This is a genomic window from Alloalcanivorax xenomutans (genome assembly GCF_900217905.1).
GTDB classification, from domain to species: domain Bacteria; phylum Pseudomonadota; class Gammaproteobacteria; order Pseudomonadales; family Alcanivoracaceae; genus Alloalcanivorax; species Alloalcanivorax xenomutans.
Window position 1 is genome coordinate 56865 of sequence record NZ_OBMO01000010.1, and the last position, 55559, is coordinate 112423.

The following is a 55559-nucleotide window of genomic DNA, read 5'->3' on the forward strand; positions in this document are numbered from 1 at the left end:
CGTAGTAGTCCGGCGATGCCGACGCCTGAACCACCTCGCCACCGGCGAACGTCCATTCATGATCACGAGGAAAGGTTTCGTACTGGAAATCCGCACCCGGCGGCAAATGCCAGGCAACGCTGGCGGTGTACTCGGTCATGGTCACTCCTCCCTTTGGCCCTCTGAACAAGCTCCAGTTTAACCATGCCCCCGGTCGAGGTTCCTGGCAAGTGATCAAGATCAATGCCGGCCGCGAAAACGTTACCCCAGGCTCTCATCCTGTAGCCCTTCGGCCACCGCCCGTGCCACCCGGCGGCTGTAGAGCAGGGCGCAATGGCCGAGGTAGGGCACATGCACGGAGCGTTCAGCTCCGTCCAGCAAGGCACTTGAGGCCGGCAGGATAAAGTTGTCCATGGTGGAGTAAATCACCTGGTAGCGGGCCCCGCCGGGGCAAGCTCCGCCTTCTTCCAGCTCCTTGATGAAAGGACTGTCATAACGCATCTGAGCAGCAGCGCCACGGGGTGCGAACAGTGCCGAGATACGCGATCCGCGATGGGGACTGCCCAAGGTGATGACCCGATCCACCTTACCGGCCAACCCCAGATTTTTGAGCGCATAGCGGGCCAGGGGGCCGCCCATGGAATGGCATACCAGATCGGCTTTCTCCGCCCCGGTCAGGGCCAGGATGCGGTTTACATGATCCGCCACTTGTTGGGCCAGTTTGCGCGCGTTGATGTGGGGTGGGGTATAACTCACCGAATACACATTGGCCCAGCCGCGACGGCGCAACCACCATTGCAGCCAGAGAAAATTGGTGCTGTTGCCACCGTACCCATGGACCAGAATGATCGGTTTTTGCCCTTGCTGACGGGAGCGCTGCGGCGACGCGTCCTGGACCAGCCGCAATGGATAGCTGAGCACCAGCACCGTCAGACTGATGGCCTCCCGCGCCACCGCCAGTAAAGCGGGCAGGGGGCGCAATGCTGTTTCCCGATCCGCTGGCGTGGGGGAGGGGAAAGCACGCCGGTCATAGTACCAAAGCAGATAGAACACCAGGGTCAGAGCGCCGGGGATAAGCATCAACACCAGCAACAAGCAGAAAATCCAGGACATACGGGCCTCTCCTTTCGTTCCCGGCACCCCCGGTACCGGATCCATTCCGGCAAACTACGCGCCCCCGGCGCCCGGCTCAACGCGATACTGGCACCGGCGTACCGCCGGCGGTCATTGACATGACCGCGGCGGGGATGTCATGGCAAACTGGCTGACCTTTTCGGGAAGAGCACGAACGAGAACAATATGAGCGACACCGTCATAGTCAACGAAGTGGGCCTGCGTGATGGCCTGCAAAATCAGCCCGTCACCGTGGACACCGACACCAAGGCGCGCCTGGCCCGCCTGCTGGTGGACGCCGGTGTCCGCTATCTTGAGCCGGTCAGCTTCGTCAGCCCGAAAGCGATCCCGCAGATGGCCGACGCCGCCGCGCTGACGCCCCGGTTACCGGCCGACGAAGGGCTGCACTACACCGCTCTGGTGCCCAATCTGAAGGGTTATCAGCTGGCCCGGGATGCCGGTTACCGCACCGTGGCACTGGTCCTGTCCACCACCGACACCTTCAACCAGCGCAACCTGAACATGAGCCTGGAGCAGGCCGCCGCCAGTTGCGAGAGCATCATCGCCGCCGCCCGTGAAGACGGCGTGGCCACCCGGACCTACATTTCCGGCGCTTTCGCTTGCCCTTACGACGGTCCGGTGCCGGTCAGCCTGCCGCAACAGCTGACCGGGCGCATGTTCGCCGCCGGCAGTGATGAGGTCGCCATCGCCGACACCATCGGCGCCGGCAACCCGAAACAGATGAAGGACATCATGACGCCGCTGATCCGTGAATACGGAGCCGACAAGTTCTTTGTCCATCTGCATGACACCCGCGGGCTGGCCGCGGCCATGGCCTGGGAGGCAGCGGACCTGGGCGTGCGCCGCTTCGACGCCTCCGTGGGCGGTCTCGGCGGCTGTCCGTTCGCGCCCGGCGCCACCGGCAACATGGCCACCGAGGATCTGGTCTATCTGCTGGAAAGCTGCGGCCTGAAAACCGGTATCGATATCCAGGGTCTGCGTGAAGTGGTGACACTGGCGGCGGAAGCGACCCAGCGGCCGCTGGGCGGACGGATTCTGGAATGGATGGCGTCCCAGGAGAAGCGCGGCAAAACCCCCTGCCTTTGGTAAAATTCCTGGAAAATGAGGCCAATATCCGCAAATTTCATTAAAAATGCGGGCATTGGCCTCAAAAAGGAACGATCCCGCTAATGCAGCTGAAACAGAATCTTCAGCAACTGCACCCCAAGCAACACGATCAGCGGACTTAAATCCAGGCCTCCCATATCCGGCAGCAAGCGACGGGCCGGCGCCATGATCGGCTCGGTGATCTGTACGATCACCCGTACCATCGGGTTATACGGATCCGGGGCGATCCAGCTCAGGATCACCCGGATCAGCACCATCCAGAATACGTAGTTGAGGATCAGCGACGCCAGCTCACGCAAGGTGTAGATCAATAACTGGGGCCCCAGACCGGAAGGCAGGGAGCCGTAATGGATGGCGCTAAGCACCAACACCTTGGCGATGATCAGAATCACCACCAACACCAGCGAGGCAATGTCCAGACCGCGCCAACCCGGGATGATCCGACGCAACGGCGCCAGCAGGGGGTTGGTGGCGCGCAGTACGAACTGGGAAATCGGGTTGTAGAAGTCGGCCCGGGCCAGCTGCAGTACAAAGCGGGTCAGAACGATGAAAATATAAATGCTGAACGCCACATTGATCAGGAAGATCGCGGCACCCTGGGGGTTCATAGGCTCTCCGGCGGTGTCATTTGGCGAAAGAGTATTGGGGCAAATCGGCGTGAATTCAAACCGGATCGATGGGGGAGGTGATTGGAAGGAGCCGGCACCCTGGGATCGGGGGTGCCTCATCGTTGCAGGAAATTTCCACGGAGGAATCTACACAAGGCCGTGCCCGCCATCCATGGCGTGGCGCCGTGCCGGTCGGAAAGCCCGGCCTGGCCATCCATGGCCAGTCGTAAATCACGCTGCGAAGCATGCTTCGGCGGAGGAGCCTACACAGGCCGTGCCCGCCATCCATGGCGTGGCGCCGTGCTGGTCGGAAAGCCCGGCCTGGCCATCCATGGCCAGTCGTAAATCACGCTGCGAAGCATGCTTCGGTCGTGATTTACCCAGCCAGTTCTTCGGAGCGTTCGCGGGCGGCGGCGACGGCGGCCTGGACGTGTTCGCGGAAGCCGGCTTCCTCGAAGACTTCCAGGGCGGCGGCGGTGGTGCCGCCGGGGCTGGTGACACGCTGGCGCAGCACATCCGGGCCCGCCTCGCTGGTGATCGCCAGTTGCGAGGCACCCCAGGCGGTCTGCAGCACCAACTGACGGGCGGTGGCGGCGTCCAGGCCCTGGGCCTTGGCGGCGTCGATCAGCGCTTCCATGAGCAGGAAGAAATAGGCCGGACCAGAGCCGGAAACGGCGGTCACCGCATCCAGCGACTGCTCATTATCGAACCAGAACGTCAGACCCACCGCCCCCAATACCTGGGCGGCCAGGGCTTTCTGGCTGTCATCCACGCCCTCGGCGGCGTACAGGCCGGTGGCGCCGGCCTGCACCAGCGCCGGTGTATTCGGCATGCAGCGCACGATGGGCACGTCCTCGCCGAGCCAGGCACGCAGGTTGGCCACGGTGACACCCGCGGCGATGGAAATCACCAATGGCCGCCGCTCCGCCACCACGGAACGCAAATCAGCGCATACCGACGCCATCATCTGCGGCTTCACCGACAGCACCAGGGCATCCACCCGCTGGGCCACTTCCAGGTTATCCGTGGCCACGTGGACGCGATGTTGCTGGGACACTTCGTCGAGGCGATCCCGGGAGGGGTCGCTCATCCAAATACGGGCGGGGCGAATGCCCTTGGCGATCATGCCTCCGGCCAGGCTGGTGGCCATGTTGCCGGCGCCGATGAATCCGATTAGCTGTTGTGCCATGCGTTCCTTCCCATGTTCAGTTCCCGCCGTGGTCATACCGCGGGGTTACTCGCCTTGGGCGGGCGCGGACCGAACAGGGCGGTGCCCAGGCGCACGATGGTGGCGCCTTCATCGATCGCCACCAGATAGTCCGCGCTCATGCCCATGGAAAGCGTATCAAGGGCCGGCATTGTATTGCGCAATTGTGACAGTGTCATGGCGAGTCGACGAAAGGCTTCCCGGCCGCCATCGGCGGCGTCCGCCCGGGGAATCGCCATCAGACCGCGCAAACGCAAGCGCGGCCATTGCTGGAAGCGGGCGGCGAGGGCAGGGACGTCCGCCAGCGCCACACCGCTTTTGCTGTCTTCCGCATCCACGTTCACTTGAATGCAAACATTCAATGGTGCCAGCCCTTCGGGACGCTGGGCATTCAGACGCTCGGCGATCCTGGCCCGGTCCACGGAGTGCACCCAGTGGAAATGGGCGGCGATGTCCCGGGTCTTGTTGGACTGGATCGGGCCGATGAAATGCCAGGTCAGGTCCCGATCCGCCAGCGCCCGGATCTTGTCCAGCGCTTCCTGTAGATAGTTCTCGCCAAAGTCGCACTGGCCCTGATCCGCCAGCGCGGCCACCTCCCCGGCCGATCGCGTCTTGCTGACCGCCAGCAGAGTCACCTGCGCGGGCTCCCTGCCGGATCGGCGACAAGCGTCGTCAATTCGTGCGCGAATCGAGGTATATGGTGTTTCACTGTGCTTCATGATTGAACGGTGGGCATCCAGGGGTTAGTTTATGACTGATACTTTTTACTGAGTGTTCCGGTCATCGGGTTTTCGGGGGTCGACCGGAACGAATCACACAACACTATATAAGCAACCCATGGATATCACCGAATTGCTCGCCTTCAGCGCCAAGAACGGCGCTTCGGATTTGCACCTGTCCGCCGGTCTGCCGCCGATGATTCGCGTGGACGGCGACGTGCGCCGCATCAATCTGCCGCCCATGGAGCACAAGGAAGTGCACTCGCTGATCTACGAGATCATGAACGACAAGCAGCGCAAGGACTACGAGGAGTTCCTGGAAACCGACTTCTCCTTCGATGTGCCCAGCGTGGCGCGTTTCCGGGTCAACGCCTTCAATCAGAACCGGGGCGCCGGCGCCGTCTTCCGGACCATTCCCTCCAAGGTGCTGAGCATGGAGGAACTGGGCATGGGCAAGGTATTCCAGAACATCGCCTCGTTGCCACGGGGCATCGTGTTGGTCACCGGCCCCACCGGCTCCGGTAAGTCCACCACCCTGGCGGCGATGATGGACTACATCAATAACACCCGCTACGAACACATCCTCACCATCGAGGACCCGATTGAATTCGTCCATGAATCAAAGAAATGTCTGGTCAACCAGCGGGAAGTGCATCGGGATACCCACGGCTTCGCCGAAGCCCTGCGCTCGGCACTGCGGGAGGACCCGGACATCATCCTGGTGGGGGAGATGCGGGATCTGGAGACCATCCGGCTGGCACTGACCGCCGCCGAAACCGGTCACCTGGTGTTCGGCACCCTGCACACCACCAGCGCCGCCAAGACCATCGACCGGGTGGTGGACGTGTTCCCCGCCGAGGAGAAGGCCATGGTCCGCTCCATGCTTTCCGAATCCCTGCAAGCGGTGGTGTCGCAAACGCTGATGAAGAAAAACGGCGGCGGCCGGGTGGCGGCCCACGAGATCATGATCGGCACCCCGGCGATTCGAAACCTGATTCGCGAGGACAAGGTGGCGCAGATGTATTCGGCGATCCAGACCGGCGCCTCGGTGGGCATGCAGACTCTGGATCAATGCCTGCAAGGGCTGGTGCAGCGCGGACTGGTATCCCGCGAAGTGGCCCGGGAAAAAGCCAAGAACCCGGACTCAATCTGAACGCAGCGGTGAGCGCCCATGGAATTCGAAGATCTGCTCAAACTGATGGTGCAAAAAGGCGGCTCGGACTTGTTCATCACCGCCGGTGTTCCACCAAGTATGAAAGTCCACGGCAAGGTGGTGCCGGTTACCCGTAACGCCCTGACCCCGGACATGACCCGGGATCTGGTGTTCGGTGTGATGTCGGAAAAGCAGCGCAAGGAGTTCGTCGACCAGCACGAATGCAATTTCGCGCTATCCTCGCGGGGCATTGGCCGCTTCCGTGTGTCCGCTTTTTACCAGCGCAATCTGGTGGGCATGGTGTTGCGGCGCATCGAGACCAAGATACCCGACGCCGACGAACTGCGGCTGCCGCCGATCATCAAGGACCTGGCGATGACCAAGCGCGGCCTGGTGATCTTCGTCGGCGCCACCGGCACCGGGAAATCCACCTCCCTGGCGTCAATGATCGGCCACCGTAATCGCAACTCCAAAGGCCATATCATCTCCATTGAGGATCCGATCGAATTCATCCACCAGCATCAGGGCTGCATTGTCACGCAACGGGAAGTAGGCCTGGATACGGACAGTTTCGAGATCGCCCTCAAGAACACGCTGCGACAGGCACCGGATGTGATTCTGATCGGTGAGATCCGCAGCCGCGAAGTGATGGATTACGCCATTGCCTTCGCCGAAACCGGCCATCTGTGTCTGGCCACCCTGCATGCCAACAACGCCAACCAGGCGCTGGACCGGATCATTCACTTTTTCCCCGCCGACCGTCACCGGCAGTTATGGATGGACCTCTCCCTGAACCTGCGCGGCATTGTCGCCCAGCAACTGATCCCGACGCCGGACGGCAAGGGCCGCCGCGCCGCCATCGAAGTGCTGCTGAACACGCCACTGGTGGCGGACCATATCCGTAAAGGCGAAGTGCATTTGCTCAAGGCGCTGATGGGCAAATCCCGGGAGCAGGGCATGCAGACTTTCGATCAGGCCCTCTATGATCTTTATGATGCCGGCGAAATCACTTACGAGGACGCGATTGCCCACGCCGACTCCCCCAACGATCTGCGCCTGATGATCAAGCTCGCCAACGAAACCGACGCCTCCAGCCTGGACCACGCCACCCGTGGCCTGAGCATCGAGGACTCGGACTGATTTTTCCTGCCTCGGCGGTCTCGAAGACCGCCTTTTTTTATGGCCGCCGTCCATGGCGGCCACCCTGCGGGCCGTCACTGAAGCGACGTTAAAAATCGTTCCCGACGATTTTTTATGGCCGCCGTCCATGGCGGTCACCCTGCGGGCCGTCACTGAAGCGACGTTAAAAATCGTTCCCGACGATTTTTTATGGCCGCCATCCATGGCGGCCTATCGCCGAAGCGGGGCTTGGAGCATTGGCCTCAGGCCGGTTCAGTGAGGGTCCCGTTGCGATAATCCTGCAGGGCCTGCTCCAGCTCCTCCTGCGTGTTCATCACAAAGGGGCCGTACTGGGCCACCGGCTCACCCAGCGGGCGGCCCGCCAACAGCAGCAACCGGGCACCGTCCCGTCCGGCGGCCAGGGTGACCCGGTCACCGTCAGTGAGTACCGCCACATGGTCCACCGCCACCGTCTCTTCCGCCACCGTCACCGCGCCTTCGAACAGATACAGGAAAGCGTTGTAACCCGGCGTCAGCGGTACCGTGACGCTCTCGCCGGGACGCAAGATCACATCCAGGTAAAGCGGGTCGGTACTGCCACCGTGCACCGGCGCGGTGAGAGACTCACCGGCAAGGTCCACTTTCCCGGCAATCGCCTTGATCTGTCCGCCAGTCGGCAGGTCCAGCCGCGGTATTTCGCGATCCTGGATATCGCGGTAGCCGGCGGGTTTCATTTTTTCCGCCGCCGGCAGGTTGATCCACAGCTGGAACCCGCGCAGCAAACCGTCTTCCTGCTGGGGCATTTCCTCGTGGATGATGCCTCGGCCGGCGGTCATCCACTGCACACCGCCCTGTTGCAGATCACCCTCGTTACCCAGGTGATCGCGGTGGCGCATGTGACCTTCCACCAGGTAGGTGACGGTCTCGAATCCCCGATGAGGGTGGGGCGGAAAACCGGCAATGTAGTCGTCCGGGTTATCAGAGGAGAACGCATCCAGCATCAGGAACGGATCCAGACGCACCGCCGGGTTTTGACCCAGGGCGCGCTTGAGCCGCACGCCGGCGCCGTCGGAGGTTTCCATAGCCCGGATGGTATGCAGCACTTGTCTGTCTTTCATGTTTCCTCCTCGCCCCTCGGGGCTGTAGAGCCTGTTCATGATCTTTACGCCGCCGCGCCGGAGTTCCCTTCTCACCTGGTAGAAAGTGTCATCAGGTCGTGATTCCGATTGTGCGGTGTAGTCAATCTACATAAACAAGCGTAATTGCGGCCTGATGGCACTCTCCACCTAAAGAAAGTGGACCCGGCCCTTCGGGTTGCGCTGAAATAGCCGCCAGAGGACGCTGCGGCCTTTAACTTTGGACCCACCAGAGCCTGCAGTCCGCAACGCCCTCTGGCGGCTTTTCCAGCGGCAACGCGGCGGTGTAAAGATCATGAACAGGCTCTCATGGTGCCCAGGATCAGGCGCCACGTACTTCCCGCTCGCCCAGCCGTTCACGCTGATGCGGCGCGGTAAAATCCAGTTCCGGCCCGATCGGGATGATCCCATGGGGGTTCACCGTCGGGTGACTGCGGAAATAATGGTGACGGATGTGATCCATATACACGGTCTCCGCCACACCGGGTAGCTGATACAGTTCACGCAGCAGACCGTTGAGGTTCGGGTAGTCACTGATGCGGCGCCGGTCGCATTTGAAATGGGTAACGTAAACCGCATCGAAACGCACCAGCGTGGTCCACAGCCGCAAATCCGCTTCGGTGAGTGTGTTGCCCACCAGATACCGTTGCCGGCTCAACCGTTGCTCCAGCTCATCCAGGGTGTCGAACAGTGACACCACCGCCTCGTCATAGGCCGCCTGACTGGTGGCGAAACCGGCTTTGTAGACGCCGTTATTAACGCGGTTATAGACGGTGTCGTTGATGGCATCGATCTCCGCGCGCAACGCCTCCGGGTAATAGTCACCGGCCCGCGCGCCCAGACCGTCAAAGGCCTGGTTGAGCATGCGGATGATTTCCGCCGACTCATTGCTGACGATGGTTTCTCGCTGTTTGTCCCACAGCACCGGCACCGTCACCCGGCCGGTGTAGTGCGGATCGGCCTTCAAATACAGCTCGTACAGCTTGCTCAGACCGTACAGCGGGTCGCCCGTGGCGCCGTCGAAATCCGTACCCAGCTCCCAGCCATTTTCCAACATCAACGGGTGCACCACGGAAACACCGATGTGTTCTTCCAGCCCTTTCCAGGCCCGCATTACCAAGGCGCGGTGGGCCCAGGGGCAGGCATAGGAAACGTACAGATGGTAGCGCCCGCTTTCCGCCTTGAAGCCGCCCTCGCCACTGGGCCCGGCCTCGCCATCGGCGGTTACCCAGTTGCGGAATTGGCTTTCCGACCGCTTGAAGCGGCCGCCGGTACTGTCGGTGTCGTACCACTTATCCTGCCATTTGCCGTCCACCAATAATCCCATGGTGCTCTCCTTACTTTGCCGTTTGCCGCGTCAGCCGATCGCGGAAGTTACAGGGCCGCCAGCGCCGCTTCTGTTTCCACTCGCGCCTTTTCCAGGGCTTCCTCTTTCACATCCTCACTGATGTTCAAACCCTCGGCGTAAATGAAGCGCACATCCTCAATACCGATGAAACCGAAAATCGCTTTGATAAAGGTGGTGCTGGTTTCATGGGGCTGGCCCACATGGAAACCGCCGTGCGAGGCGAACACCCGCACCGGGCGGTCAGCCACCAGCCCTTCCGGACCGTCGGCGGTGTAGCGGAAGGTCACTCCGGCCCGGGCGATATGGTCGAACCAGGCCTTGAACTGGGTGGGCACGCCGAAGTTGTACATGGGCAGTCCGACCACCACCAAATCCGCCGCCCGCAACTCTTCCACCAAGGCATCGGACAGGGCCAGCACCGCTTTCTGCTCATCGTCCAGGCTGTCGGCAAAGCCGCGCAGCGCGCCGGCACGGGCCAGGTCCAGGTGAGGCACGCCGTCATTGACCAGATCGCGGACCACCACTTCGGTGCCGGGATGGCGGGCCTGATAAGCCTCGATGAAAGCCGTGGCCATCTGGCTGGACTGGCCCTGGTCACCAAAGATGCTGCTCTGCAGGTAAAGAATGCGGGTCATGGCTGCTGCTCCGTAATAATCGAATGACATCATTGTCTTTTCGTCTGATCCGATATAAAACAGCAACTATTCGAGCAATATCTTCGAAATATCTGATATGTCGACCAAAATTTCCCTGGACCAATGGCAAGCCCTGATCGCCGTGGTGGACGAAGGCGGGTACGCCGCCGCCGCCGAGGCGTTGGGCAAAAGCCAATCCGCGATCAGCTATGCCGTGCAGAAGATCGAAACCGAGCTGGGTATCCGCGCCTTCACTTTGGAGGGCCGCCGCGCCAAGCTGACGGAAACCGGCGATATGCTCTACCGGCAGGCCAAGCTGTTGCTGGAAGAAGCGGGCCGTATCGAAAACTCGGCAATCCAGTCCAGCCATGGCTGGGAACCTCTGGTGCGGCTCGCGGCGGACGCCTTGTTTCCCCGTCAGCAGGCGTTGTGCGCTCTGGTCACTCTGGCGGAGGAAAGCCCGCTGACCCGGGTGGAGTTCCAGGAAACCGTATTGTCGGGATCCGAGGAGGCGCTGCTCCGGCACGAAGCGGACGTGGTGGTTACCGGCCGGGTACCGCCCGGGTTCATGGGCGATCATCTGATGCGGGTGCGCTTCATTGCCGTGGCCGCTCCCGGCCACCCCTTGCATCAGAAGGGCGAACTGAGTCTGGAAGACTTGCGTGCGCACCGCCAGCTGGTGATCCGGGATTCCGGCAAGCGCCGCCTGGATTCCGGTTGGCTCGGCGCCGAACAACGCTGGACCTTCTCCTATGGCGGCAGCCGGCGGGAAGCGCTGCTGCGCGGGTTGGGGTTCGCCTGGGCGCCGGAAACCGAGGTGGACGGCGATCTCGAAGCGGGAACCCTGCAGCCCCTGCCACTCAAGGAAGGCGGCGAGCGCTACGGTGACCTGTACCTGGTCTACGCCGACGGCCAGTACGCCGGCCGTGCCGCGCGATTCCTGGGTGAAAGCCTGAAAGCCAGTTGCCGGAACCCGGACACTGATCATTAATCATACCCGGTCTATACTGAAGCTAGATTCGCTCTGGAGGCCTTCCCATGCGCAGTACCGTTGCTCTGATCCTTGCCCTCCTGCTAACGGGGTGTGTCGCGCCGGTGGTCATCGACCAGCGCGCGCAGACTGATTTCAGCCAATACCACAGTTATGCCTTCGATCCGCCGAAAGAAGATCAGGAAGCCCTGAGCCTGGACGGTCAGCGAGTGCAAAAAGCGGTGCGCGAGGCACTGGCCAACGGCCCGCTGCAACCCGCTGATGAGAGCAGCGCCGATCTGCTGGTGCGCTACCGCTTCGTTCCGGTGGACCGCTTCCAGGGCAGTTCGGTGCAGTTCGGCTTCGGTTTCTGGCGAGATCGCTACGGCCTGTCCACCACGACTCCGGTGGAAGGACAAACCAACCAGGAATACCGCCTGCAGATCGCCCTGGTGGACCGCGGCGACAAGCAGGTGGTCTGGCAGGGCACCAGCCGCGACACCCTCTATTTCGAGATGGCCACGGAACGACGGGCGGAGCGTATCGATACCATGGTTCGGGAAATGTTCAATCGTTATCCGCCGGTGGCCACCCCAGACTGACAAGCAGCCCGCCCGACGGACGGTTCTCCAGCCGCAACCGCCCCCCGGTGCGGGCCATGATACTGGCGACGATGGCCAGTCCCAGGCCATGGCCTCCGTCATGGCCGTGCCAGCCCCGATCCAGAACACGCCGTTGCCGCGCCTCGGGAATACCGGGCCCCTGGTCGGCAACCGTCAGCCAGCACAGCCCCTCCTTCTCTTCGAACCCGATGCCAATCACGCCCTGCCGGGGGCTGTGGCGCAACGCGTTATCCAGCACATTGCGCACGGCGATCCGAACCAGCCCTTCCGGTGCCAGCGGCACTAATTGACCACCCTGCGCCAGCTCCCATCGGAGACTCTGGCCAGGAAACTCCTCCAATACGCTGGCCGTCACTTCGGCCAGGGGCGGACAGGGCGGCGCTTCACCGGGGACGCGGTCCTCGCGCGCCAGCGCCAATAACTGCTCCAGGCTGCCTGCCAGCCTCACGCTGGCCTGCTCCGCCGCCGCCAGCGCCCGTTCCGCCTGTTCTCCGGAAGTGATCCGCGCCACCTGGAGCTGGGTGCGAATCGCCGCCAGCGGCGTGCGCAGCTCATGAGCCAGGTTATCGGTCAGTTCCCGCTCCCGGGTCAGCGCGCGGCCGCTTTGCGCCAACCAGTGATTCAATGACGCCACCATCGGCGCCAACTCACCGGCTCCCGGCGCCAGTGTCAACGGCCGGGTATCCTCCAGATCCCGCGCCGTTAACTGCTTGCGCAGCGAGGACACCGGTCTGAGCGCCCGTCCCACCGCCCACCAGACCAGCGCCAGACTGGCCAGCAGACCGGTCACCAGCGTCACCATCAGCATCACCGCCATACGATGGAGGAAGCGGGTCCGGCCACTGACGCGCTCGGCGGAAGCCACGCGCAAATCGCCCTCGGTAATGGTGTAGATGCGCCAGGCCTCACCATCCAACTGGCGCTCGCCGAAACCGTCCTCCGGCAGCACCAGCTCCCCCGGCGGCGCCCCGGCACTGCGCGCCAGAATCTCGCCGCGCAGTACACTGACTTCGCAGGCGATGCCCTGGAAAGGCATGTCATCCGGGTTGTCCACGGCCTGGTTCGGCGTGGCGCCACTGGCGGTGATCAGTGAAGCCACCATCCGCGCCGAGGCCGCCAGACGATGGTCGAGCATGTCCGACAGCCGGTCCCGGGTTTCACCATGCAGCCAGATCGCCAGCGGCAGCCATAACAACAACAGCCCCAGTCCCAAAGCCCAGAGCAGGCGCGCGCGCAGACTTTGTGCATGAATCACGGCGGGCTCCCCAGCCGGTAGCCTTCGCCACGCACCGTTTCAATCAGACTTTCCCCCAACTTGCGCCGCAGGTTGTGAATGTGCACGGCCAGAGCGTTGCTCTCCACGCCACCGGTCCAGCCGTACACACGGTCGGTGAGCTCGTCCACAGTCAGCAATCGCCCCCGACTTTGCAGCAGCGCCTGGAGCAGCGCCCGTTCCCGCCGGGCCAGTGAGACCGGCTGCTGATCCAGCCAAACCCGCTGCTGGCCCGGATCGAAACGCAGGCGGCCATATTCGATCCACGGCACGGCACGGCCTTGAGCACGACGCAGCAAGGCCCGCAAGCGCGCCACCAGCTCATTGAGATCGAAGGGTTTGACCAGGTAATCATCGGCGCCGGCGTCGAGGCCATCGACCCTGTGGGCCACCCGGTCCCGGGCGGTGAGCACCAGTACCGGCTCGTCCCGCTGACGGCGGCGCCAGCGCCGCAGCAGCACCAAACCGTCCTCGTCCGGCAGCCCCAGATCCAGCACCACCACATCGAAGTGGCCGTTGACCAGCGCCTGATCCGCTTCCGCCGCGCGGGTGACCCAGGCCACGGTGAAGCCGTGGGCCTCAAGACCGGCGTTTACGCCGTCGCCCAGCAGGGCGTCGTCTTCCACCAGTAGTACGTGCATTGTCTTCCAGGCTCCAACGAACGGATCACCGGGAGGTCCAGCCCCGGATGTTCCAGAATAGCACCGCCGTATTAGCCCGCCATTAACGAGAGGCGGGCCGCGACGGGCTAATGGTGTGTTAATCCACGCCCCGCACACTGAGCCGAGTTTTTTGGAGGAGCCGCGAATGACCACTTTCACGCTGGGCCCGCTGGCCCTGCCATGGATGGCGATGCCCTGGCTGGCTTTGTTGCTGAGCGCCTGGCTGACCACCGTGTGGCGGCGCCGGAGCGGCCGGGCGGACGCCGAGCCTTTGCTGTGGTGGCTGCTGACCGGCGCCCTGGTCGGTGCGCGCCTGGCCTTTGTTGGCCGCTATTGGGATCAATACGGCCTGAGCTGGGCGCTGATCGACATCCGTGACGGCGGCTGGTGGTGGCCGGGCGGGGTGGCCGGCGCGGTCGTTGGCGCCGCGCTGGGCTGGCCGCGTCATCGTCAGGCCGGCGGCGAACTGCTGCGGACGCTGGCGGTGGGCGCCGTGGTGGCCGTGCCAGTGCTGGCCACGGTAATGGCATTCAGCGGCGTGCGCCCCATGGCTCCCGATGTGGCCCTGCAGGACCTGCAAGGGCGCCCCGCGGGCCTGCTCGACGACGGCCCGTCGCCATTGACGGTGGTCAACCTGTGGGCCACCTGGTGCCCGCCATGCCGCCGGGAAATGCCGGTATTACAGCGGGGACAACAACACTACCCCGAGGTGGATTTCGTTTACGTGAACCAGGGCGAAAGCAGCGCCCGGATCCGCAGCTATCTCACCGACCAGTCATTGCGCCTGCAACGGGTCCTGGCCGATCCGCACAGTGATCTGCTGCGCGCCCTGGGCAGCAGCGCGCTGCCCACCACGGTGCTGATCGATGCCCGGGGCCGCCTGGTTGGCAGCCATGTGGGCCCGCTTTCCGACGCCAGCCTGCGCCATCTGCTGGCTCCGTACATCAAGGAGTAACGCCATGCTTCGTTCACTGTCCCTGCCATTGCTGTTGATGGCCGCCCTGTTCATCGTCCCGCTGGCACACGCCGACGATCAGGAGGATCAGGCCGCCGTGCAAAAAAGGGTCTTCGAGATGTTGGAACAAAGCCATTGGGTGGCGGAAGGCGCGGACGATCCGGAGCGGGTAGTGTACATGTTTACCGACATGGAGTGCCCGTATTGCGCCAGCCAGTGGCAAATGATGCGGCCATTTCTGCAGAACGCGGACAACGACGTCCAGGTGCGTCACATCATCGTCGCTCTGATCAAGCCCACCAGTCTGGGCAAGGGCGCGGCGGTGCTCGATGCCAATGATCCGCAAGCGGCTCTGGACAAAGCCCAGGGTGATTTCAACCAAGGTGGCATCGAGCCGTTGCGGGACATCCCCGCCGAGGTGGAAAACGCCCTCCAGGCCAATACCATCCTGATGATGCAGCTTGGCTTGCGCGGTACGCCGGCGACCCTGTTCCTGGATCCCAACGGCCGCTTGCAGGCGGCGCCGGGGCTGATGAACGAGGAGGTTCTGGCCTCGTACGTTTTCCAGACCCGGCCGGCGCCGAAGGCGCCGTGACCGGGATTCGCCGGGCTATTCGGCCAGCCAGCTCACCTCGCCATTACACAGGGTGCGGCGCACCGAGCCGGGCAACACGGCATCAAACCAGGGCGAGTTACGGCCGCGGGAAAGCCAGCGCTCATTCATGACACGCTGCTCATCCGGCGCCACCACCGCCAGATTGGCCATCCGCCCGGTTTCCAGCTGACCCGCGGGAATCCCCAGGCAACGGGCTGGCGCCGAGGTCACCGCGTCCAGTGCCCGGTGCAGCGGCAAGGCACCATCCTGAACCAGTTTCAGTACCAGCGGCAGCAGGGTGTCGAGCCCGGAGATACCCGGCCGGGTGGACGGGAACGGCGCGGCCTTGCTGAACGAGCCCAGTGGTTGATGTTTGGAACAAATGGCATCCAGCGTGCCGTCGGCCACCGCGTCCAGTAACGCCTGCCGGTCCTCCACCGTACGCAGCGGCGGCAGCACGTGGCAGCGGCTGTCGAAGCCCTCGAGGGCGGACTCGTCGAGAAGAAGATGGTGAATACTCACATCCGCTGTAACGGGCAGTCCACGGCGTTTTGCTTCCCGAATCAAGGCCAGAGAATGGCGGCTGGAAATCTGCTGGAAATGAGCCCGCACCCCGGTGGCCTCCACCAGCAACAGGTCCCGGGACAGGGCCACCGATTCCGCCACCGCGGGAATGCCAGGCAGGCCGAGACGGGCCGCCACGGCGCCGTCGTGGGCGCAGCCTCCGGCGGTCAGGGAAGCGTCCTCGGGCCGGAACAGCACCAGCAAATCAAAGGTCGCGGCGTATTCCAGACAGCGCTTGAGGGTGAGGGAACTTGCCACGGACGCGCCGGCCTGGCCCACCGCGATACAGCCGGCCTGGGCCAGGGTCTGCATTTCCGCCAGATGTTCACCCGCCAGCCCCTGAGTCAACGCCGCCACCGGCAGGGCCCGGGCAAAGTTGGCCTGCCCGGCCTGTTCCCGGATCAGGCGCACCACCGCGGTACTGTCCACCGGGCCGCAGTCCGGCTGCACCGCCATATGGGTGACCCCCCCGCCCGCGGCGGCGCGGCATTCCGAGGCCACGTCACCGGTCCAGGGGCCCTCACCGGGCAGCGACAGATGCACGCAACTGTCCACCAGGCCGGGAATCACCCACAGCCCTTCGGCTTCCATGATTTCCGCCCCCGGCGCGTCCAGGCTGGCGCCCACCCGCACCAGGCGGCCTTCCTCCACCAGCAGGTCGGCGACGTCGTCACGGCCGGAGGCCGGGTCGATCACCCGTCCCTTGCGGATCAGCAGGTTGGCTTTAGTGTCCATGGCCGCTCTCCTCCCGGGCTGCCTGAGCCGCATCCAGACTCTCCTGGCCGCTGATGGCCATGGACATCACCGCCATGCGCACGGCGATGCCGAAGGTAACCTGGTTGAGAATCACCGAGCGGGGTCCGTCGGCCACTTCCGAAGCGATTTCAACACCCCGGTTGATCGGCCCCGGATGCATGACGATGGCGTCCGGTTTGGCGTGACTGAGCTTCTCATTGGTCAGGCCGTAAAGGCGGAAGAACTCGCCTTCGCTGGGCAGCAGTGCGGAATCCATACGCTCTTTCTGCAAGCGCAGCATGATCACCACGTCCACATCCTCGATGCCCTGGACCATGTCGGTGAATACGGTGGCACCAAGCGCGTCGGCATCCGCCGGCAGCAGGGTGCGCGGCGCGATCACCCGCACTTCCTCGGCGCCCAGGATATTGAGCGCGTGGATCTGGGAGCGGGCCACCCGTGAATGCAGAATGTCCCCGACGATGGCCACCTTCAGGCCCTCGAAGCCGCCCTTGTAGTGGCGGATGGTGTACATATCCAGCATCGCTTGAGTGGGGTGCGCGTGACGCCCGTCACCGGCATTGATGACCGCCACTTTCGGCGTCACCTGCTCGGCGATGAAAAACGGCGCGCCGGAATCCTGATGGCGTACCACGAACATATCCGCCGCCATCGCCTCCAGATTGCGCAGGGTATCCAGCAGCGTCTCGCCCTTGCTGGTGGCGGACTTGGCGATATCCAGTGTGAGCACGTCCGCGCTCAAGCGCTTGGCGGCCAGTTCGAAAGTGCTGCGGGTCCGGGTGCTGGATTCAAAAAACAGATTGACCACGGTTTTGCCACGCAGCAGCGGCACTTTTTTGATCGCCCGTCCGCCGACGTCGACGAAACCGGCGGCGGTATCGAGGATGTCTTCCAAAAGCGGGCGGGAAAGGTGTTCCAAGGAGAGAAAATGGCGCAGCTTTCCATCATCGGTGAGCTGCACGCGGGAGGAGGGCGGCGCAAGCGTCATTCCTGAAACCTTATTTCCAGGGTCTGTGGGCACGGACAGAACCTATGGCATGCTCCGCGGCCGGGATGCGCGGATCCGCCACATTCTAACTATTGACCGGGGCAGAATGCTATGGAGCTGGGCATAATGCCAAAGTTTACGACATCAGTGTCCGTTCCGGACGGCCTGCACCGATGCTTCCAATTGATCCGGTCCGCTCAGTTCCACCCGTTGATCGGCGGGCAGGGACAACACCTCGCCGCAAATATCGGCGCGAATAGGTAACTCGCGCCGACCAATATCGAATAACACCATCAGCCGTATCGAGGCGGGACGGCCAAAATCAAACAACTCATTCATGGCGGCACGAATGGTGCGGCCGGTCATCAGCACATCGTCCACCAGGATCAGATGCGCCCCTTCCACGTCGAACGGCAATTTAGACGGTTTGATGCTTTTCTTCAGACCGCGCTTCTCGAAATCATCGCGGTAGAAATTGGCGTCCAGGAACCCCAACGGCAACGGTGTGCTCAGGCGCTCGTTCAAGGCTCGCGCCACCCAGGCACCACCGGACTCGATACCCACCAGGGCGGTGGTGCCGGCATCGTCCGCTCCGCCCATGCTTCCCATGCTCTCCAGCGAGGACGCCATGTCCCGCAGCAAGGAGTCAATCTGTTCCGGATTCCAATGCAAGGTCATCTCCTCGGCCTGTTGTGCTGGCCGTCACTTCGCAGCAGTCTAGCCGTTGCCGGCTGAATTGAAAAACAGGTTTACATCACGGGACCCACCATGGCTTTCGGAGTACACTGCGCAGCTTGTTTCATGTCACTTCGATTACTAAGGAACGGTTATGAACCAAATGATTCGGATTGCTGTGGGGGCGGTTCTGGCAGGAACCCTGGGCGCCAACGCTCACGCCTTTGACCTGAAAGGTATGGCCGACAAGGCCACCAAGGCCGTGGACGACGCCAACAAGGCGGTCAGCGAGCAAACCGACAAAGCCAATGGCGCCATCAATGCCGCCTCGGAGCAGGGCCAGGCCAACCTGGACCAGGTTACCGGCCAGTGGCAAGTGGCTGGTGACGCCAAGAACATGGTCGACACCCTGTCCAGCGACCTCGGCGTCAGCCAGGCCCAGGCCGCCGGCGGTTCCGCCGCGCTGCTCGCCCTGGCCCAGACCAAACTGGATGCCAGCCAGTTCAGCGGCGTTACCGACAAGGTATCCGGCCTGGATCAAATGCTCGGCAACAGCCAGGAAAGCAGCGGCCTGCTCGGTAGCGTGCTGGGCAACGTGAAAAGCCTGCAAGGCGTGCAAACCGCGTTCAGCGCCATGGGGCTGAGCCCGGACATGGTGAGCCAGTTCGCACCGACCATGCTTAAGTTCCTGGGCGGCCAGGGCGTGGCCGACGGCGTGCTTGGATCCCTGCAGCAACTGTGGACTCCGGCCGGCTAAACGCCGACAGCGTCACGGCCAGCCGGTCGTGACGCCGCCGAGCCGGGGCTCAAGGCGTCACTGGCTCGGCGCCATTCAGATACCCCTCCGCGATCACTACCGCGGCCATGGAATCCACCTTCGGATCCGGCCCTCTGGTGGCGGTGCGCTCCCGCGCTTCCCGGGTGGAAAGCCGTTCATCCACCATATACACCTTCAGTCCGAACCGCCCCTGGATGCGCCGGGCGAACTTGCGCGCGCGCTCGCTGGAATGGCTTTCACTGCCATCCATGTTCAAAGGCAGCCCCACCACCACCAGTTGCGGGCGCCACTCATCCAGCAACGCGGCCATCTGTTGCCAGTCGGGCTGTTCGTTCTTGCAGGACAGGGGCGGTAACGGCGAGGCGGTACCGATCAGGGCATTGCCGCTGGCGACACCGATTTTGCGGGTTCCGTAATCAAAGGCGAGCAGAATCAACCGTGTCCCACCTGAGTGGCGATCAGGCTCATATCCACGCCCATGCGGGCGGCCGCGGCATGCCAGCGCTGTTCAAACGGGATCTCGAACACCAGCTCCGGGGCGCTGGGGGTGCTCAGCCAGACATTATCCGCCAATTCCTGCTCCAGCTGGCCCTCGCTCCAACCGGCATACCCCAGGCACACCAGAGTGGATTCCGGCCCCTCACCCACGGCGATGGCCTCGAGAATGTCCCGTGAGGTGGTCATGCACAGCCCATCCGCCAACATCAGGGTGGACTGCCAGTGGCGCTCCACATCCCGGTGCAACACGAACCCGGCTTCCTGCTGGATCGGGCCGCCGGCCACCACCTGATGGCGGCTGGAAGGCGGCACCTCCACCTCGATCTCCATATCCGCCAGGATATCGTGCAGGCTCAAGCCGGCCGGACGGTTCAGGGTCAGCCCCATGGCCCCTTCCGGATTGTGCTCAACCACATAGGTCACGGTGCGGTCGAAGTTGGGATCGTCCAGTTGCGGCATGGCGATCAGGAACTGGTGTTTCAGGCTGTTGTGCGTCATGGGCCCAGTATCCGGGGAGCGCGGGACCAGGGCAAGAGTAGAGGGGTGCCGGATCAGCGTGAGGAGACCTGCCGGTTGGCATCGAACTGCCAGGTACGGATGATCTCCAGCACGTCCATATGTTCGCGCATCTCCGTGGAAAAGGGCTCAAACGGCGCCGACAGGCGCACACTCTGCACCGCCGCCTCATCCAGGAAGGCATGCCCGGAGGACTGCAACACCCGAATGTCGCGGATGTCACCGCTCTTGCCCAGCGCCACCATCAGCCGCACCCCGCCGAAGGTATTGCTGGTCAGCGCCCGGGCCGGGAAATGGCGGGTCCCGGTGACTTCGACTTTGCGGCGAAAGGCGTCGATATAAAGCGCTTCGTAATGAGCCTTGGTGGAAACCGAAGTGAGCCGGCGCACCCGTGGCCGTTTGGCATAGGCCTGCTTCTGTTGATCCAGGCGCGCCTGCAGGCTGGCGATCTCACGGCTGAGCTGATCCAGGCTGTCATCACGGCGTTGTGGTTCGCTGGGCTCCTGTTTCTGCTCTTGCCGAGGTGGTTCCGCGCGTGGCGAAAAGGAATGCGTCACGATCACTTTCTGGCGCGACACCGGACGGGGAGGCGGCGCACTGTCCGGCTCCAACTGCACCGGGCGCGGCCGGGCGTCGGTGAACGGCGCCTGCTCGGTGGTGGTCAGCTCCTGTTTTTCTTCTTCGTCGCCGGCCCCCTCCTGGTTGGCCTGGGCAATAAAGTCCGCCTCGTCCGGCGTCTGGTCGCTACTGTGAGTCGCCAGTGTCACATCCAGTGTCCGCGGCGCGGCGCGGGGCCGCTCTGGTGCGAAGCCGACACCGAACAGCACCAGGCCGTGCACGGCCAGCGCCATGAAGAGTGTGAAGCCGAGGCGATCGGCGGCGGTAACCTGAGCAGAGGCCATGAGTCGTGTCGTCAATAACCGGATGATGTCGGGCCGGTGGGCCGGCCCTGTTATAGGAGTCGTTATTGTCCGGCCCGTTTTGTTGTTTCGCTAGGACCGGTTGCGCATTTCCAGCAAAGCATCGAAAAGCTGCCCGGCGATATTGATGCCGTAAATGGCGTCCAGCTCCCGCGCACAGGTGGGGCTGGTGACGTTGATCTCGGTGAGATAGTCACCGATCACGTCCAGGCCGACGAAGTACAGCCCCCGCTCGCGCAGCACCGGCCCTACCTGTTCGCAAATCCAGCGATCACGGTCGCTCAGTTCCCGACCCTGGCCGGTGCCACCGGCCGCCAGGTTGCCGCGGAACTCACCTTCCTTGGGAATACGTGCCAGGGCGTAAGGCACCGGTTCCCCATTGATCATCAGGATGCGCTTGTCGCCGCTGGTGATCTCGGGAATGAATTGCTGCGCCATGATCGGCGTGCGCCCGTGATCGGTCAGCACCTCGATGATCACGCTGGTGTTGGGGCTGTCCTTGGATACCCGGAAGATATTGGCGCCGCCCATGGCATCCAGCGGCTTCATGACGATGTCATTGAACTCCGCTACAAAGGCCCGCAACTGATCGGCGCGGCCGGAAACCAGGGTCGGCACACAGCATTGCGGGAAATCGGTGGCGAACAGTTTTTCGTTGCTGTCACGGACACTGCCGGGACGATTCACCACCAGGGCACCCTCGCGCTCCGCTTTTTCAAGAATATAGGTGGCGTAAATGTACTCCGCGTTAAATGGCGGATCCTGGCGCATCAGGATCATGTCCAGATCCGGCAGCGAGGTCCGCGTGGCATCGCCGAGTTCGAACCAGTGATCATTGTTGTCTTCCACCCGCAGCGGCCGGGTGGTGGCCAGTGGCCGGCCATCACGGACGTACAGATCCCCCGGCTCCATGTAGTGCAGCCGCCAGCCGCGCCGCTGAGCTTCCAGGAGCAGGGATAAGGTGGTGTCTTTCCAGGGTTTTATGTGGGCGATGGGATCCATCACCACACCGATATCAAGGCTCATGGTGGCTCCAGGCAAGAGGACGACACCGCATGTTAGCAGTGCGCGGGAATGCTCGCTACGGGATGCTTTTCTCAAGTCCCACAGGGTCTTATAGATTGATTGTAGAAACTGTGTTAAAACCTCGGCGTGGGCTGAAAGACCCCGAAGCCCTGCCTATCGCGACACTATAAAAAGATTCCTCATTACAAGGTGTCGCGGCCTGTATTTGAATCACGGTGAAAGGCAGTTCTCAATGACTGACAATTTTCAAGACCTCAAGGTCATGGTGATCGACGATTCGAAAACCATTCGTCGTACCGCCGAGACCTTGTTGAAGAAAGCGGGTTGTGAGGTGATTACCGCCACCGACGGGTTCGATGCGCTTGCCAAGATTGCCGACAGCAAGCCGCGAATCATTTTCGTGGACATCATGATGCCCCGGCTGGATGGCTATCAGACGTGCGCCTTGATCAAGAACAACAGCGCGTTCAAGCAGACACCGGTGATCATGCTCTCTTCGAAGGACGGCTTGTTCGATAAGGCCAAGGGCCGCATCGTGGGATCCGATGAATACCTGACCAAGCCTTTTTCCAAGGACGAGCTACTGGGCGCCATCCGTCAGCATATCAGCGCCTGAAACGAGCGCCTGACCGGAGCCACCCAGCTCAACCATAGAGGAAAAGATGGCACGGATTCTTATTGTCGATGACTCTCCCACGGAGACGTACAAGCTGCGGGAGATTCTGGAGAAACACGGCCACCAGGTGCTGGAAGCCAGCAACGGGGCCGACGGTGTGGCGACTACCCGTTCCGAACAGCCGGACCTGGTATTGATGGACGTGGTGATGCCCGGCCTCAATGGTTTTCAAGCCACCCGGCAGTTAACCAAGGGCGCGGACACCCGACACATCCCGATTGTTATCGTCACCACCAAGGATCAGGAAACCGACCGGGTTTGGGGCAAACGCCAGGGCGCCCGGGATTATCTGACCAAGCCGGTGGATGAAGCGGTTTTATTGAAAACGGTCGAGCGTCAACTCACCGGAGCGTGACGAGGGGGTCGCCGATGAGCGCCGCGTCCACAGCCTATTTGAAACTGGCGGATTACTTCATCCGTTGCCGCGACAATGCCGCCAACCTGCCGGAGGAGCAGGAGGTCACGCCTTATTGGAGCGGCGTGGGGTTTTCCCTGAACGGCCACCGTCTGGTGGCGCCGTTGACGGAAGTGGCCGAGATTCTATCACCGCCGGCCTGTGCCCGGGTGCCCGGTGCTCAGGATTGGGTTCGCGGGGTGGCCAACGTTCGTGGGCGTTTGATGACCGTGACCGATTTGAACCGGTTCCTCGAACGCGCCTCGGAAGTGGCCGAAGGCCGGCGCCGGCTGCTGGTGCTGGACCGGGACGAACTCTACACCGGAGTGATGGTTGATGATGTTTTGGGGATGCAACATTTTCCGGTGGAAAACCGGGTGACGGCACCGCCGCGCCCGGAGGAAAGCCCAATGGCCGCTTATCTGGATGGGGGCTACCGTCGGGACGGGGAATACTGGTCCGTGTTCAGTCTTGCCCGGCTGGCACGGGATCCGCGCTTTATGCGCGCTGCCAGCGGGGAATGAGCAACCGAACGTAGCAGTGCAAAGCAGGCGGCGGGGGATGAACAACGGGGAATGAGCAATGGAGAGTGACCGCGGGGGGAGGGCGCCGTGCCGGGGGGAATATCGACACACGTCCATGGCAGCCATTGCGGTTCCAGAATCGCCGGGAACGGTTTTCGACGTCGAGCCAATGACTGCCCGGGGAGGGAACCGCCATGGACGGCGGTCACACAATAAGAGCAGAGTCAGGCCAGGAGCCAAGCTATGAAGTTCAAACCGGGGCTTGTGTTAAGCAAGATGCGGGGGGGAGCGGGTAACAATCCGCTGGGCGTTGCTCTGTATATCGGGTTGCTCGCCTGTATTGTTCTCGCCTTGATGAATTTCGTTATGTCCGCCATCGGCGCCAATCACGCCCGGGACAATATTACCCAGGCGTCGGACATGCGTGTGTATTCCCAGCAGCTGCCGAAAAACGCACTGGAGGCGGTGTCCGGTAATGCCGAGGCCTTCGCGCTGCTTGAGCAGGGCCGCCAGGGTTTTCTGCGCGCCTGGAATCAGGTCAAGGACGAACGGGTATCGGACCCGCGAGTGATGCAACGCCTGCAGAATTTGTGGGACGAGGCGCTACGACAGGTGAACACGGTCCTTCAGGGGCGCGCCACGGTGCTGGATCTGCACCAGGTGTCCGCCACCCTGGCACAGACTATTCCGGAACTTCAGAGCAAGTATGACGAGGTGGTGCGCATCCTGATCGCCAATGGCGCCTCCGCGGATCAGGTGGCACTGGCGCAACGCCAGTCATTGCTCACCGAACGTTTAATGCGATCCTTGTCGAAGATTCTGGAAGGCCGGGACAGCGCCGTGGCCGCCGCGGAAACGTTCGGCACCGACGCGGTACGATTCGGCAATGTCGTCAACGGCATGCTGCGCGGCAACAGCCGCCTCGGCATTCAGAGAGTCAGCGACCGCGATGCCCGTGCGCGGTTGACGGATATCGCCGATGTCTTTAATCAGTTCATCAACCCTTCCGTGGACAAGGTGCTGGAAACCGCGCCGGATCTGATACAGATCCGCGCCGCCGCCGACAGCCTGTTCCTGCGCTCCCAGGACCTGCTGCAGGAAGCCTCCAATCTGGACAGCCAGTTCGAGAACGCCAGCAGCGGTCTGTTCCCCTCCATATGGCTGGGCATCCTGTGCGCGGCGGCCTCGGTGTTACTGTTTTTCCTGATCATGCTGCAGGGCAATCGCAGCGCCAGCAAACAGCGTGGCGAGCTGGAAAGCGAGAATCAGCGTAACCAGGCGGCGATTCTGCGCCTGCTCGATGAACTGGGGGATCTGGCCGACGGCGACCTGACCGTGGAAGCAACGGTGACCGAGGATTTCACCGGCGCCATCGCCGATTCCATCAACTATTCCATCGACCAGTTGCGCAGCCTGGTACAAACCATCAACCAATCCGCCGTGCAGGTGGCCAGTGCCGCCCAGGAAACCCAGTCCACCGCCATGCATCTGGCGGAGGCTTCCGAACACCAGGCGCAGGAAATTGCCGGCGCCTCGGCGGCGGTGAACGAGATGGCGGTATCCATTGATCAGGTGTCCGCCAACGCCGCCGAGTCCGCGGCGGTGGCGGAACGGGCGGTGGCCATCGCCAACAAGGGCGCCGAGGTGGTACAGGCTACTATTCATGGCATGGACACCATCCGCGAGCAGATTCAGGAAACCTCCAAACGAATCAAGCGTCTGGGTGAGTCCTCCCAGGAAATTGGTGACATCGTTTCGCTGATCAACGACATCGCCGACCAGACCAACATTCTGGCCTTGAACGCCGCCATCCAGGCCTCCATGGCCGGGGAGGCCGGTCGCGGCTTCGCCGTGGTCGCCGACGAGGTGCAGCGCCTGGCGGAACGCTCCGCCGCCGCCACCAAGCAAATCGAAACCCTGGTGAAGACGATTCAGACCGACACCAACGAAGCGGTGATTTCCATGGAAGCCACCACCGCCGAAGTGGTGAAGGGCGCCCGTCTCGCCCAGGACGCCGGGGTGGCGCTGGAAGAGATCGAAACGGTATCCAAGAATCTGGCGGACCTGATCCAGAATATTTCCAACGCCGCCCGCCAGCAGGCCGCGTCCGCGGGGCATATTTCCAACACCATGAACGTGATCCAGGAAATCACCTCGCAGACCTCCGCCGGGACCACCGCCACCGCCCGTTCCATTGGCGATCTGGCGGAAATGGCGCAGGACATGCGTAACTCGGTGGCCGGCTTCAGATTGCCGGGCTGATGGACATTGCCGTGACGCCGCCCTGGGCTCTTCGCAACGCGCCAGCCATGGACGCGGAGCAATTCCAGCTCTGGCAGACCCTGCTGGAAGAGCGCACCGGCATGACCCTGCCGGCGGAGCGGAAATCCTTCCTGGAAACCAGCTTGAGCACACGCATGCGTGAACTGGGCCTGGAGGACTATCAAACCTATTACGCTCAGCTGGTCACCGGCGCCAGCGAATCCCGTGCCATGGAATGGTCGATTCTGGTGGATCGGCTCACGGTGCAGGAAACCGGTTTTTTTCGTCATCCGGGGTCCTTCGCGCTGATCAAAGCGTTCAGCCGTGACTTCGCCCGTCGGCATGCCGGCGGCGGCACCTTGAATGCCTGGAGCGTGGGGTGCTCCACCGGCGAGGAAGCCTATTCGCTGGCCATGGTCATCAATGAGTGTTTCGCCGGCGCCCGGGACAAATTGTTCTACGGCATTACTGGCACGGATATCAGCCTGCCCACTCTGGCCAGGGCGCGCCGTGGTGTGTTCCCCCTGCGCCGGGTGAACCGCGTGGCGCCGGCATTGCGCGAGCGATATTTTCAGCACTACGACGCTCAGCACCTTCAGGTCATCGCCACCTTGCGCGAGCGGGTGTGCTTCGCCCACCTGAACGTACTGGATCTGGATCAGGCACCGATGGAAAACCTGGATCTGATCTTCTGTCAGAACATGCTGATTTACTTTCGCCGTTGGCGAAAACGCCAGATCGTCAATCGCCTGGCCGCCCGCCTGGCGCCGGGGGGCGTCCTGGTCCTCGGGCCCGGCGAAATCACCGACTGGCAAAACGATAATCTGGAGCGGGAAGTCTATCCCGACACGTTGGCGTTCCGGCGCCGCGTTTGACGGCCAGGGGCTGGGGGCAGCCCCGGGGGGATCATCAAATGAGCGATCATCACGATTATCTGGCTCTCGACTGGGTACGCGGAGAAATCCAGGAAACACTGGATCAGGCCCGCGAAGCACTCGAAGCCTATGTGGAGAACCCGGGCGACTCGACACGCATGCGGTTCTGCCAGACCCACCTGCATCAGGTCCATGGCACCCTGCAAATGGTGGAGTTCTACGGCGCCGCGTTACTTGCCGAGGAAATGGAAAAACTGGCCCGGGCTCTGCTCGATCAGCGTATCGACCGGGAAGCGGAAGCCCAGGAATTGTTGATGCGGGCGATCCTGCAGCTGCCCCCTTATCTGGATCGCGTGGCCAGTAACCGTCGGGACTTGCCGGTGGTGCTGCTGCCATTGTTGAACGACTTGCGCGCCGCGCGCGGTGAACCGCTGCTGTCCGAAACCGCGTTGTTCAAACCCGATCTGCAGCATGCCCAGGGCGACGGCCGCATTGATGAGAGCATCCGCAATGACGCCCGCTTTCCGCAATTGATCCGCAAAATGCGGCAAACATTCCAGGTAGCGCTGTTGGGCATCATGCGCGGCGACCAGGTGAAACGTAATCTCGGATATCTGCGCCGGGTGCTGGAAAAGCTCCGGCAAATCAGCGGTGATGCCGCCCGGGCACCGTTGTGGCGGATCGCCGATGCCATGGTGGAAGGGCTGGAGGAAGAGGTTATTCCGCTGGGCTCCTCGGCCAAGCAGATGCTGGGCCAGCTGGATCGCACCTTGCGTGAACTGGCCGCCGACGGCGCCGACAGCCTGGAACGCCCGGCCCCCACGGAGTTGATCAAGAACCTGCTTTATTACGTGGCCCGGGCGGAGCGCGCGACACCGGCCATCGAGGCCATCCGGCGGCGCTTTCGTCTGCAGGACGCGCTACCTCCGGAGGCGCTGGTGAACGAGGAGCGGGCCCGGCTCAACGGCCCGGATGCCATGGCCATGCATTCGGTGGTGACCGCCTTGTCCGAGGAGATCACCAAGGTCAAGGATCGCCTGGAGCGGTTCGTTCACGACTCCCGGGCGGACCCCGCCGATCTGTCGCCGTTGGTCAGCACGCTGAAGCAGGTGTCCGACACCATCGCCATGCTCGGCCTGGGCCAGCCCCGGGTGCTGGTGGATGAACAACGGCAGGCCCTGGAGGACATCGCCGAACGCCGTCAGCCCCCACAACGGGAACGGCTGATGGATGTGGCCGGAGCCCTACTGTATGTGGAAGCGACGCTCGCCGGCTTTGGCGGCAACAACCAGCGCCGCTCCACCGGGAATACCATTGGCAATACTATTGAAGGCACCGGCACTTCGCCGCTGCCCAATCATCTCGGCCAGGCCATGGACGCGGCGCTGCGCGAATGCCGGGCGGGACTGGAGGAAGCCAAGGACGGGGTAGTGGAATTCATCGCCTCGCATTGGGATCGCGCCCATTTGCAATCGGTGCCGGACCGCCTGCGGACCGTCCGTGGCGGCCTGGAAATGGTGCAACTGCAACGCCCGGCTCTGGTACTGCGGCAGTGCGCCCGTTTTATTCAGGAACGGCTGCTGGACGACGAACAGGCACCGGACTGGCAGAGCATGGATACCCTCGCCGATGCCATGAGTTCGGTGGAGTACTACCTGGAACGTCTCAGCGACGACCCGCATACCAGTGACGATGTTCTCGAAGTGGCGCATCGCAGCATCGCCGCCCTGGGGTATCCGCTTCAGCCCCAGGAGAGCGATGCGGAGCCGCCATCAACGGGAGCACCGGCCGAGCAGGAACCGCGCAACGCGGACGACGATGATGATCTGGTGGATGATGAAATCATCGAGATTTTCGTCGAGGAGGCGGACGAGGTCATCGAGGCGCTGGACCAGTACTTTCCCCGCTGGGCCGCCGATACTGGCGATGAAACCGCGCTGGTGGAGTTTCGCCGCGCCTTCCACACCCTCAAGGGCTCCGGTCGCATGGTCGGCGCCACCACCGTGGGAGAACTGGCCTGGGCCATCGAGAACATGATGAACCGGGTCATCGACCACAGCATCGGCGCCGACGCCACGCTGATCGACCTGGTGCGCGAGGTCCACGGCCTGATTCCCGATCTGGTCAGCGCTTTCGCCCGCCGCCAACCGGACCCGGTGGACGTGACCCCGCTGATCGAAGCCGCTGGTATCCTTGCCGATGGAGGCAGCCTGGAGCGAATCCCCACACTGGGTAGCGAAGACAAAAACAAAGCGGAAGGCGACCAGGAAAGCACGGCGGCTCAAACGCCCGTCCAGGAAAAAACAGGCACCGGGCCCTCCGTCACACTCAGTGACGAGGACTACCAGGCCCTAACCGGCAAGGCACAAGCGGAACCGGCGACACCGGGCGACACTCTGGATAATCTGGACGCTCTGACGTTACCCGAAACATCCGCGGATCAGCCCGATCCGGTGCTGCTGGATATTTTCCGCCGTGAGGCCGACCGCAATCTCGCACTGCTGGCGCAGTGGCTGGATGGACTGGACCCGGAACTTGGCGAGCAGGATCTGGATGATCGCGTCCATCGCGCCTTGCACACACTGAAAGGCAGCGCGCGCATGGCCGAATTGAATGCCATGGCGGAAATGGCGGAGGCAGGCGAAAAGCTGGTGAAGGAACTGATCGCCGCCGGCCTGCGCGCCAGCCGTGATCAGGTGGCACTGATTCGCGACAGCCACCAGCAACTGAGCGAGGGCTTGCGGCGATTGGCCTCCCAGGGCGATGCCGCTTTACCCGATGCCGGCCCTCTGCTGAGTGCCCTGGACGACGCCCGCCATCAGGTACGCGGTGATCATCAAAACAATAACGCCCAGGTTCTGGCCATGCTGCTGTCCGACAGCATGGACCTGGTGATGGACGCCGACACCCTGTTACAGGCCTGGTCCACCGACCCCGAGCAGATCCGGCCGTTGGCCCGGCTACGCGATGAACTGCAGAACCTGGCGCAAGGTGCCCGCAAGGCGGGTCTGGAGGAAATCGAAGGCCTTGCCCTGGCGCTGGCCACCGCCTACGCCACCATCACTCAGGGGCGCCTGACCTTCGACCCGGGGCTGTTGGCACAGCTCAATGAAGGTCATGACGCGCTGATTAACATGCTCGATTGCCTGGCCGCCGGCCAGACCGTGCGCGCCGAATTGGGGCTGGTGGACGGCCTGCGAGACCTGACCGAAACCCGGCAGCCACTAACGCCTGATACGCAGGCGCCGTCCGCGCCCGCTTCGGAGCATAGCAGCGGGCTTTTGCAGCAGGCCGAGGAGGCCTTGCTGCGCGCCAACGAACATCTGGCCACCTGGCAATTGGGACAGCCGGCCAGCCTCGACCAGCTGGACCAGGAACTCACCGATCTGGCCGGCAGCGCCGGCGATGCGGAAGTACCCGCCCTGGCGGACCTGGCCCGGTCTCTGGCCGGCCTGTACCGCCGTCTGGCCTTACCGGAGACCACCGCGCCGACGCCTTCGGTATTCGATATTCTGCAGCGGGCCCATCATCGCCTGGCCGATATGATCGATCAGTTGCGCTCCGGCTCGCTGCCGGCCACGGACACGGTCCTCGAAGACGTGCTGGCACTGGCCGACACGCCCTGGACACCGAAGGGGAAGGGGGAGGCGAAGGCCGCGCCCCCGGAGCCGGCCGCTCAACCCGCCACGGAGGAGCGGGACCCGGAATTGGTTGGTATCTTTCTGGAAGAGGCGGAGGACATTCTCCACAGCTGCACCGAAAGTCTGGAACGGTGGATCGGGGAGCCGGAGAACCTTCTGCTGGTGCAGGCCCTGCAGCGAGATCTGCACACCCTCAAAGGCGGGGCGCGCATGGCCGAACTCCGCGAGCTGGCTGATCTGGGCCATGAGATGGAAACGCTCTACGAGCGCCTCGCTCTTGGCCGCGTGGAGCGACAGCCGGCGGTTTTCGATCTGCTGCACCGCTGCCACGACCGCGTGGCGGAAATGATCGACCAGGTCACCGCCCGGCAAGCCCTTGCCCCTGCCCGGGATTTAATTCAGGCCATCCATGACTATCTCAATGATCCGTCCGCTTTCAGACTCGCGGCTCCCGTCTCCGACGTCACCCCCGAAGCCGCCCCGGCCAAGCCTGTCGCGCTCGCGCCATCGTCCGGCGGAGGGGATAGCGGCGGCATTGATCCCGACATTCTCGATATTTTTCTGGAGGAATCGGAGGAACTGGGCGAGACCATTGAAGCGACCCTGACCGCCTGGCGGGATCAGCCGGAAGACCGCCAGCTCAATGACCAGCTCAAGCGGGCTCTGCACACTCTCAAGGGCGGCGCGCGGCTGGCCGGGGTGGCGCCTCTCGGGGACCTGAGCCACGACTTCGAGCAGTTTCTGGAGCGGCTGGACAATCAACGCCGGGCACCGGAAGAAGACGACTTCCTCACCATGCTCGGTTGGCTGGACGCGATTAACCAGCAACGCGGCCAACTGCGCGGGCAACCGGCGGATACCCGGGCACCGGACACCCTCCCGGCGCCCAGCGCGCCTACCGAGCCTGCCGCCGCCACGCCGGCGGCGCCGCAGGAAATGGTACGGGTAAGCGCGGAGGTGCTGGAGGCGCTGGTCAACCTGGCCGGGGAAACCTCCATCAACCGGGGCCGGGTGGAGCAGAGCATCAACGACTTTGTCGCTCACGTGTCGGAGATCGGTGCCACCGTTACCCGTCTGTACGAACAGCTGCGCCGACTGGACGCGGAAACCGAAGCCCAGATTCTCTCCAACTATCAGCAGGGGGTGGACCGGGGCGAATTCGACGCCCGCTTCGACCCCCTGGAGATGGACCAGTATTCCGAGCTGCACCAGATTACCAAGCAGCTCTCCGAATCCGCCTCGGACTTGCTGGATCTGAAAAACACCTTGCTGGAACGGACCCGCGACAGCGAAACGCTGTTGCTGCAGCAGCAGCGCATCAATACCGAGCTACAGGAGAAGTTGATGCGCACACGCATGGTGCCGTTCTCCCGGCTGGTGCCACGCCTGCGCCGCATCATCCGCCAGGTTTCCGGCGAGGTCGGCAAGAAGGTCGAGTTCGAGGTGATCAACCCGGAAGGGGAGTTGGATCGCACCTTGATGGAACGCATGGTGGCGCCTCTGGAACACATGCTGCGCAACGCCATCGACCACGGCATCGAGTCCCCCCGGGAGCGGCGCGAAGCCGGCAAGAACGAGACCGGTCAGGTGCGCCTGGAACTGACCCGCGAGGGCGGCGAGGTGGTGCTGACGCTGGCCGATGACGGCGGCGGTATCAATACCGAGGCGGTGCGCGCCAAAGCGGTGGAGCGAGGGTTGATCGATGCCGACGCCAATCCCAGCGACCAGGACGTGCATCAGTTCATTTTCCACGCCGGTTTCTCCACCGCCAGCCAGGTCACCCAGCTCTCGGGCCGGGGCGTCGGCATGGATGTGGTGGCCAGCGAAATCAAACAACTCGGCGGCACCGTGCGCATCGAATCGCACCGAGGGCAGGGCACCCGCTTCGTGGTGCGCCTGCCTTTCACCCTGGCGGTGAACCGGGCCTTGATGGTGCGCGCCAACGAGGACACCTACGCCATTCCGCTCAATCAGATCGAAGGCATCGTGCGGGTCAGTCCGTTCGAACTGCTCGATTATGTGGAGAATCAGAACCTGGTGTATCGCTACGCCGGTCAGGACTACGACCTGCATTACCTGGGCCGTTTCGTCCATGACATGCCGATGCCGCATCCGGATGTGCAGAGCCAGCCGCTGCCGTTGCTGTTGATCCGCAGTTCCGACCACGCCGTGGCCCTGGTGGTGGATAGCCTGGTGGGTTCCCGCGAAGTGGTGGTGAAATCCCTCGGGCCGCAGCTCACCAGCGTGGCCGGCATCAGCGGCGCCACCATCCTCGGCGACGGCTCGGTGGTGGTTATTCTCGACATCCACTCCCTGATCCGCGCCGCCCAGTTGCGCCAGCCAGCACCGTTGACCGCCCCGGCGGACCAGCGCGACGCTGCTCGCGAGCAGGCGCCGCTGGTGATGGTGGTGGACGATTCGGTGACGGTGCGAAAAGTCACCGGACGCCTGCTGGAGCGTCAGGGCTACCGCGTGGTTACCGCCAAGGACGGTCTGGACGCCATCGCCAAGCTGGAGGATCACACGCCGGACGCCATGCTGCTGGACATTGAAATGCCACGCATGGATGGCTTCGAGGTGGCGTCCCATGTCCGTCATGATGCGCGGCTGGCGCGGGTGCCCATCATCATGATCACTTCCAGAACCGGCGAGAAACACCGTGACCGGGCTTTCGATATCGGCGTCAACGGCTATATGGGGAAACCCTTCCAGGAAGGTGAGCTGCTCACCACCCTCGGCGAATTGCTGGAGGAAAGCCGGGAGAGCGTGGGATGACGCCACCGGCGGCCCGCATCGGCGTGATCGCCGATGACACCCTGCAAGGCCATTTGCTGTCCACGGCGATTCGCGGTCAGGGCTATCAGGTGGTGATCAGCACCGATCCGGAGAACCTGGCGGCACACTGGCTTGATGACAGCGATCTGGATCTGTGGGTGGTGGACCTGTCCCGGGAAGATCGCTGGCAGCACTTCCTTGATCGCCTGCTGGAAGGTGCTCGTGCGCCGTTGCTGTTCTGCGATGGTCAGGCCCCGCCGCGCAATGCCGCCCACTATCCCCGTTGGGAGCGTCGCCTGCTGAGCAAATTGCTGGACTATGTCGGCCCGCCGGCATTGCAGGAGCGCCTGCAAAGTCTGCCCCCGGACACCAGAGCACCGATCCCGGAGCCCCGGGAATTCCGCGATCTGCCGCGGCAAGACCAGGGCCACCCACGGAGAGTCTGGGTACTGGGCGCCAGCCTGGGAGGGCCGGCGGCGGTGAAACGTTTTCTCGACTCGTTACCGGAACATCTGCCGGTGGCCTTCGTGCTGGCTCAGCACATTGATCCCGGATTCATGGGCACTCTCCGCCAGGTACTGGACCGCAACCCTTCGATCCGCTGCCGGATCGGTGACGACGGCAGCCGGTTGTGCCACGGCGAGGTGCTGCTGGCGCCAGTGGACCAGGCAATCCGTTTTCATTCCGACGGCCGCGTCGTCGCCACTGGTAACCGCTGGGAGGGCCCCTATGCACCCAGCATCGACCAACTGATGACCCATGTCCTGGAGGGCATCGGCCACTGTGCCGGCGCCATCCTGTTTTCCGGCATGGGCAATGACGGCGCCATCGCCGCGCCGCGTCTTGCGGCTTCCGGCACCATGGTCTGGGCGCAGTCGACGGACACCTGTGCCGCCAGCAGCCAGCCGGACTCGGTGCGGGAAACCGGCTGTGTCAGCTACAGCGGCAGCCCGGAACAACTGGCGGGCCAATTGGTGGAACAGGTACGCCGGGAACTATCGGCACCGGGCAGGTGAACCAATCCCATGCAAGGAGAAGATTATGTTCGACAAGACCCTGTCCGATGACCGTAATCCCGACACGCTGCCCGACGACATCGCCAGTCTGCTGATTCCCATGGCGGAACGCCCCTGGCTGATTCCCAACCTGGTAGTGGCGGAGGTGATTCCTCTGCGCCACCCGGACCGGCCCGGCCACGGCCCGGAATGGCTGCTTGGCTGGATGCACTGGCGTGAGCAGGAACTGCCGCTGCTGTCCTTCGAAAAGCTGAATGAGTCCGGTCCCGTTCATATCGGGCCACAAGCACGCATCGCCATCCTTCATTCGGTGTCCGGGGCGTGCCGTTTCTACGCCATGGTGGTACAAGGGATACCAAGATTGCTGCGGGTGACGCCCGGCGCCCCCCGGGAGGAACCGGGAGACATCGGTCCGGCAGCGGCGATGAATGTGCAAATGGGAGGCGATCTGGCGGTGATTCCTGATCTCGACGCGGTGGAAAAGGCGGTGGCGGGCCTGCAAGCCGGGCAACGCCGATAATGATTGACTGGTCTCTGCTGGAACAATGGGCACGGCGCGATGCCCGGCCCCGCGGACGTTTCCGCAATCTTTACCCCACACCCGATCACGGACTGGCGGAGTTGCTGCGCTGGCAAAGGGAAACCCGTGGCCGTTTCCCGCCCCATTTGCCATTCCCATTACAGCAACCGGACCCGGCCCTGCTGGCCCGGCCGGCACCGCAACCGCGTTTCACCTGGATCGGCCACAGCACCTATCTGATCCAATACCGGAACTGGAATCTGCTGACCGACCCGGTGTTCTCCGAACGTTGCTCACCGGTTTCCTTCGCCGGCCCCAAGCGCGCCGTTCCGCCGGCGCTGACCATCGACGCGCTGCCGCCCATCCACGCGGTGCTGGTTTCCCACAATCACTATGATCATCTGGACCGGGCTGCGGTGGACGCGCTGCAACGGCGCTTCGGCGATCAGATCACCTGGTTCGCCCCCACCGGGGTCGGCGCCTGGCTGCGCCGCCGAGGCATCACCGAAGTGATCGAGCGGGGCTGGTGGCAGCACGCGGACTGGCACGAGGCTCAGGCATTCTGCCTGCCGACCCAGCATTTCAGCGGCCGTGGCCCCCGTGATCGCAACACCACGCTGTGGTGCGGCTGGCGCCTGCAGTGGCCGGATTTCAGTCTGTTTTTCGCCGGCGATACCGGCTACGCCCCGGTGTTCCAGGATATCCACAAGGCGGTGGGGCCGGTGGACACGGCGCTGTTGCCGATCGGCGCCTATCTGCCCCGCTGGTTCATGGCGCCGGTGCACATCAATCCGGAAGAAGCCGTGCGCATTCATCAGGATCTGCAGGCACGCCATTCCCTGGCCATGCATTGGGGAACCTTCGTTCTCACCGACGAACCAATGGACGAGCCGCCACAACTGCTCGCCCGGGCCCTTGCAACCCAGGGTATTCCCGCCGGACAATTCCGCGTTCCGGCCCATGGCGAAACCGTGACTCTGCCCTTGCACGACACCGTTGCCGCCGTTGACCCTGTTTTGCAGAGCTAAGCGCGGGCCGACCATGGGTCTGCTTAGCGACTCATGTAGAATGCGCTCATGGAAGGCCCCCGCCGGCACACCTTGACTCCGGATCCGGGACCACAAGAATTCAGCCTTCGCAGGCGGAGGCAGCGAGACCCAAGGAGAAAGCGGAACATGACACCACGGCAACGGGGACGGCGTCTCTGGTGGCTGATGCGTCTGTTTGCGTGGCTGCCATTACCCGTGGCTACCGGCTTGGGGGCGTTTCTGGCGGGACTGATGACCCGGGTGCCATTACGCTATGCCAGTGCTTACCGGGTTGCCCTGATCAACGTGCTGGCGGCTTATCCGGACATGCCCCTGGCCGAAGCACGCCGGATTGCCCGGCAAAGCGTGTGCGAGCTGGGCCGCACTCTCACTGAGTTCGCCCATGTCTGGAGCCGGCCGGTGGAGGAGACCCTGGCGCGATTCTCCCATATCCACGGCGAAGCCGCCTTTCTCGAGGCCTCCGCCAGCGAGCGGCCGGTGTTGCTGTTGTCGTTGCACCAGGGCAGCTGGGAAAACATCAATCTGTATTTGGGACAGAAAGGCAACACCACCGTGATGTACCAGCCGCACCCAGCCACGCTGCTGGACGAGGTGGTGAAGCTGGCGCGCGAACGCACCGGCTGCCGGCTGGTGCCCACCAACAGCCAGGGGGTCAAGGAGGGGCTGGCCACCATGCGCGCCGGCGGCACCCTGGCGCTGCTGGCCGACCATAACCCCGGCAGCCGCGCCAACCCCTATGTGCCGTTCTTCGGCCATGCGGTACCCACTCCGGCGCTGGTGGGGAAACTGGTGCGCCGCTTCCGACCCCATATTTTCGTGGTGTCCTGCTATCGCGGTGAAGGCGGCGTGCGTGACATCCAGGTGCATTTCGAACCGGCGCCCGACATTGAAAATGCCGAGGACGACAGCGCCATTCTGTCCGCGCTGAATCACCACCTGGCCCGCTGCATCAGCCGCAAGCCAACCCAGTACCAGTGGACTTACAAACGCTTCAAGTGGCGCCCCGGCGGGCGCCGGCTGTGGTACCGGCAATCCCTGGTTCTGTTGCGCCGCGCCGCTCACGGGGAGGATCGCTCCGCGCTGGGTCTGGCGCCGGACACCACGACGGCGCGGAACGCTTCCGTCCCTTCGGAAGGAAAAGCATAATAGCGCCTTCGTTTTCGAGGACTCGCCCATGCCGATCAATAAAGACAAGGTCGTTACCCTGCATTACACCCTGCTCGACGGTGCCGATGGCAGTGAACTGGAACGCAGCGCCGAGGACGCGCCACTGTTGTATCTGCATGGCGCCGGGAACATTCTGCCCGGCCTCGAGGCCGCACTGGAAGGCAAGGACGTCGGCGAGGATGTGGAAGTGACTCTGGCGGCGGCGGACGCCTACGGCGAACGCGACGACAGTCTGCGGCAACGCCTTCCGGCCAAGTATTTCAAGCACGCCGGCAAGCTCAAACCCGGCAAGGTGGTCCGGCTGCAAACCGAGCAGGGCCCACGCCTGGTCACCGTGGTGAAAGTGGGTTTGAAAACCGTGGACGTGGACGCCAACCATCCGCTGGCGGGCCGCGCCTTACGCTTCCAGCTTTCGGTGAAGGATATCCGCGACGCCAGCGCCGAGGAAATCGCTCATCGCCACGTACACGGTCCGGGCGGCCACCAGCACTGACGTATCGCTTTGGTCGTTTCCCACAGACCGCGCCACTTCAACGCCGCTTCAGAAACCGCTCCAACACTCGAACCAGTACCCGACCCAGTTGCGTGGCCAGGGTTCTCAGCAAACTCTTGGTAAAAGCCTCGCCGGCGCTCTGCCGGCGCGAGGTCCGCTTCATGCTGGCTTTTTTCTCCGGCTCCGGTTTTGCCTGTTCCGCCTCCTTCTGCCGCTGGCGGCGAGCCTGCAGACGCTCGTGGGCGGAGTCCCGATCCTCCGTTTGATCGTATTTGGCGGCCAACGGGGACGCCGCTTTCAGTTGCGCCAAAGCCTCCTCGTCGGCCGGCCCGATGCGGCTGCGTGGCGGCGCCACCAGGGTACGTTCCACCGGCGTCGGGATACCCTGATCGTCGAGCACGCTGACCAATGCTTCGCCGACACCCAGCTCGGTGATCACCCGGGCGGTATCCAGATCGGGGTTGGCGCGGAAAGTCTGGGCCGCCACTTTCACTGCTTTCTGATCCTTGGGGGTGTAGGCTCGCAAAGCGTGTTGCACCCGGTTACCGAGCTGGCCCAGCACACTGTCGGGAATATCGGACGGCGATTGCGTGACGAAGTAAATACCAACCCCCTTGGAGCGGATCAGCCTTACTGTTTGTTCGAGTTTTTCCAGTAGCGCTTTCGGCGCGCTGTCGAACAGCAAATGGGCCTCGTCGAAAAAGAACACCAGTAACGGCAAGGGCTGGTCGCCGCGCTCCGGCAACCGTTCGAATAATTCCGCCAGCAGCCAGAGCAGAAACGTGGTGTACAGCCGGGGCCGCAGAATCAACTCACGGCCATCCAGCAGATTGACCACGCCCTGGCCGTTCTGCTGCTGTATCAGATCCATGATATCCAGCGCCGGCTCACCGAAGAACACATCACCGCCCTGGTTCTTCAACACCAGCAGCCGGCGCAAAATAGCACCGAGGCTCTGCGAGGAGAGCGTGCCATAGCGTTCGGACAATGGTTTGCGTTGCTCCACCATCCAGTTCAGCAGGCTTTCCATATCCTTCAGATCCAGCAGCGGCAGATCCTCGCTTTCGGCGTAGTCGAAGGCGATATGGAGCACTCCGCTTTGCACCTCATTGAGCTCCAGCAAATTGCTCAGCAGCGCCGGCCCCATGTCCGCCACGGTGGTGCGGACCGCCTGGCCGGTGCGGCCATACAGATCCCACAGCCGGGCCGGGCAGGCCTCGGCGGCCCAATCAGTGATGCCGATGCGCTGAACCCGCTCCTGGATCTTGTCGTTGCTCTTGCCGGCCACGGCGATACCGGACAAATCCCCTTTCACATCAGCGGTGAATACCGGCACGCCCAGACGTGAGAAGCCCTCCGCCAGCACCTGCAAGGTCACGGTTTTTCCGGTACCGGTGGCACCGGCGATCAATCCATGGCGGTTGGCCATGGCCCCGTTGAGTGCAATCCGTCCCTGTTCCGTACCGCCGATCAAAAGCTGCTGCATGGTCCGAATCCCCGTTGTGTGCTGACCGCAGTCTGCGCGATTCGGCGGATTTTGTCCGTGAGGAGTTGTAAAAGCGGCGCTCAACCCCATGTGCTGGGGAGCCGTTTTATTGGAGAGCACACTATGCCCCGCCACTTTGAATCCGCTCCCGGCCTGTGCGAAAAGCCAGACGCGGAAACCAACCGTTACCTGTTCAACCAGACCATGCTACGGATCAAGGATCCCGAACGCAGCCTGGACTTCTACTCCCGCGTTCTGGGTATGCGCCTGGTGCGCAAACTGGATTTCCCGGAAATGCAGTTCAGCCTTTACTTCCTGGGCTATCTTGCACCGGACGAAGAAAATCGCGTGCCCGAAGACGACGCCGCCCGGCTGACCTACACCTTTGGCCGGGAAGCGATGCTGGAGCTGACTCATAACTGGGGCACGGAAAAAGAGGCGGATTTCAGCTACCACAACGGCAATGACGACCCGCGCGGCTTCGGCCATATCGGCGTCACCGTGCCGGACGTCTATGCCGCCTGCGAACGCTTCGAGAAACTGGGCGTGGACTTCGTCAAGAAGCCGGACGAGGGCAAAATGAAAGGCCTCGGCTTCATTCGTGATCCCGACGGTTACTGGATCGAGATCATTCAGGCCGACATGATGGAGAAACAGGCCAACAGCTAAAGATCGAGCAGCGCCAGAAAGGCCCGCGTCGCCGGTGTCGGGTTGGGGTGCCATACCGCCCGCACCACCCGGCGCGGCGCTTCCCGCACCGGCCGTGTGCACACGCCGGCCAGGCGCGGGGCGAGGCTGGCGGGAATCAGGCCGATCGCCAGGCCGCGGCGGACGATATCCACCAACAGCGAAATGGTACTCACCTCGAACCGGACCGCGTAACGCAGGCCCGCGGCGGCGAACGCTTCCTCCGACTGCTGGCGGGCCCCGCTTCCCTCGCCAAAGTCCGCCATCGGCCATTCGGTCAGTTGCTCCAGACCGACCCTCCGGCACTGGGTCAGAGGGTGCTCCCGGGGCAGCAACGCCACCAGCTCTTCTTCGCACAGCTCAGCACTTTCCAGCCGTTCAATCACCACCCCGGGCCAGAGACCGACAAAGGCCAGATCCAGGCTGTGTTCGTGCATGCGATCGATCATCCGTTCGCTGCCGTCCATGCTCATCTCAATGTCCACGTGGGGGTAGCGGCGATGAAACTGGGCCGTCAGCCCGATCACGTCCGGTTCGGTCAGTGTGGAGATGGTCCCCAGAGAAAGCCGGCCACGGACTTCACCGCTGCGCGCGGCCACTTCGTCTTCGATACGGCGCACCGCATCCAAAGCCCGCCGGCCGCTCTCCACGAACGCCTCACCGGCGGGAGTAAGCCGCAAGGATCGGGAGTTACGTTCAAACAGGATGGTCCCCAGTTGCTGTTCGAGCTGCGCCACCTGATGACTCAGTGCCGATTGCACGATATGGCAGCGGCGGGCGGCGGCGGTGAAACTGCCTTCTTCCGCCACCGCCAGCACATACTCGATCTGGCGAAGTTTCATGATTCAGCCCTGACCCATCTCTTTTATAGATAGCTGGAATGATATTAATGCATTTGTCACATGACGGCGATTGGCCGACACTGCGCCGCTCAGCCGACAATCGATACCCAGCCCATCAGGGAGAACCGCCAGGAGAGGCCATGAACACAGACCGCCAGCACGATACGGCACCCGGGCTCAATCCCATGCTGCTTATGCTGATGACTGTCACCACCGGATTGGCGGTGGCCAGCAACTACTATGCCCAGCCGCTGCTGCACACTATCGCCGATGAGTTGTCGTTGTCCTATTCCCGCGCCGGCATCATCGTCACCGCCGCCCAGGCGGGCTACGCGGCCGGATTGCTGCTGCTGGTGCCTCTTGGCGACATGTTCGAGCGGCGGCGGCTGATCGTCACCATGATCACGCTGGCCGCCGGCGGCCTGCTGATCAGTGCGAATGCCTCCACGCTGACCATGCTGCTGGTGGGCACCGCCATTACCGGCGCTTTCACCGTGGTGGCCCAGGTGCTGGTGCCCTTTGCCGCCACTCTCGCGGCGCCGGCGGTGCGCGGCAAAGTGGTGGGCACGGTGATGAGCGGTCTGTTGCTTGGGATTCTGCTGGCCCGGACCGTGGCCGGCGCCTTGTCCACCCTCGGCGATTGGCGCACCGTCTACTGGGTAGCTTCGGCGCTGATGTTCCTAAACGCCCTGGCGCTGTGGCGGCTGCTGCCCACCCACCGGCAATCGGCGGGGCTTTCCTATGGCCGTTTACTGCTGTCCATTGGCCAGCTGTTCGCCCGTTATCGTCTGTATCGGGCCCGTTCCGCTTTGGGCTTCCTGACCTTCGCCATGTTCAGCGTGTTCTGGACCTCGGCGGCGTTTTTGCTTTCCTCCGAACCCTGGCACTTCTCCGACGCCACCATCGGCCTGTTCGGGCTGGCCGGGGCGGTGGGCGCCTTGTCCGCGCGCAAGGCGGGCAGCCTGGCCGACCGGGGCTACGCCCGCTGGACCACCTTGGGCGGCGTGTTGATGCTGGCGTTGTCCTGGGTGGTGATGGGCTTCAGTGAAGTGAGCCTGATCGCGCTGATCATCGGCATCGTGATATTGGATCTGGCGATCCAGGCGGTGCACATCAGCAACATGAACGTGATCTACGCGCTGGATGAGTCGGCCCGCAATCGCCTCAATTCCGGCTACATGTTCGTGTACTTTCTTGGCGGCGCCGGAGGCTCGCTGGCCTCCGCGTGGGTCTACCAGCATTACCAGTGGAACGGCGTGGTCGGGCTCGGTCTGGGTCTGGCGGCCGTGGCCTGTCTGCTGGCGTGGCTGACACCGGCGGAGACGTCAACCTCCGCCTCGTGATTGCAGAACACGAAACAGCAACATGCCGGCGACCATCGCCGCCACGAACACAATGCCCTGCCAATAACCCAGAGGCAGCAGCGTCAGAGCCGGACCGGGGCAAATACCCGCCAATCCCCAGCCGACGCCGAACACCAAACTGCCGCCCACCAGGCGGCGGTCAAGGTCGCGCCGCGTGGGCAGCCGCATGGCACCGCCCAGCCAGGCCCGGGAGCGGCGGCGGGCCAGGGCCATCGGCGCCATGGCCGCGGCGATGGCACCGACCATCACCAGCGCCAGGGAAGGATCCCAGGCACCGGTCAGGTCAAGAAAGCCCAGCACCTTGGCCGGATCGGTCATACCGGACAGAATCAGCCCGACACCGAACAGCAGGCCCGCAAGTAGCGCCGTCAGCTTGTTCATACCGCGACTCCCAACAGATGGCGGACGACATAGACGGTGACGAAACCCGCCCCCATGAAGCACAACGTGGCCACCAGGGAACGCGGTGACAGCCGGGACAGGCCGCAGACACCATGACCGCTGGTACAACCGGAGCCGTAGCGGGTTCCCAGGCCCACCAGCAGCCCCGCCACGATCAGCATCGCCGGCGAGCCGCTGAAATGGCTTTCCGGTACCGCCGCGAACAGGCTCCAGAGCAGCGGCGCGGCCAGCAACCCGAGTAAAAACAGCGCCGCTTCACCACGCCCTTCCTGGCCGGACCGCGCCGACCCGCCAAACAATCCGTCCAGCAACCCACCGAGCAACCCGCTGATACCGGCAATGCGGCCGTTGGCCAGAATCAGCAAAGACGCGGCCAGACCGATCAACACACCTCCGGCCAGAGCACTCCAGGGGGTGAACAGGCTCCACTCCACGTTCATCGACGAGCCTCCTCGCAAAACAATCGATACAAGGTTTCGATCACCGCCAGCGCTTCGTCGCTGGCGATGCGGTAGTAAATCTGCTTGCCCTCACGCCGGGTCGCCACCAGCCCCTCCCGCCGTAACACGCCAAGCTGCTGGGACAGAGTGGGCTGCGGTACCCCCACGGCTCCTTCCAGCTCACCCACATTGCGCTCACCCTGGCAAAGCTGGCAAAGCAGCAACAAACGGTCCGGATTGGCCAGCGCCTTCAACAGGCGTCCCGCCGCGGCGGCATTGTCGCGCAACTGATCCATATCCAGGTCGGGAACGGGGTGCTTCATGGTGTCTCTCACTTTCATTTTGTTTAATTTATATTTTTATATATTGTATGGCAAGAAATCATCGCGACACGAGCCTGCCGGCCGCCACGGGAAGTAACCGCGAGGACCATAAAAAAGGGCACCCGAAGGTGCCCCTGTCCCGGAAACCCCGGGAAAAGTCATCGTCAAAGCTCTGGCGTGAACGTCGGCGGTTGGCGGGGGTGTACCTGCTCCTGATAGCCGTAGGCGATTTTGATCAGGGTCGGCTCGGCGTATTCCCGCCCCAGCATCTCCATGCCAATGGGTTGTGCCGGATCCAGATTGGTGGCCATGCCGGCGGGCAGCGTCAGCGCCGGGAACTGGGAAAACGGGCTCAGCCGGTTGTTGCTGCCAGCACTGGGGCTGCCCCCGAGATCACCGGCCAGACCGGTCATGGTCGGGTACAGCAGCACATCGTAAGGCTGGCCCAGGCTGTTGCCGACGGCGTCCACGTTATCCAGCGCCCGCATCAGCCGCTCGCGCACGAATACCGGGCGTTCCACCGTGTTCTTGGTGTACACCGCCTGTTGTTCCGGGGTGAGGTTGTCCAGATCGATGGTGCCGCGATATTCCAGGCTGCTCTGGTAGTTGGGCAGGTAGCCGCCGCTGTCCAGGAGCCCCTGGTAGGTCTGGATGTGACCGTCCATGACGTTGACCCAGCTGTTCAGGTAAGCGACCAGATCATGCTGGAACTCATAGCTGGACATGGAAGAGTAGTCGCCGAGGATGGTGCTCAGATCATCGACGGTAACATCTTCCACCGTGGCGCCGGCGGCTTCCATGGCGGCCAGCGCCTCTTCCATCACCGCGTTGACGGTTTCGTTCTCGCCGAACAAGTCCCGCACCACACCGATACGGGCGCCATTCAGACCATTGGCGTCCAGATAATCCGTGTAGGTGTCCGGAACACCGGTAATGCTTTTGTACTCCTCCTCACTGGTCATCAAGGGCGCGTCGATCTCAAAGCTGATGCGCTGATTGGCGTGGGGTGAATCATCGAAGCCAACCATGGCATCCATCATCAAGGCGCAATCTTCCACCGTGCGGCACATGGGGCCACCGGTATCTTGCCAGGACGCCAGCGGCATGATCCCATCCTGGCTCACCAGCTTCAGCGATGGGCGAATGCCCACCAAGCCACCCAGACTGGAGGGCACCCGGATGGAACCGCCGGTGTCACTGCCAGTACCCATCATCGCCAGACTGGCGGCAATGGCGGAGCCAGTGCCGCTGGACGAACCGCCCGCGCCCTTGCTCTGGTCATAGGCGTTTTTGACCAACCCGCGAACCGAGCTGGCGCCCGTGTAGCCGAACGCGAACTCATCCATGTTGGCCTTGCCGATGATGATGGCGCCGGCTTCGCGCAGACGGCGGATGGTGTAGGCGTCTTCCAGCGGCCGGTTGTACTGGAAGGCGATCGCGCCGCCCGTGGTCGGCATCTGTTTGGTGTTGAAGTTGTCCTTCGGCAGCACCGGCACACAATAGAGAGGGCCATCGATGCCGGTTACCTCGAAGTTCAGATCTTTTTCCCGGGCTTCGAACAACGCATCCGGGTTGATGTTGACGACACTGCGCAACTCGGTTTCGGTACCGTCGTCGTCATAAGCATGGATACGATCGATATAGCCCTGGATGACTTCTTCACAGGTAACACCGCCAGTCTCCAACGAGGTGTGCAGACTGCTTACCGTGGCTTCAACATAGGAAAACGGTACCGGCTCCACTACCGGCGGAGCAGAATCACTGCTGGAGGAGCCGCCACAGCCGGCAAGTACGGCAAGCGATAAGGCGGTAACCGCGAACAATCTGGTTTTGATCATGGAAACATCCCCATTTCCCTCTGTACGGTTCAACACATATCCCTGAATAAAAGGGCCCGGGACCTGCAACCGGCCCCGGGCAAACTCCTGTCGCGTTGCCTGTCCAGGAATCAAGAGCCGTGCCAGATTTTCCAATGTTCACAAAAATACCCGCGAGAATGCGGAAATAGTGGATGCTCACGTACTACAAAGTACGAGCACACCAATCATGAGGTACACCACCTATGAAAGAGCGCACAAAAATGGGAGGGGCGGCGCACTAACTTCGAGCGGGGGGGGGGAGCCGGGGTGGTCAGGATAACCAGGCCCACAAGGCGGCCAACAGCGCCACCGGCGCGGTTTCCGCGCGTAATACCCGGTTGCCGAGGGCAAAGGCGGAAAAGCCGGCGTCGAAAGCGCTTTCGAGTTCGTCGTCATCGAACCCGCCTTCCGGGCCGGTGAGCAAGGTCAGCTCGCTCTGCGCGGTCAGGCGGTGGCGGGAAAAAGGCTCACTGCCCGGATGAGCAATCAGTTTAAGCCCGGGCAGCGGTCCGGCCAGCCAGCTGTTCAAGGGCATCGCGGTGAGAATCTCGGGCGGCCGGTTAAGGCCGCACTGCTCGCAGGCGCTGATCGCCACCTGCCGCCAATGCTCACGCTTTTTCTCCTGACGTTCGCCTTTCAGGCGGACTTCGCAACGGGCGGTATCCAGAATCTGGATACGGGCAACGCCCAACTCGGTGGCTTTCTGGATGGCGTAATCCATGCGCTCGCCTTTGATCATCGGCAACCCCAGGGTCACCGCCAGCGGTGGCGTGCGTTCCACCGGATCGTGGGCCAGGGGCAACACCTCCACGGTTTTCTTGTCCACCGCGACGAGGCGGGCCCGCCATTCGCCTCCCCGGCCGTTGAACAGCACCACCTCCTCTCCCTTGCTCATGCGCAACACCCGGGCGATATGCTGGCTGGGGCTGGCGCCCAGCTGGCAGGGCCGGTCGAGGTGAAAGTCCTGGTCATCGAAGAATCGGCGCATTGAGGGCATCGGCGGATCCGTTAAAACGAGGGCGGTTTTTGCGGTGCGCCTAGGCTACCATAGGGCACTTGTCAGGGGCGTCATTTCGCCGCCAAAAGCACACCGATTACAAGGGATTGAAACCTATGCCGGAATACAGTTACTGGATCATTCTCGGGTTGATTCTGATCATCGCGGAGTTTTTGATCTCCGGGCTGCTGACCATTTTTCTCGGTCTGGCGGCGGTGATCGTCGGCATCCTGGTGTTTTTTGGTGTTCTCAATGACCTGACCTGGGAAATCACCACCTTCGCCGTCATCAGCCTGCTGTTGCTGGTGGGAGCGCGGCGCTATTTGCGCGCCTGGCTGTTCGGACGCGAGGCCCAGTCCAAATCCATTGAGGACAGCGCTGGCCTGATCGGCTCCCGCGCCACCGTGGATCAGGATTTCGTGGACGGTATCGGCGCGGTACGATACCGCGGCGCCCGCTGGCAAGCGCAATCGCCAGTGGCCTTGAAGGCCGGGGAGATGGTGCGCATCACCAAACATGATGGACTCTGGCTCACGGTCGAGCCCTGGTCCAGCACTTCAACCGACAAGCAACCGTAAGGATTACATTATGCAAGGATTGATTATTTCCGCACTGATCGCCATCGGCGTCATCGTGCTGCTGGGGATGACCATTCGTATCGTTCCGCAACGGAACGTCTACGTGGTGGAACGGCTCGGTAAGTACCGCACCTCTCTGGAAGCGGGCATGCATATTCTCATGCCGTTCATCGATAAAGTGGCCTACAAACATTCCCTGAAGGAAATCGTGCGCGACGTGCCACGCCAGAGTTGTATCACCAAGGACAACATCGAAGTCTCCATCGACGGCGTCATGTACCTGCAGGTGGTCGATCCCAAATCCGCCAGTTACGGCGTGGACGACTATGTCATGGCTGCCCAGCAGCTGGCGCAAACCACGCTGCGTTCGGTGATCGGTAAGATCGACCTGGACAAGACCTTCGAGGAACGCTCCGAAATCAATATGGAAGTGGTCCAGGCGGTGGACGAAGCGGCCCAGCCCTGGGGCGTGAAGGTTCTGCGTTACGAGGTGGCGGACATCAATCTGCCGGCCTCGATCAAGGACGCCATGGAGAAACAGGTCCGCGCCGAGCGGGAACGCCGTGCGGTGGTGGCGGAGTCCGAAGGGGATCGTCAGGCCGCGATCAACCGTTCCGAGGGTGACCGCCAGGCGGCGATCAACCGCTCCGAGGGTGAGAAGCAGGAGATGATCAACATCTCCGAAGGTGAAAAGATGAAGCAAATCAACGAGGCGGAAGGTCGCGCCCGGCAGATCGAACTGATCGCCCAGGCCACCGCCACCGGTTTGCGTGAGGTGGCCACGGCGGTGAAGGAAGACGGCGGCGAGGAAGCCGTCAGCCTGCGCATCGCCGAACAGTACGTGAGCGCCTTCGAGAAACTGGCGAAGGAGTCCACCACACTGCTGCTGCCGTCCAATCTGAGCGATGTCGGCGGCACCGTCGCCGGTCTGCAAAAAGTACTGAAGACCATCGACAGAACCCAGCCCTGAGCATGACTTCCGCCGCTTTTCGGGCCCCCTGGTGGGCCCGTTCCCCTCATCTGCAAACTCTGTGGGGGCCGCTGTTGCGCCGTACCGGAGCACCGGCACGGCGGCGGGAGACGCTGCCGCTGGCGGATGGCGATTATCTGCTGCTGGACTGGTGCGGCCCGGCACCGGACGGCCAGCTTCCGGTCTTACTGCTCCAGCACGGCCTGTCCGGTTCCAGTGATTCGCACTACATCATCGGTATCCAACGGCGTCTGCTCGCTCTCGGCCTGCCTTCAGTGGCGGCCAATGGCCGTGGCGCCCTGGTTCCCAATGACACCGCCAGGTCTTACCACGCCGGGGAGATCGATGATCTCAACGCGGTGATCGAGCACGTCCATGCACGCGCCAAGGGGGCACCGGTACTAGCGCTCGGCGTTTCCCTGGGAGCCTCACGCCTGCTCAACTGGCTGGCCCTGGCGGATTCCGGCAAGCTGGCCGGCGCCCTGGCGATCTGCGCGCCGTTGCAACTGGCGAACAGTGCCGACCACATGGATCAGGGCTTCTCGCGCATCTATCGCAATCATCTGATCAAAGCCCTGCTCGCTACCCTGGATGCCCAGGAACGGCATCTGCACGAGGTAAACCCCGAGCAAGCGGCGATCCTGGCGGGCCTCGACCGCACCGGCATCCGCTCTTTCTGGGACTTTGACGGGCGGATCGTCGCGCCTTTGTACGGCTTTCGCGATGCCGCCGACTACTACGCTAAGTGCTCCGCCGGGACACGCCTCGGCGCCATTGACACTCCCACCTGGCTACTCCAGGCCCGGGACGATCCCTTCATGACCGAGGCCAGCCTGCCCCGGCAACAGGATCTCAGTGACGCGGTGACGTTGGAAGTGGCCGAACACGGCGGCCATGTGGGGTTTGTTCAAGGTTCGATCCGGCGCCCTCATTATTGGCTGGAGCAACGGGCCGAGGTGTTCGTCCGCGCGTTTTCATCTGATCATCAAAGCGTATCGGCCGCTGCCGGCTGAACGCCATCAACGGCGAAGAGATGACCTCACGGCATCAACATCACGGTAAGCAAAGCGGCCAGCCCGCCGCTCAACACCAGCCAGCAGGCGGACAACCCCAGGTTCCAGCGGAACGCGGCGACCCGGGCGTCGTAGCCGGTGAGCCGTTCCATCAATAGCGAATTGGCGGAATAGGGTGTCCCCGTGGCGCACTGGGCCCAGCCACTGACGATGGCCAGCCCCAGACCGACATACGCTTCCGGCGGCCATACCGGCCCCATCACGCCGCCGGCCAAAGTACCCATTATGATCGGGTTGAGTCCGAGCTGGCCGCCACCGAAGAACAGAAACGGCACCACGAAGGCCACCAGAGGGTAACCCCAGTCCGGTAGCGAGAACGCCTCCCCCAGAGAATGCAGCACCAGCAAACTGATCAGCGCGCCCAGAAACGATGAGCCGCCCATGATCACCACTTCGTTGGCCAGCGGCGCCATGGTCGGCAGCGATACCCGTTCCCCGCGCCAGCGCTCGCGCACCATCAGCAGGATGACCGCGATCAGGCAGCTCAGAGTGACCGCTTTCGAGTAACGCAAATCCAGCAGACCGTTGAACAGCAGCGTCACCATCCAGATCGCGGTGACCACCGCGCCGAAGCGCAGCCAAGGCATCAGCATACTGTCTTTACGGTCGTCGCCGCCGACCGGTTTTTCCGCCTCCCGGAACAAAGCACCGCTGGCCAGATAGATCATCGCCAGCGGCACGCTGATCGCCAGCAACTCCCAGGAATGCAGACCCACGAGGTAGGTCAGGGTGGTGACCACGGAGATCGACAGCGGGGAGAACATTGGCGAGGCACCATAGCCACGCAGCACACCACGGGCGGCGTTGCGCGCCATGGCCGAATCGCCATGGCTCCGCACCTGTTGGTCGACCATCGAGCCGATCAGCCCCACCGAACCGAAGTTGAGCGGCACGGAAAGGAAGGCCGTGCCAAAAGTGATGCTGTAATAGCGGGGCAGGGGCCGGCCGCTGAACAGGCCGGCGGAAATCCGCTTCAGATCCGGCGAGCGGCCCAGTACCGCCGCCAACAGCATCATGATAACGATCAGGGCGGTCAGGCGAATCATGGCGGTGGCGGCCAGCACCAAGGAGTGCGGCGCCACCAACAGCGCCGCCAGCAATGACAGCAGCACCAGCGTCAACAGACCCCGCGCCACCATCCGCAGCTCACCCCAGGCCAGGGTCACCGCCACCAGCGCGGCGGCGGTGCCCGCCAGATTCACAGCCGGCCAGGCCGGCAGCAAACCTGCGACCAGGGCCGCGTAGGTCAGCCCCGACCGCCAGCGAAGCCGTGCCGCCGTCGACACGTCAGCTCAGCGCCGGCAACAGCGTCGCGCCGGTCAGCGCCTGCACCTCATCGAAGGTGTTATCACCGTGCAATTGACGTACCCGCAGCCCTTGGTCGGTCACGTCCAGCACCGCCAGATCGGTGTAGATGCGTTTCACCACGGCGGCGCCGGTCAGCGGATAGTTACAGCTTTCCAGGATCTTCGGCTCACCGCTCTTGGTGGTGTGGCTCATGATCACGAACACCTGCTTCGCGCCCACCGCAAGATCCATGGCACCACCCACCGCCGGCGGGTAGGTGTCGTTATTGGTGGCCCAATTGGCCAGATCGCCTTTTTCCGACACCTGGAACGCGCCCAGTACCGCCAAATCCAAGTGACCGCCACGCATCATGGCGAAGGATTCAGCATTGTCGAAATAGGCGCCGCCGGGCAGCAGCGTGACGAACTGTTTGCCGGCGTTGATCAAATCCGGATCTTCCTCGCCCGGGGCCGGAGCCGGGCCAACACCGAGGATGCCGTTCTCGCTCTGGTAGATCACCTGCCGGTCGTCGCTGACGTAGTTCGCCACCATGGTGGGCATGCCAATGCCCAGATTCACATAGGCGCCATCGGGAATATCCTGGGCCACCCGCTCGGCGATCTCCGCCGGTTTAAGCCGCATCATTCCGCCACTCCTTCTGTGCCACTACCCGATCCACGAAGATACCCGGGGTCACGATGCATTCCGGGTCGAGATCGCCCACTGCGTCCACCCGCTCCACTTCCGCCACGGTCAACGCGGCGGCGGTGGCCATGGGCGGATTGAAGTTGCGGCCGGCGGTGTTATAAATCAGGTTGCCCCAGGCATCCGCCCGTTGCGCCTTGATCAGGGCCACGTCAGCGGGCAGAGCGGTTTCCAACACATAGCCGCGCCCGTTGATCACCTTGGTTTCCTTGCCTTCGGCCAGCCGGGTGCCATAACCGGTGGGCGTATAGAAACCGCCAATGCCGGCGCCGGCGGCGCGGATCCGTTCCGCCAGAGTGCCCTGGGGCACCAGCTCCAGCTCGATGGCGCCTTCTTCATAGAGACGCTCGAACCACACCGAACCGGCGGAGCGCGGAAACGAACAAACGATCTTGCGCACCAGACGATCTTTCAGCAGGGAAGCGATGCCCTCATCGCCCACCCCGGCGTTATTGGAAATCACGGTCAGGTCCCGGGCGCCGTGTTGGCGCAAGGCCTCGATCAGCTGCAGGGGAAAGCCGGAGCTGCCGAAGCCGCCGATCATCACCGAATCACCGTCCTTGACGTCGGCCACCGCCGACTCGAAGGAATCCCAAACTTTATTGATCACGTTCTTTCACCTTTACGATTCACGCGAGGACACCGCCGCCACCGGTTTGAACAATCGACGGCTCAGGTACACCAGCGCCAGCAACCCGAACCCGACCACGTCGCTGATGGGTTCCGGGTAAATCAGCAGTGCACCGGCCACGATCAGCACCACTCGCTGAATCATCGACAACAGGCCGGCGCGATAGAGATACCCCTCCATGGCCGAGGCCAGCAGCCAGATCGCGGTGATGGCGGTGATGGTGGACAGCAGGATTTTGCTCCACTCGCCCTGCAGGATCAGGGACGGGTTGAGCACGAACAGGAACGGCAGGACGAACAGAATCGCCCCCAGACGCATGGCGTATATACCGGTTTTGGTAGCGTTGGCATCGGCCACGCCCGCCGCGGTGATGGCGGCCAGAGCCACCGGCGGGGTGACATAGGACATCATGCCCCAGTACAGAATGAACAGATGACTGGCCAGCGGATTGAGGCCCGCATTGACCAGCGCCGGCGCCAGCAAAATGGACAGGAAGATATAGCAAGCGCTGACCGTCATTCCCATGCCAAGCACGAAGCTGGTAACGGCACCCGCCGCCAGCATCAAAGGCACACTGCCATCAGCGTACAGCAGCAGTTCGCGCGAGAAAGCGCCCGCCACGCCGGTGTAGGAAAGACCACCGACCACCAGGCCAATACCAGCCAGAATCGCCACCAGGTTGGAAACGCTCAGCGTCAGATCCTGGATCATTGTCTTTGCCCGGGTCCAGTTCATGCGGTGGTTGCGTTTGAACATGGAAATACCGACCAGTACCAGAGCGGCATAGTAGGGCGCGTAGGCCTCCAGCCGCATCACCAGCAACATGTAGATCAGGGCCACCAGGCTGAACAGGTACGGCCAGCCGTCCTTGAGCGTTTCCTTGAGGTCCGGAATCTCGGACTCTGGCATGCCTTTGAGACCGCGTCTGGCGGCGTAGTTATCCACCTGGAAAATCAATGCCAGATAGAACAGCAGGGCCGGCAGAAAAGCGGCGATCATGATTTCGGAGTAGGGGACACCGAGAAACGACGCCATGATGAACGCCACCGCGCCCATGATCGGCGGCATCAGGGTACCGCCGGTGGAAGCACAGGCCTCCACGGCACCGGCATAGTGAGCCGGGTAGCCGGTTTTCTTCATGGTCGGAATGGTGATCGGACCGGTGGTGAGAATGTTGGAAATAACACTGCCGGACAAACTGCCGAGAATGCCACTGGAGAGCACCGCCACTTTGGCCGGACCACCCCGGCTGCGGCCCATCAGGGCAGTGGCGAAGCGCATGAAGAATTCACCACCGCCGGTGGCGGTGAGCGCCGCGCCGAACACGACAAAGCCAATCACCAGTTGCGCCACCACCTGCATCGGGATACCGATGATGCTTTCCACACCGATCACATGGGAACGGATGGTTTCGGCGAAACCGTACTGGTTACCCCAGAGAAAACCGGGCATGTGGTCCGCGTAGAGGGGGAAGCTGCCAAACAGCAAAGCCACCGCCAACAGCGGCCAGCCGCCGCAGCGACGCACGCCTTCCAGCACCAGTACCAGCAGGATGCCGGAGAATACGGTGGCCTCGGTGGGCGCCATGAAATCCCAGCCCTGCTGAATCATGACCAGGCCGTGGTGCCCCAGATAGCCGCAGGACACCAACGCCGCCAGCGCCAGGATCCAGTCGTACCAGGACACCCGCTCACGAGCACCGGACCAGGCCGGGAAGGTAATGAAAGCCGCCGCCAGGAACAGGCCGATCAGGTAGTACAAATAAGCGTTACCCAACGGCTTGAAGCCAAGCAGCTCCAGATCAAAGGTTTGATTGATGGCCATCAACAGACCCAGGGTACCCAGGGTCATGACCAGCCAATAGGCCGGCCCGCGCAAACGGGAGGAAGGAGCGCCGGCCTCCTGGCTGTGCTCTTGGGAAGCATCCGCAGACGTCGTCATGGAGGGACTCCGGAAATAGCATGATGGAACCCGGGGCGGGCTCCCTTTCCGCCCCGGCTTTCAGAGAGGGATCAGAGGGAATTGAGTGCCTGTGTACGGATACGGTCCCAGATCGCGGCGAACTCTTCGTCGCTCTTGCCATCGCCTTCGGCCACGGCTTTCTTCCAGGCGTCACGCAAGACATTCAGGCGTTTGGTGCGAGCGTCATTCCAGGCCTGGGCCTCGTCGGTCCAGATGCCTTTTTCCTTCAGGTAACGGATGGCGCCTTCATGGAAGGGAGCATCCGCCGCCGGCACACCAGCCTGCTTCAGATCCCAGCGCGGCATCACGGACGTGGCGTCCTTGTACATGTCATAGGTCTCGTCCAACGCCTTGGTGAAAGCATAGACCAGATCCGCGTCGGTATCGGAACGAACCACCAGCACCGGGTAACGGTAAGCCAGGATATCAACCGGGTTTTCCTCGCTGATGCCGGCGCCCACGGTTTCCGTGTACGGCTGGAAGAACGGCGCTACCGCGCGCAGGCGTTTCCAACCTTCCTCGTCGTCGGCGGGCACTTCCAGCCAACGGATACCACGGGGGGATTGCTCCAGCTCGTACACGTGGCTGGGCGTGGTGGTGGTACAGGAAGCGTCGGCCTCGTTGCGCGCCAGGGAACTCATGGCGTTGGCGTAGGTGGGGAACATCTTCGCGTCGACGTCATCCCGGGTCAGGCCGGCGAAGGCCAGGAAAGCATCGCATTTGACGTTGATGGACGGGTTACCCGCCACGTAGGCGAAGCGCTTGCCCTTGAGATCCTGGAGCGTATGAATGTCGGCGTCCGCGGCGGTGAAGATACCGAACGAGGAAGGACGTCCGGCCACCACCCGAAGATCCTGCGGTCCCCAGCGGCGAGTGGAGAAATCATGGATCCCTTCACTGGCGAAGAAGGTTTCCGTGGCCAGGAAGCCAATGTCGGCACGCTTGCTCAGCACCGGTTGCAGACGGCCAATGGAGGAACCGGAAGGCTGGATACGGATGCGGGTACCGAATTTCTTGCCGAACGCATCGGCAATGGCGGACGCTTCGGCGTAGCCGGCGGAACCCACATCATAGGAGGACCAGGTCATGGATTTGGGCAGTTCCGCGGCGCTGGCGCCAGCGGTAAGAGCCAAACCGCCACCGATCATGATAGAGGCGAAAAATCGACGCAGGCGAGTCGATGAAGTCATAAGCATCTCCGAGATTGTTTTTTTACCGCCGTCGTGGACGGCGTCAAAATCGTTCGTGACGATTCAGGGGCATCCCGCCCGGCTCAGGGAGGCCATCCTCATGCCGGAAAGAACTCCGGCATCGGCCCTTTGCGAAAACTAGTCGGTCACTCTGGTTGGAGTCAATAAATTTTCCCAAATCCAAATAAAAATTTCTCGCATTTCAAGAAAAAAAGCAAAAAGTGACCATCAATGCAACAACAAATAAGCACTTATTTGTTTATCTGGCCCTCAGCGTCATTCCTGCAGACGGGAGATTTCATCCCGGATCACGTCGATCACCATGCGTCGGCGTTCTTCGTTCATCCGGGACACCACCGACGCCACACTGACCGCCACGTCCTGCCCGGAGCCAGGCACCCGGAATGCCATTCCCAAGGCCGCCACTTCCGGAATAATACGGCCATTATTGAAAGCGAAGCCGTCACGCCGGTATTCCAGCAGCCATTGGCGTACCTCCGACAAGGTGATGCCTGAGTAGCGCTCATAGCGGTCCTGATTGAGCAGCAGCATGCGGTCACCTTCCTCCACCGGCAGGGAAGCCAGCAGCGAACAGGAGCCGGCCCCGATCCCCAACGGTCGGCGGGCCCCGACCATCAGAGTGTTGGCGCTGATCGGATAGGTGCCTTCGGAAAGATCAATGCACACCGAATCCCGGTTGGAACGAATCGACAGGTAGGTGGATTCCTCGGTGCGCCGGGAGATGTTCTTGAGCATTGGCCTCAGCCGCTGCCGCAGTTGCAGATCCGGCGCCACCGCCTGGGCCGACTCGGCGATATCGAGCAATTCGAATCCCACGTGATAGGTCTTCACATAGGGGTCAAAGGTCAGCAAGCCTTCGTGGGCCAGAGCGGTCAGCAACCGGTGAGCGGTGGCGGTATTCATCCCCACCTCACGGGCAATGCGTGACAGAGTCCCTCCGGTGGGGAAAGTGCGCGCGACCGTGCGCAGCAACAGCGACGCCTTGGCCAGAGTGGTGCTGGTGACGGGCTTGGCCTTCTTGGCGGTGGGGGTTCGGACTGAGCTCATGGGACTCCGTGACGGCAAGTTTTCTCGTTATACGTGATTTTTATCTCGTATAACGATAGCCATTACCCCACGATCTGCCAAGCTCAGCCGTTCGACGACTCCCCGATGTGGGGGCCGGATGCCGTGAACAACAGGTTCACCGTGGTGTCGCCAACCCGGAATTCCGCCTTCATGGCATCCAGATGATCCAGAGCCTCCCCCCTCAGATAGGGCGCTTCCAGGCACACGATCTGATAAATACCCTGACGCAACAGGGCCCGATCCAGAGTCTCGTTCTCAGCGGCGGCGGGGTTGAGGCCGTGGGTCAGGCCCGGCCACGACATCGCCAATACCCAGGTATTCACCATCAGGGCACGCAG

General features: G+C 62.8%; 56 protein-coding genes (2 of these 56 cut by a window edge). 25 read left to right on the forward strand and 31 right to left on the reverse strand.

Features of this window, described 5'->3' with window-relative positions; genetic code table 11:
* Together CRO06_RS09480 and CRO06_RS09485 are read right to left on the reverse strand one after the other, a co-directional pair.
* Positions 1 to 139: the 5' portion of an OsmC family protein gene (locus CRO06_RS09480; RefSeq protein WP_022997224.1), read on the reverse strand. It extends 314 nt beyond the left edge of the window; the window shows 139 of its 453 coding nt (coding positions 1-139); the start codon lies at positions 137 to 139; the stop codon falls past the left edge of the window.
* Positions 140 to 240: 101 nt separating this feature from the next.
* Positions 241 to 1092 carry an esterase/lipase family protein gene (locus CRO06_RS09485; protein ID WP_097058326.1) on the reverse strand — a complete coding sequence of 284 codons (852 nt, stop codon included), beginning with the start codon at positions 1090 to 1092 and terminating at the stop codon, positions 241 to 243.
* 186 nt (positions 1093 to 1278) lie between these two features.
* Here CRO06_RS09485 and CRO06_RS09490 point away from each other — a divergent pair, with 186 nt between their 5' ends.
* Complete coding sequence (locus CRO06_RS09490; protein ID WP_022997222.1) at positions 1279 to 2202, forward strand: hydroxymethylglutaryl-CoA lyase; 924 nt, start codon at positions 1279 to 1281, stop codon at positions 2200 to 2202.
* Positions 2203 to 2279: 77 nt separating this feature from the next.
* Here the strand turns inward: CRO06_RS09490 and CRO06_RS09495 are convergent, their stop codons facing one another.
* From CRO06_RS09495 to CRO06_RS09505, 3 genes are all read right to left on the reverse strand, one after another.
* Complete coding sequence (locus CRO06_RS09495) at positions 2280 to 2828, reverse strand: YggT family protein (RefSeq protein WP_022997221.1); 549 nt, start codon at positions 2826 to 2828, stop codon at positions 2280 to 2282.
* A gap of 376 nt (positions 2829 to 3204) precedes the next feature.
* The gene (gene proC, locus CRO06_RS09500; protein ID WP_022997482.1) at positions 3205 to 4017 is read right to left on the reverse strand and encodes a pyrroline-5-carboxylate reductase; all 813 of its coding nucleotides are present in this window, start codon (positions 4015 to 4017) and stop codon (positions 3205 to 3207) included.
* 32 nt (positions 4018 to 4049) lie between these two features.
* A complete protein-coding gene (locus CRO06_RS09505) occupies positions 4050 to 4754 on the reverse strand; it encodes a YggS family pyridoxal phosphate-dependent enzyme (protein WP_097058327.1) in 705 nt (234 codons plus the stop codon).
* A 118-nt stretch (positions 4755 to 4872) separates the two neighbouring features.
* On the opposite strand from CRO06_RS09505, the gene CRO06_RS09510 reads away from it, so the two are divergent.
* From CRO06_RS09510 to CRO06_RS19945, 3 genes are read left to right on the forward strand one after another with little or no spacing between them, the layout of a single operon-like run.
* Positions 4873 to 5907, forward strand: a complete 1035-nt coding sequence (locus CRO06_RS09510) for a type IV pilus twitching motility protein PilT (protein WP_022997480.1) — start codon at positions 4873 to 4875, stop codon at positions 5905 to 5907.
* Between the two features lie 18 nt (positions 5908 to 5925).
* Positions 5926 to 7047 (forward strand): PilT/PilU family type 4a pilus ATPase, encoded by a 1122-nt coding sequence (locus CRO06_RS09515; RefSeq protein WP_022997479.1) that lies wholly within the window; start codon positions 5926 to 5928, stop codon positions 7045 to 7047.
* A 52-nt stretch (positions 7048 to 7099) separates the two neighbouring features.
* Complete coding sequence (locus tag CRO06_RS19945) at positions 7100 to 7306, forward strand: hypothetical protein (RefSeq protein WP_143247737.1); 207 nt, start codon at positions 7100 to 7102, stop codon at positions 7304 to 7306.
* Here CRO06_RS19945 and CRO06_RS09520 read toward each other — a convergent pair.
* The 3 genes from CRO06_RS09520 to CRO06_RS09530 form a co-directional block, all read right to left on the reverse strand.
* Positions 7290 to 8144: a pirin family protein gene (locus CRO06_RS09520; protein WP_022997478.1), complete on the reverse strand. Its 855-nt coding sequence runs from the start codon at positions 8142 to 8144 to the stop codon at positions 7290 to 7292. The two genes, CRO06_RS19945 and CRO06_RS09520, sit on opposite strands and share 17 nt — an antisense overlap.
* Positions 8145 to 8484: 340 nt before the next feature.
* On the reverse strand, positions 8485 to 9489 hold the full coding sequence (locus CRO06_RS09525) for a glutathione S-transferase family protein (protein ID WP_026948839.1): 1005 nt from the start codon (positions 9487 to 9489) through the stop codon (positions 8485 to 8487).
* Between the two features lie 47 nt (positions 9490 to 9536).
* Positions 9537 to 10145, reverse strand: a complete 609-nt coding sequence (locus tag CRO06_RS09530) for an FMN-dependent NADH-azoreductase (protein ID WP_022997476.1) — start codon at positions 10143 to 10145, stop codon at positions 9537 to 9539.
* Between the two features lie 97 nt (positions 10146 to 10242).
* Here CRO06_RS09530 and CRO06_RS09535 point away from each other — a divergent pair, with 97 nt between their 5' ends.
* Positions 10243 to 11136 (forward strand): LysR family transcriptional regulator, encoded by an 894-nt coding sequence (locus CRO06_RS09535; protein WP_026948838.1) that lies wholly within the window; start codon positions 10243 to 10245, stop codon positions 11134 to 11136.
* Positions 11137 to 11183: 47 nt separating this feature from the next.
* The gene (locus CRO06_RS09540) at positions 11184 to 11717 is read left to right on the forward strand and encodes a DUF4136 domain-containing protein (protein WP_022997474.1); all 534 of its coding nucleotides are present in this window, start codon (positions 11184 to 11186) and stop codon (positions 11715 to 11717) included.
* Here the strand turns inward: CRO06_RS09540 and CRO06_RS09545 are convergent.
* Both CRO06_RS09545 and CRO06_RS09550 read right to left on the reverse strand, forming a co-directional pair.
* Complete coding sequence (locus CRO06_RS09545; protein ID WP_097058328.1) at positions 11683 to 12993, reverse strand: sensor histidine kinase; 1311 nt, start codon at positions 12991 to 12993, stop codon at positions 11683 to 11685. The genes CRO06_RS09540 and CRO06_RS09545 overlap by 35 nt on opposite strands.
* On the reverse strand, positions 12990 to 13652 hold the full coding sequence (locus CRO06_RS09550) for a response regulator (RefSeq protein ID WP_026948835.1): 663 nt from the start codon (positions 13650 to 13652) through the stop codon (positions 12990 to 12992). The genes CRO06_RS09545 and CRO06_RS09550 overlap by 4 nt, the downstream gene beginning before the upstream one ends.
* 166 nt (positions 13653 to 13818) lie before the next feature.
* Between CRO06_RS09550 and CRO06_RS09555 the strand changes: the two genes are divergently transcribed.
* Both CRO06_RS09555 and dsbG read left to right on the forward strand, forming a co-directional pair.
* On the forward strand, positions 13819 to 14628 hold the full coding sequence (locus CRO06_RS09555; protein WP_022997471.1) for a TlpA disulfide reductase family protein: 810 nt from the start codon (positions 13819 to 13821) through the stop codon (positions 14626 to 14628).
* Between the two features lie 4 nt (positions 14629 to 14632).
* Positions 14633 to 15223 carry a thiol:disulfide interchange protein DsbG gene (dsbG, locus tag CRO06_RS09560; protein WP_179746557.1) on the forward strand — a complete coding sequence of 197 codons (591 nt, stop codon included), beginning with the start codon at positions 14633 to 14635 and terminating at the stop codon, positions 15221 to 15223.
* A gap of 15 nt (positions 15224 to 15238) precedes the next feature.
* Here the strand turns inward: dsbG and CRO06_RS09565 are convergent, their stop codons facing one another.
* The 3 genes from CRO06_RS09565 to pyrR all read right to left on the reverse strand — a co-directional run bounded on the left by CRO06_RS09565 (position 15239) and on the right by pyrR (position 18203).
* Positions 15239 to 16522 carry a dihydroorotase gene (locus CRO06_RS09565; protein WP_022997469.1) on the reverse strand — a complete coding sequence of 428 codons (1284 nt, stop codon included), beginning with the start codon at positions 16520 to 16522 and terminating at the stop codon, positions 15239 to 15241.
* Positions 16512 to 17531 (reverse strand): aspartate carbamoyltransferase catalytic subunit, encoded by a 1020-nt coding sequence (locus CRO06_RS09570; protein WP_022997468.1) that lies wholly within the window; start codon positions 17529 to 17531, stop codon positions 16512 to 16514. The genes CRO06_RS09565 and CRO06_RS09570 overlap by 11 nt, the downstream gene beginning before the upstream one ends.
* 144 nt (positions 17532 to 17675) lie before the next feature.
* A complete protein-coding gene (gene pyrR, locus CRO06_RS09575) occupies positions 17676 to 18203 on the reverse strand; it encodes a bifunctional pyr operon transcriptional regulator/uracil phosphoribosyltransferase PyrR (RefSeq protein WP_022997467.1) in 528 nt (175 codons plus the stop codon).
* 157 nt (positions 18204 to 18360) lie between these two features.
* Between pyrR and CRO06_RS09580 the strand changes: the two genes are divergently transcribed.
* Positions 18361 to 18963 (forward strand): DUF2780 domain-containing protein, encoded by a 603-nt coding sequence (locus CRO06_RS09580; protein WP_022997466.1) that lies wholly within the window; start codon positions 18361 to 18363, stop codon positions 18961 to 18963.
* A 49-nt stretch (positions 18964 to 19012) separates the two neighbouring features.
* Here the strand turns inward: CRO06_RS09580 and ruvX are convergent, their stop codons facing one another.
* From ruvX to gshB, 4 genes are all read right to left on the reverse strand, one after another.
* The gene (ruvX, locus tag CRO06_RS09585; RefSeq protein ID WP_026948831.1) at positions 19013 to 19417 is read right to left on the reverse strand and encodes a Holliday junction resolvase RuvX; all 405 of its coding nucleotides are present in this window, start codon (positions 19415 to 19417) and stop codon (positions 19013 to 19015) included.
* Positions 19417 to 19980: a YqgE/AlgH family protein gene (locus CRO06_RS09590; protein WP_022997464.1), complete on the reverse strand. Its 564-nt coding sequence runs from the start codon at positions 19978 to 19980 to the stop codon at positions 19417 to 19419. The genes ruvX and CRO06_RS09590 overlap by 1 nt, the downstream gene beginning before the upstream one ends.
* A gap of 53 nt (positions 19981 to 20033) precedes the next feature.
* Positions 20034 to 20900, reverse strand: coding sequence for an energy transducer TonB (locus CRO06_RS09595; protein ID WP_022997463.1), 867 nt, complete (start codon positions 20898 to 20900; stop codon positions 20034 to 20036).
* A gap of 90 nt (positions 20901 to 20990) precedes the next feature.
* Positions 20991 to 21944 carry a glutathione synthase gene (gene gshB, locus CRO06_RS09600; RefSeq protein WP_022997462.1) on the reverse strand — a complete coding sequence of 318 codons (954 nt, stop codon included), beginning with the start codon at positions 21942 to 21944 and terminating at the stop codon, positions 20991 to 20993.
* Between the two features lie 232 nt (positions 21945 to 22176).
* Here gshB and pilG point away from each other — a divergent pair, with 232 nt between their 5' ends.
* The 11 genes from pilG (at position 22177) to CRO06_RS09655 (ending at position 37336) form a co-directional block, all read left to right on the forward strand.
* The gene (gene pilG, locus CRO06_RS09605; RefSeq protein ID WP_014992438.1) at positions 22177 to 22560 is read left to right on the forward strand and encodes a twitching motility response regulator PilG; all 384 of its coding nucleotides are present in this window, start codon (positions 22177 to 22179) and stop codon (positions 22558 to 22560) included.
* A gap of 46 nt (positions 22561 to 22606) precedes the next feature.
* The gene (gene pilH / locus CRO06_RS09610; protein ID WP_022997461.1) at positions 22607 to 22975 is read left to right on the forward strand and encodes a twitching motility response regulator PilH; all 369 of its coding nucleotides are present in this window, start codon (positions 22607 to 22609) and stop codon (positions 22973 to 22975) included.
* Positions 22976 to 22989: 14 nt separating this feature from the next.
* Positions 22990 to 23538, forward strand: a complete 549-nt coding sequence (locus tag CRO06_RS09615; protein WP_022997460.1) for a chemotaxis protein CheW — start codon at positions 22990 to 22992, stop codon at positions 23536 to 23538.
* Positions 23539 to 23781: 243 nt separating this feature from the next.
* The gene (locus CRO06_RS09620; protein WP_026948830.1) at positions 23782 to 25800 is read left to right on the forward strand and encodes a methyl-accepting chemotaxis protein; all 2019 of its coding nucleotides are present in this window, start codon (positions 23782 to 23784) and stop codon (positions 25798 to 25800) included.
* A gap of 11 nt (positions 25801 to 25811) precedes the next feature.
* Positions 25812 to 26675: a CheR family methyltransferase gene (locus CRO06_RS09625; RefSeq protein WP_425319672.1), complete on the forward strand. Its 864-nt coding sequence runs from the start codon at positions 25812 to 25814 to the stop codon at positions 26673 to 26675.
* A 38-nt stretch (positions 26676 to 26713) separates the two neighbouring features.
* On the forward strand, positions 26714 to 33091 hold the full coding sequence (locus CRO06_RS09630) for an Hpt domain-containing protein (protein WP_097058331.1): 6378 nt from the start codon (positions 26714 to 26716) through the stop codon (positions 33089 to 33091).
* On the forward strand, positions 33088 to 34107 hold the full coding sequence (locus CRO06_RS09635) for a chemotaxis protein CheB (RefSeq protein ID WP_055100252.1): 1020 nt from the start codon (positions 33088 to 33090) through the stop codon (positions 34105 to 34107). The genes CRO06_RS09630 and CRO06_RS09635 overlap by 4 nt, the downstream gene beginning before the upstream one ends.
* Positions 34108 to 34132: 25 nt before the next feature.
* Positions 34133 to 34627 carry a chemotaxis protein CheW gene (locus tag CRO06_RS09640; protein ID WP_022997455.1) on the forward strand — a complete coding sequence of 165 codons (495 nt, stop codon included), beginning with the start codon at positions 34133 to 34135 and terminating at the stop codon, positions 34625 to 34627.
* Positions 34627 to 35655, forward strand: a complete 1029-nt coding sequence (locus tag CRO06_RS09645) for an MBL fold metallo-hydrolase (protein ID WP_055100253.1) — start codon at positions 34627 to 34629, stop codon at positions 35653 to 35655. Before CRO06_RS09640 ends, CRO06_RS09645 begins: the two co-directional genes overlap by 1 nt.
* 147 nt (positions 35656 to 35802) lie before the next feature.
* Entirely contained in the window at positions 35803 to 36822 is a 1020-nt protein-coding gene (locus tag CRO06_RS09650) for a lysophospholipid acyltransferase family protein (protein WP_026948825.1), read from the forward strand.
* A gap of 28 nt (positions 36823 to 36850) precedes the next feature.
* Positions 36851 to 37336, forward strand: a complete 486-nt coding sequence (locus tag CRO06_RS09655; RefSeq protein WP_022997452.1) for an FKBP-type peptidyl-prolyl cis-trans isomerase — start codon at positions 36851 to 36853, stop codon at positions 37334 to 37336.
* A gap of 37 nt (positions 37337 to 37373) precedes the next feature.
* On the opposite strand, the gene CRO06_RS09660 is transcribed toward CRO06_RS09655, so the two are convergent.
* Positions 37374 to 38822 (reverse strand): helicase HerA-like domain-containing protein, encoded by a 1449-nt coding sequence (locus CRO06_RS09660; RefSeq protein ID WP_022997451.1) that lies wholly within the window; start codon positions 38820 to 38822, stop codon positions 37374 to 37376.
* A gap of 123 nt (positions 38823 to 38945) precedes the next feature.
* Here CRO06_RS09660 and gloA point away from each other — a divergent pair, with 123 nt between their 5' ends.
* A complete protein-coding gene (gene gloA, locus CRO06_RS09665; protein WP_022997450.1) occupies positions 38946 to 39491 on the forward strand; it encodes a lactoylglutathione lyase in 546 nt (181 codons plus the stop codon).
* Here the strand turns inward: gloA and CRO06_RS09670 are convergent.
* On the reverse strand, positions 39488 to 40351 hold the full coding sequence (locus CRO06_RS09670) for a LysR family transcriptional regulator (protein WP_026948823.1): 864 nt from the start codon (positions 40349 to 40351) through the stop codon (positions 39488 to 39490). The two genes, gloA and CRO06_RS09670, sit on opposite strands and share 4 nt — an antisense overlap.
* 140 nt (positions 40352 to 40491) lie before the next feature.
* Here CRO06_RS09670 and CRO06_RS09675 point away from each other — a divergent pair, with 140 nt between their 5' ends.
* Positions 40492 to 41694: an MFS transporter gene (locus tag CRO06_RS09675; RefSeq protein ID WP_097058332.1), complete on the forward strand. Its 1203-nt coding sequence runs from the start codon at positions 40492 to 40494 to the stop codon at positions 41692 to 41694.
* On the opposite strand, the gene CRO06_RS09680 is transcribed toward CRO06_RS09675, so the two are convergent.
* From CRO06_RS09680 to CRO06_RS09700, 5 genes are all read right to left on the reverse strand, one after another.
* A complete protein-coding gene (locus CRO06_RS09680) occupies positions 41677 to 42096 on the reverse strand; it encodes a DUF6691 family protein (protein ID WP_097058333.1) in 420 nt (139 codons plus the stop codon). The two genes, CRO06_RS09675 and CRO06_RS09680, sit on opposite strands and share 18 nt — an antisense overlap.
* Positions 42093 to 42557 carry a YeeE/YedE family protein gene (locus CRO06_RS09685; protein ID WP_022997446.1) on the reverse strand — a complete coding sequence of 155 codons (465 nt, stop codon included), beginning with the start codon at positions 42555 to 42557 and terminating at the stop codon, positions 42093 to 42095. The genes CRO06_RS09680 and CRO06_RS09685 overlap by 4 nt, the downstream gene beginning before the upstream one ends.
* Positions 42554 to 42880, reverse strand: a complete 327-nt coding sequence (locus CRO06_RS09690) for an ArsR/SmtB family transcription factor (RefSeq protein ID WP_022997445.1) — start codon at positions 42878 to 42880, stop codon at positions 42554 to 42556. The genes CRO06_RS09685 and CRO06_RS09690 overlap by 4 nt, the downstream gene beginning before the upstream one ends.
* A gap of 164 nt (positions 42881 to 43044) precedes the next feature.
* Positions 43045 to 44718, reverse strand: coding sequence for an amidase (locus CRO06_RS09695; protein WP_179746559.1), 1674 nt, complete (start codon positions 44716 to 44718; stop codon positions 43045 to 43047).
* Positions 44719 to 45010: 292 nt separating this feature from the next.
* A complete protein-coding gene (locus CRO06_RS09700) occupies positions 45011 to 45736 on the reverse strand; it encodes a 16S rRNA (uracil(1498)-N(3))-methyltransferase (RefSeq protein ID WP_097058335.1) in 726 nt (241 codons plus the stop codon).
* 116 nt (positions 45737 to 45852) lie between these two features.
* Here CRO06_RS09700 and CRO06_RS09705 point away from each other — a divergent pair, with 116 nt between their 5' ends.
* The 3 genes from CRO06_RS09705 to CRO06_RS09715 are packed head-to-tail and all read left to right on the forward strand — an operon-like array spanning position 45853 to position 48297.
* Entirely contained in the window at positions 45853 to 46314 is a 462-nt protein-coding gene (locus tag CRO06_RS09705; protein WP_097058336.1) for an NfeD family protein, read from the forward strand.
* A 10-nt stretch (positions 46315 to 46324) separates the two neighbouring features.
* Positions 46325 to 47284, forward strand: a complete 960-nt coding sequence (locus CRO06_RS09710; protein WP_097058337.1) for an SPFH domain-containing protein — start codon at positions 46325 to 46327, stop codon at positions 47282 to 47284.
* A 2-nt stretch (positions 47285 to 47286) separates the two neighbouring features.
* A complete protein-coding gene (locus CRO06_RS09715; RefSeq protein ID WP_097058338.1) occupies positions 47287 to 48297 on the forward strand; it encodes a YheT family hydrolase in 1011 nt (336 codons plus the stop codon).
* A gap of 26 nt (positions 48298 to 48323) precedes the next feature.
* Here CRO06_RS09715 and CRO06_RS09720 read toward each other — a convergent pair whose 3' ends face one another.
* The 7 genes from CRO06_RS09720 to CRO06_RS09750 form a co-directional block, all read right to left on the reverse strand.
* The gene (locus CRO06_RS09720) at positions 48324 to 49643 is read right to left on the reverse strand and encodes a hypothetical protein (protein ID WP_097058339.1); all 1320 of its coding nucleotides are present in this window, start codon (positions 49641 to 49643) and stop codon (positions 48324 to 48326) included.
* A gap of 1 nt (position 49644) precedes the next feature.
* Positions 49645 to 50289, reverse strand: coding sequence for a 3-oxoacid CoA-transferase subunit B (locus CRO06_RS09725; protein ID WP_022997438.1), 645 nt, complete (start codon positions 50287 to 50289; stop codon positions 49645 to 49647).
* Positions 50276 to 50959, reverse strand: a complete 684-nt coding sequence (locus CRO06_RS09730; protein ID WP_022997437.1) for a 3-oxoacid CoA-transferase subunit A — start codon at positions 50957 to 50959, stop codon at positions 50276 to 50278. The genes CRO06_RS09725 and CRO06_RS09730 overlap by 14 nt, the downstream gene beginning before the upstream one ends.
* A 12-nt stretch (positions 50960 to 50971) precedes the next feature.
* On the reverse strand, positions 50972 to 52921 hold the full coding sequence (locus CRO06_RS09735; protein WP_022997436.1) for a TRAP transporter permease: 1950 nt from the start codon (positions 52919 to 52921) through the stop codon (positions 50972 to 50974).
* A 71-nt stretch (positions 52922 to 52992) separates the two neighbouring features.
* A complete protein-coding gene (locus CRO06_RS09740; protein WP_022997435.1) occupies positions 52993 to 54132 on the reverse strand; it encodes a TAXI family TRAP transporter solute-binding subunit in 1140 nt (379 codons plus the stop codon).
* A 276-nt stretch (positions 54133 to 54408) separates the two neighbouring features.
* Positions 54409 to 55200 carry an IclR family transcriptional regulator gene (locus tag CRO06_RS09745; protein WP_026948818.1) on the reverse strand — a complete coding sequence of 264 codons (792 nt, stop codon included), beginning with the start codon at positions 55198 to 55200 and terminating at the stop codon, positions 54409 to 54411.
* Between the two features lie 83 nt (positions 55201 to 55283).
* Positions 55284 to 55559: the final stretch of a TetR/AcrR family transcriptional regulator gene (locus CRO06_RS09750; protein WP_022997433.1), read on the reverse strand. 429 nt of this gene lie beyond the right edge of the window; only the last 276 of its 705 coding nucleotides appear in the window; the start codon falls outside the window, past its right edge; its stop codon occupies positions 55284 to 55286.

What these genes read in the sequence shown, in the direction of transcription:
- pilG (WP_014992438.1), top strand. Translation starts at nt 22,177, where the DNA reads ATGACTGACAATTTTCAAGACCTCAAGGTCATGGTGATCGACGATTCG.
- CRO06_RS19945 (WP_143247737.1), top strand. Translation starts at nt 7,100, where the DNA reads ATGGCGGCCACCCTGCGGGCCGTCACTGAAGCGACGTTAAAAATCGTT.
- gshB (WP_022997462.1), bottom strand. Translation starts at nt 21,944, where the DNA reads ATGAGCCTTGATATCGGTGTGGTGATGGATCCCATCGCCCACATAAAA.
- CRO06_RS09530 (WP_022997476.1), bottom strand. Translation starts at nt 10,145, where the DNA reads ATGACCCGCATTCTTTACCTGCAGAGCAGCATCTTTGGTGACCAGGGC.
- CRO06_RS09735 (WP_022997436.1), bottom strand. Translation starts at nt 52,921, where the DNA reads ATGACGACGTCTGCGGATGCTTCCCAAGAGCACAGCCAGGAGGCCGGC.
- CRO06_RS09590 (WP_022997464.1), bottom strand. Translation starts at nt 19,980, where the DNA reads ATGACGCACAACAGCCTGAAACACCAGTTCCTGATCGCCATGCCGCAA.
- CRO06_RS09515 (WP_022997479.1), top strand. Translation starts at nt 5,926, where the DNA reads ATGGAATTCGAAGATCTGCTCAAACTGATGGTGCAAAAAGGCGGCTCG.
- CRO06_RS09640 (WP_022997455.1), top strand. Translation starts at nt 34,133, where the DNA reads ATGTTCGACAAGACCCTGTCCGATGACCGTAATCCCGACACGCTGCCC.
- CRO06_RS09675 (WP_097058332.1), top strand. Translation starts at nt 40,492, where the DNA reads ATGAACACAGACCGCCAGCACGATACGGCACCCGGGCTCAATCCCATG.
- CRO06_RS09670 (WP_026948823.1), bottom strand. Translation starts at nt 40,351, where the DNA reads ATGAAACTTCGCCAGATCGAGTATGTGCTGGCGGTGGCGGAAGAAGGC.
- CRO06_RS09525 (WP_026948839.1), bottom strand. Translation starts at nt 9,489, where the DNA reads ATGGGATTATTGGTGGACGGCAAATGGCAGGATAAGTGGTACGACACC.
- CRO06_RS09695 (WP_179746559.1), bottom strand. Translation starts at nt 44,718, where the DNA reads ATGATCAAAACCAGATTGTTCGCGGTTACCGCCTTATCGCTTGCCGTA.
- CRO06_RS09660 (WP_022997451.1), bottom strand. Translation starts at nt 38,822, where the DNA reads ATGCAGCAGCTTTTGATCGGCGGTACGGAACAGGGACGGATTGCACTC.
- CRO06_RS09710 (WP_097058337.1), top strand. Translation starts at nt 46,325, where the DNA reads ATGCAAGGATTGATTATTTCCGCACTGATCGCCATCGGCGTCATCGTG.
- CRO06_RS09740 (WP_022997435.1), bottom strand. Translation starts at nt 54,132, where the DNA reads ATGACTTCATCGACTCGCCTGCGTCGATTTTTCGCCTCTATCATGATC.
- CRO06_RS09570 (WP_022997468.1), bottom strand. Translation starts at nt 17,531, where the DNA reads ATGACGCTTGCGCCGCCCTCCTCCCGCGTGCAGCTCACCGATGATGGA.
- CRO06_RS09485 (WP_097058326.1), bottom strand. Translation starts at nt 1,092, where the DNA reads ATGTCCTGGATTTTCTGCTTGTTGCTGGTGTTGATGCTTATCCCCGGC.
- CRO06_RS09505 (WP_097058327.1), bottom strand. Translation starts at nt 4,754, where the DNA reads ATGAAGCACAGTGAAACACCATATACCTCGATTCGCGCACGAATTGAC.
- CRO06_RS09630 (WP_097058331.1), top strand. Translation starts at nt 26,714, where the DNA reads ATGAGCGATCATCACGATTATCTGGCTCTCGACTGGGTACGCGGAGAA.
- gloA (WP_022997450.1), top strand. Translation starts at nt 38,946, where the DNA reads ATGCCCCGCCACTTTGAATCCGCTCCCGGCCTGTGCGAAAAGCCAGAC.
- CRO06_RS09565 (WP_022997469.1), bottom strand. Translation starts at nt 16,522, where the DNA reads ATGGACACTAAAGCCAACCTGCTGATCCGCAAGGGACGGGTGATCGAC.
- CRO06_RS09690 (WP_022997445.1), bottom strand. Translation starts at nt 42,880, where the DNA reads ATGAAGCACCCCGTTCCCGACCTGGATATGGATCAGTTGCGCGACAAT.
- CRO06_RS09495 (WP_022997221.1), bottom strand. Translation starts at nt 2,828, where the DNA reads ATGAACCCCCAGGGTGCCGCGATCTTCCTGATCAATGTGGCGTTCAGC.
- CRO06_RS09510 (WP_022997480.1), top strand. Translation starts at nt 4,873, where the DNA reads ATGGATATCACCGAATTGCTCGCCTTCAGCGCCAAGAACGGCGCTTCG.
- CRO06_RS09595 (WP_022997463.1), bottom strand. Translation starts at nt 20,900, where the DNA reads ATGGCCTCTGCTCAGGTTACCGCCGCCGATCGCCTCGGCTTCACACTC.
- CRO06_RS09580 (WP_022997466.1), top strand. Translation starts at nt 18,361, where the DNA reads ATGAACCAAATGATTCGGATTGCTGTGGGGGCGGTTCTGGCAGGAACC.
- CRO06_RS09555 (WP_022997471.1), top strand. Translation starts at nt 13,819, where the DNA reads ATGACCACTTTCACGCTGGGCCCGCTGGCCCTGCCATGGATGGCGATG.
- CRO06_RS09550 (WP_026948835.1), bottom strand. Translation starts at nt 13,652, where the DNA reads ATGCACGTACTACTGGTGGAAGACGACGCCCTGCTGGGCGACGGCGTA.
- CRO06_RS09535 (WP_026948838.1), top strand. Translation starts at nt 10,243, where the DNA reads ATGTCGACCAAAATTTCCCTGGACCAATGGCAAGCCCTGATCGCCGTG.
- CRO06_RS09540 (WP_022997474.1), top strand. Translation starts at nt 11,184, where the DNA reads ATGCGCAGTACCGTTGCTCTGATCCTTGCCCTCCTGCTAACGGGGTGT.
- CRO06_RS09490 (WP_022997222.1), top strand. Translation starts at nt 1,279, where the DNA reads ATGAGCGACACCGTCATAGTCAACGAAGTGGGCCTGCGTGATGGCCTG.
- CRO06_RS09635 (WP_055100252.1), top strand. Translation starts at nt 33,088, where the DNA reads ATGACGCCACCGGCGGCCCGCATCGGCGTGATCGCCGATGACACCCTG.
- CRO06_RS09745 (WP_026948818.1), bottom strand. Translation starts at nt 55,200, where the DNA reads ATGAGCTCAGTCCGAACCCCCACCGCCAAGAAGGCCAAGCCCGTCACC.
- CRO06_RS09655 (WP_022997452.1), top strand. Translation starts at nt 36,851, where the DNA reads ATGCCGATCAATAAAGACAAGGTCGTTACCCTGCATTACACCCTGCTC.
- CRO06_RS09520 (WP_022997478.1), bottom strand. Translation starts at nt 8,144, where the DNA reads ATGAAAGACAGACAAGTGCTGCATACCATCCGGGCTATGGAAACCTCC.
- CRO06_RS09700 (WP_097058335.1), bottom strand. Translation starts at nt 45,736, where the DNA reads ATGCCCTCAATGCGCCGATTCTTCGATGACCAGGACTTTCACCTCGAC.
- pilH (WP_022997461.1), top strand. Translation starts at nt 22,607, where the DNA reads ATGGCACGGATTCTTATTGTCGATGACTCTCCCACGGAGACGTACAAG.
- CRO06_RS09650 (WP_026948825.1), top strand. Translation starts at nt 35,803, where the DNA reads ATGACACCACGGCAACGGGGACGGCGTCTCTGGTGGCTGATGCGTCTG.
- CRO06_RS09680 (WP_097058333.1), bottom strand. Translation starts at nt 42,096, where the DNA reads ATGAACAAGCTGACGGCGCTACTTGCGGGCCTGCTGTTCGGTGTCGGG.
- CRO06_RS09685 (WP_022997446.1), bottom strand. Translation starts at nt 42,557, where the DNA reads ATGAACGTGGAGTGGAGCCTGTTCACCCCCTGGAGTGCTCTGGCCGGA.
- CRO06_RS09715 (WP_097058338.1), top strand. Translation starts at nt 47,287, where the DNA reads ATGACTTCCGCCGCTTTTCGGGCCCCCTGGTGGGCCCGTTCCCCTCAT.
- CRO06_RS09725 (WP_022997438.1), bottom strand. Translation starts at nt 50,289, where the DNA reads ATGATGCGGCTTAAACCGGCGGAGATCGCCGAGCGGGTGGCCCAGGAT.
- dsbG (WP_179746557.1), top strand. Translation starts at nt 14,633, where the DNA reads ATGCTTCGTTCACTGTCCCTGCCATTGCTGTTGATGGCCGCCCTGTTC.
- CRO06_RS09645 (WP_055100253.1), top strand. Translation starts at nt 34,627, where the DNA reads ATGATTGACTGGTCTCTGCTGGAACAATGGGCACGGCGCGATGCCCGG.
- CRO06_RS09615 (WP_022997460.1), top strand. Translation starts at nt 22,990, where the DNA reads ATGAGCGCCGCGTCCACAGCCTATTTGAAACTGGCGGATTACTTCATC.
- CRO06_RS09705 (WP_097058336.1), top strand. Translation starts at nt 45,853, where the DNA reads ATGCCGGAATACAGTTACTGGATCATTCTCGGGTTGATTCTGATCATC.
- proC (WP_022997482.1), bottom strand. Translation starts at nt 4,017, where the DNA reads ATGGCACAACAGCTAATCGGATTCATCGGCGCCGGCAACATGGCCACC.
- CRO06_RS09620 (WP_026948830.1), top strand. Translation starts at nt 23,782, where the DNA reads ATGAAGTTCAAACCGGGGCTTGTGTTAAGCAAGATGCGGGGGGGAGCG.